57 protein-coding genes and 2 tRNA genes (2 of these 59 running past the window's edge) are annotated in these 55140 nt (G+C 66.5%); 42 read left to right on the top strand and 17 right to left on the bottom strand.

Annotated elements, in window-relative coordinates:
- From aat to ACTJKF_RS09455, 3 genes are all read right to left on the bottom strand, one after another.
- On the bottom strand, positions 1 to 642 hold the 5' portion of the coding sequence (gene aat / locus ACTJKF_RS09465) for a leucyl/phenylalanyl-tRNA--protein transferase (protein ID WP_440623296.1). The gene continues 123 nt to the left of window position 1, outside the view; the window shows 642 of its 765 coding nt (coding positions 1-642); its start codon is at positions 640 to 642; its stop codon lies off the left edge, out of view.
- An 11-nt stretch (positions 643 to 653) separates the two neighbouring features.
- A complete protein-coding gene (locus ACTJKF_RS09460; protein ID WP_440623295.1) occupies positions 654 to 1199 on the bottom strand; it encodes an NUDIX hydrolase in 546 nt (181 codons plus the stop codon).
- A 172-nt stretch (positions 1200 to 1371) separates the two neighbouring features.
- Positions 1372 to 1448, bottom strand: a tRNA-Met gene (locus ACTJKF_RS09455).
- 215 nt (positions 1449 to 1663) lie between these two features.
- Here ACTJKF_RS09455 and ACTJKF_RS09450 point away from each other — a divergent pair.
- The 3 genes from ACTJKF_RS09450 to ACTJKF_RS09440 are packed head-to-tail and all read left to right on the top strand — an operon-like array spanning position 1664 to position 3683.
- On the top strand, positions 1664 to 2161 hold the full coding sequence (locus ACTJKF_RS09450; protein ID WP_440623294.1) for a heme-degrading domain-containing protein: 498 nt from the start codon (positions 1664 to 1666) through the stop codon (positions 2159 to 2161).
- Between the two features lie 3 nt (positions 2162 to 2164).
- Positions 2165 to 2503 carry a DMT family transporter gene (locus tag ACTJKF_RS09445; RefSeq protein ID WP_440623293.1) on the top strand — a complete coding sequence of 113 codons (339 nt, stop codon included), beginning with the start codon at positions 2165 to 2167 and terminating at the stop codon, positions 2501 to 2503.
- Positions 2504 to 2534: 31 nt separating this feature from the next.
- Positions 2535 to 3683, top strand: a complete 1149-nt coding sequence (locus ACTJKF_RS09440; RefSeq protein WP_440623292.1) for an enoyl-CoA hydratase/isomerase family protein — start codon at positions 2535 to 2537, stop codon at positions 3681 to 3683.
- 120 nt (positions 3684 to 3803) lie between these two features.
- Here the strand turns inward: ACTJKF_RS09440 and ACTJKF_RS09435 are convergent, their stop codons facing one another.
- Complete coding sequence (locus ACTJKF_RS09435) at positions 3804 to 4235, bottom strand: hypothetical protein (protein ID WP_440623291.1); 432 nt, start codon at positions 4233 to 4235, stop codon at positions 3804 to 3806.
- A 341-nt stretch (positions 4236 to 4576) separates the two neighbouring features.
- On the opposite strand from ACTJKF_RS09435, the gene ssuD reads away from it, so the two are divergent.
- The 8 genes from ssuD (at position 4577) to ACTJKF_RS09395 (ending at position 9748) form a co-directional block, all read left to right on the top strand.
- Positions 4577 to 5734, top strand: coding sequence for an FMNH2-dependent alkanesulfonate monooxygenase (gene ssuD, locus ACTJKF_RS09430; RefSeq protein WP_440623290.1), 1158 nt, complete (start codon positions 4577 to 4579; stop codon positions 5732 to 5734).
- A 16-nt stretch (positions 5735 to 5750) separates the two neighbouring features.
- Positions 5751 to 6563, top strand: coding sequence for an aliphatic sulfonate ABC transporter permease SsuC (gene ssuC, locus ACTJKF_RS09425; RefSeq protein WP_440623289.1), 813 nt, complete (start codon positions 5751 to 5753; stop codon positions 6561 to 6563).
- Positions 6560 to 7519, top strand: a complete 960-nt coding sequence (locus ACTJKF_RS09420) for an ATP-binding cassette domain-containing protein (protein ID WP_440623288.1) — start codon at positions 6560 to 6562, stop codon at positions 7517 to 7519. Before ssuC ends, ACTJKF_RS09420 begins: the two co-directional genes overlap by 4 nt.
- A 56-nt stretch (positions 7520 to 7575) precedes the next feature.
- Positions 7576 to 7791 carry a TOBE domain-containing protein gene (locus ACTJKF_RS09415; RefSeq protein ID WP_006400187.1) on the top strand — a complete coding sequence of 72 codons (216 nt, stop codon included), beginning with the start codon at positions 7576 to 7578 and terminating at the stop codon, positions 7789 to 7791.
- A 202-nt stretch (positions 7792 to 7993) separates the two neighbouring features.
- Positions 7994 to 8191, top strand: coding sequence for a hypothetical protein (locus ACTJKF_RS09410; protein ID WP_440623287.1), 198 nt, complete (start codon positions 7994 to 7996; stop codon positions 8189 to 8191).
- 55 nt (positions 8192 to 8246) lie between these two features.
- A complete protein-coding gene (locus tag ACTJKF_RS09405) occupies positions 8247 to 8501 on the top strand; it encodes a hypothetical protein (RefSeq protein ID WP_440623286.1) in 255 nt (84 codons plus the stop codon).
- 126 nt (positions 8502 to 8627) lie between these two features.
- The gene (gene dusA / locus ACTJKF_RS09400) at positions 8628 to 9614 is read left to right on the top strand and encodes a tRNA dihydrouridine(20/20a) synthase DusA (protein ID WP_440623285.1); all 987 of its coding nucleotides are present in this window, start codon (positions 8628 to 8630) and stop codon (positions 9612 to 9614) included.
- Positions 9615 to 9672: 58 nt separating this feature from the next.
- Positions 9673 to 9748: transfer RNA gene (locus ACTJKF_RS09395), tRNA-His, on the top strand.
- Between the two features lie 660 nt (positions 9749 to 10408).
- On the opposite strand, the gene ACTJKF_RS09390 is transcribed toward ACTJKF_RS09395, so the two are convergent.
- Entirely contained in the window at positions 10409 to 10873 is a 465-nt protein-coding gene (locus tag ACTJKF_RS09390) for a plasmid fertility inhibition factor family protein (RefSeq protein WP_440623284.1), read from the bottom strand.
- 347 nt (positions 10874 to 11220) lie between these two features.
- Here ACTJKF_RS09390 and ACTJKF_RS09385 point away from each other — a divergent pair, with 347 nt between their 5' ends.
- On the top strand, positions 11221 to 11634 hold the full coding sequence (locus ACTJKF_RS09385; protein WP_440623283.1) for a hypothetical protein: 414 nt from the start codon (positions 11221 to 11223) through the stop codon (positions 11632 to 11634).
- A 649-nt stretch (positions 11635 to 12283) separates the two neighbouring features.
- Here the strand turns inward: ACTJKF_RS09385 and ACTJKF_RS09380 are convergent.
- Positions 12284 to 13027 carry a DUF695 domain-containing protein gene (locus tag ACTJKF_RS09380; RefSeq protein WP_440623282.1) on the bottom strand — a complete coding sequence of 248 codons (744 nt, stop codon included), beginning with the start codon at positions 13025 to 13027 and terminating at the stop codon, positions 12284 to 12286.
- 200 nt (positions 13028 to 13227) lie between these two features.
- On the opposite strand from ACTJKF_RS09380, the gene ACTJKF_RS09375 reads away from it, so the two are divergent.
- From ACTJKF_RS09375 to ACTJKF_RS09360, 4 genes are all read left to right on the top strand, one after another.
- Entirely contained in the window at positions 13228 to 13536 is a 309-nt protein-coding gene (locus ACTJKF_RS09375) for a phosphatidylserine/phosphatidylglycerophosphate/cardiolipin synthase (RefSeq protein ID WP_440623281.1), read from the top strand.
- Between the two features lie 63 nt (positions 13537 to 13599).
- Entirely contained in the window at positions 13600 to 13827 is a 228-nt protein-coding gene (locus ACTJKF_RS09370; RefSeq protein ID WP_440623280.1) for a hypothetical protein, read from the top strand.
- A 298-nt stretch (positions 13828 to 14125) separates the two neighbouring features.
- Positions 14126 to 14599 (top strand): VOC family protein, encoded by a 474-nt coding sequence (locus ACTJKF_RS09365; RefSeq protein ID WP_440623279.1) that lies wholly within the window; start codon positions 14126 to 14128, stop codon positions 14597 to 14599.
- A gap of 283 nt (positions 14600 to 14882) precedes the next feature.
- Positions 14883 to 15101, top strand: a complete 219-nt coding sequence (locus ACTJKF_RS09360) for a hypothetical protein (RefSeq protein WP_440623278.1) — start codon at positions 14883 to 14885, stop codon at positions 15099 to 15101.
- Between the two features lie 144 nt (positions 15102 to 15245).
- Here the strand turns inward: ACTJKF_RS09360 and ACTJKF_RS09355 are convergent, their stop codons facing one another.
- Positions 15246 to 15869: a phospholipase D family protein gene (locus ACTJKF_RS09355; RefSeq protein WP_440623277.1), complete on the bottom strand. Its 624-nt coding sequence runs from the start codon at positions 15867 to 15869 to the stop codon at positions 15246 to 15248.
- Positions 15870 to 16260: 391 nt separating this feature from the next.
- Positions 16261 to 16743 (bottom strand): winged helix-turn-helix transcriptional regulator, encoded by a 483-nt coding sequence (locus ACTJKF_RS09350; RefSeq protein ID WP_440623276.1) that lies wholly within the window; start codon positions 16741 to 16743, stop codon positions 16261 to 16263.
- 168 nt (positions 16744 to 16911) lie between these two features.
- Between ACTJKF_RS09350 and ACTJKF_RS09345 the strand changes: the two genes are divergently transcribed.
- Both ACTJKF_RS09345 and ACTJKF_RS09340 read left to right on the top strand, forming a co-directional pair.
- The gene (locus ACTJKF_RS09345; protein WP_440623275.1) at positions 16912 to 17349 is read left to right on the top strand and encodes a PaaI family thioesterase; all 438 of its coding nucleotides are present in this window, start codon (positions 16912 to 16914) and stop codon (positions 17347 to 17349) included.
- A gap of 201 nt (positions 17350 to 17550) precedes the next feature.
- Positions 17551 to 18603 carry an NADP(H)-dependent aldo-keto reductase gene (locus ACTJKF_RS09340; RefSeq protein ID WP_440623274.1) on the top strand — a complete coding sequence of 351 codons (1053 nt, stop codon included), beginning with the start codon at positions 17551 to 17553 and terminating at the stop codon, positions 18601 to 18603.
- Between the two features lie 89 nt (positions 18604 to 18692).
- Here the strand turns inward: ACTJKF_RS09340 and ACTJKF_RS09335 are convergent, their stop codons facing one another.
- Together ACTJKF_RS09335 and ACTJKF_RS09330 are read right to left on the bottom strand one after the other, a co-directional pair.
- The gene (locus tag ACTJKF_RS09335; RefSeq protein WP_440623273.1) at positions 18693 to 19979 is read right to left on the bottom strand and encodes an MFS transporter; all 1287 of its coding nucleotides are present in this window, start codon (positions 19977 to 19979) and stop codon (positions 18693 to 18695) included.
- Positions 19980 to 20014: 35 nt separating this feature from the next.
- Positions 20015 to 21436, bottom strand: coding sequence for a M20 family metallopeptidase (locus ACTJKF_RS09330; protein WP_440623272.1), 1422 nt, complete (start codon positions 21434 to 21436; stop codon positions 20015 to 20017).
- Between the two features lie 166 nt (positions 21437 to 21602).
- On the opposite strand from ACTJKF_RS09330, the gene ACTJKF_RS09325 reads away from it, so the two are divergent.
- The 4 genes from ACTJKF_RS09325 (at position 21603) to ACTJKF_RS09310 (ending at position 25452) form a co-directional block, all read left to right on the top strand.
- Entirely contained in the window at positions 21603 to 22556 is a 954-nt protein-coding gene (locus ACTJKF_RS09325; protein ID WP_440623271.1) for a LysR substrate-binding domain-containing protein, read from the top strand.
- Positions 22557 to 22618: 62 nt separating this feature from the next.
- A complete protein-coding gene (gene mnmH / locus ACTJKF_RS09320) occupies positions 22619 to 23746 on the top strand; it encodes a tRNA 2-selenouridine(34) synthase MnmH (protein WP_440623270.1) in 1128 nt (375 codons plus the stop codon).
- The gene (locus ACTJKF_RS09315) at positions 23743 to 24801 is read left to right on the top strand and encodes a permease (RefSeq protein WP_440623269.1); all 1059 of its coding nucleotides are present in this window, start codon (positions 23743 to 23745) and stop codon (positions 24799 to 24801) included. The genes mnmH and ACTJKF_RS09315 overlap by 4 nt, the downstream gene beginning before the upstream one ends.
- A gap of 228 nt (positions 24802 to 25029) precedes the next feature.
- Complete coding sequence (locus tag ACTJKF_RS09310; RefSeq protein WP_440623268.1) at positions 25030 to 25452, top strand: hypothetical protein; 423 nt, start codon at positions 25030 to 25032, stop codon at positions 25450 to 25452.
- 48 nt (positions 25453 to 25500) lie between these two features.
- Here the strand turns inward: ACTJKF_RS09310 and ACTJKF_RS09305 are convergent, their stop codons facing one another.
- From ACTJKF_RS09305 to ACTJKF_RS09295, 3 genes are all read right to left on the bottom strand, one after another.
- Positions 25501 to 26334 (bottom strand): ABC transporter permease, encoded by an 834-nt coding sequence (locus tag ACTJKF_RS09305; RefSeq protein WP_440623267.1) that lies wholly within the window; start codon positions 26332 to 26334, stop codon positions 25501 to 25503.
- Between the two features lie 6 nt (positions 26335 to 26340).
- Positions 26341 to 27255: a nodulation factor ABC transporter ATP-binding protein NodI gene (nodI, locus tag ACTJKF_RS09300; RefSeq protein WP_440623266.1), complete on the bottom strand. Its 915-nt coding sequence runs from the start codon at positions 27253 to 27255 to the stop codon at positions 26341 to 26343.
- A gap of 166 nt (positions 27256 to 27421) precedes the next feature.
- A complete protein-coding gene (locus ACTJKF_RS09295) occupies positions 27422 to 27586 on the bottom strand; it encodes a hypothetical protein (protein ID WP_440623265.1) in 165 nt (54 codons plus the stop codon).
- On the opposite strand from ACTJKF_RS09295, the gene ACTJKF_RS09290 reads away from it, so the two are divergent.
- On the top strand, positions 27585 to 28082 hold the full coding sequence (locus ACTJKF_RS09290; RefSeq protein WP_440623264.1) for a universal stress protein: 498 nt from the start codon (positions 27585 to 27587) through the stop codon (positions 28080 to 28082). The two genes, ACTJKF_RS09295 and ACTJKF_RS09290, sit on opposite strands and share 2 nt — an antisense overlap.
- A 105-nt stretch (positions 28083 to 28187) precedes the next feature.
- Here the strand turns inward: ACTJKF_RS09290 and ACTJKF_RS09285 are convergent, their stop codons facing one another.
- From ACTJKF_RS09285 to lexA, 3 genes are read right to left on the bottom strand one after another with little or no spacing between them, the layout of a single operon-like run.
- Positions 28188 to 28904: a DUF2939 domain-containing protein gene (locus ACTJKF_RS09285; RefSeq protein WP_440623263.1), complete on the bottom strand. Its 717-nt coding sequence runs from the start codon at positions 28902 to 28904 to the stop codon at positions 28188 to 28190.
- A gap of 29 nt (positions 28905 to 28933) precedes the next feature.
- Positions 28934 to 29272, bottom strand: coding sequence for a hypothetical protein (locus ACTJKF_RS09280; RefSeq protein WP_440623262.1), 339 nt, complete (start codon positions 29270 to 29272; stop codon positions 28934 to 28936).
- 26 nt (positions 29273 to 29298) lie between these two features.
- Positions 29299 to 29946 (bottom strand): transcriptional repressor LexA, encoded by a 648-nt coding sequence (gene lexA, locus ACTJKF_RS09275; RefSeq protein WP_006754655.1) that lies wholly within the window; start codon positions 29944 to 29946, stop codon positions 29299 to 29301.
- A 264-nt stretch (positions 29947 to 30210) separates the two neighbouring features.
- On the opposite strand from lexA, the gene ACTJKF_RS09270 reads away from it, so the two are divergent.
- The 19 genes from ACTJKF_RS09270 to ACTJKF_RS09180 all read left to right on the top strand — a co-directional run bounded on the left by ACTJKF_RS09270 (position 30211) and on the right by ACTJKF_RS09180 (position 54162).
- Positions 30211 to 31248 (top strand): sulfate ABC transporter substrate-binding protein, encoded by a 1038-nt coding sequence (locus ACTJKF_RS09270; protein ID WP_440623261.1) that lies wholly within the window; start codon positions 30211 to 30213, stop codon positions 31246 to 31248.
- Positions 31249 to 31398: 150 nt separating this feature from the next.
- Positions 31399 to 32298, top strand: coding sequence for a sulfate ABC transporter permease subunit CysT (gene cysT, locus ACTJKF_RS09265; RefSeq protein WP_440623260.1), 900 nt, complete (start codon positions 31399 to 31401; stop codon positions 32296 to 32298).
- On the top strand, positions 32295 to 33242 hold the full coding sequence (gene cysW, locus ACTJKF_RS09260; RefSeq protein WP_440623259.1) for a sulfate ABC transporter permease subunit CysW: 948 nt from the start codon (positions 32295 to 32297) through the stop codon (positions 33240 to 33242). Before cysT ends, cysW begins: the two co-directional genes overlap by 4 nt.
- A 14-nt stretch (positions 33243 to 33256) precedes the next feature.
- The gene (locus ACTJKF_RS09255; protein WP_440623258.1) at positions 33257 to 34318 is read left to right on the top strand and encodes a sulfate/molybdate ABC transporter ATP-binding protein; all 1062 of its coding nucleotides are present in this window, start codon (positions 33257 to 33259) and stop codon (positions 34316 to 34318) included.
- An 80-nt stretch (positions 34319 to 34398) separates the two neighbouring features.
- The gene (locus ACTJKF_RS09250; RefSeq protein ID WP_440623257.1) at positions 34399 to 35325 is read left to right on the top strand and encodes a CysB family HTH-type transcriptional regulator; all 927 of its coding nucleotides are present in this window, start codon (positions 34399 to 34401) and stop codon (positions 35323 to 35325) included.
- Positions 35326 to 35797: 472 nt separating this feature from the next.
- Positions 35798 to 36184, top strand: a complete 387-nt coding sequence (locus tag ACTJKF_RS09245; protein ID WP_440623256.1) for a DUF805 domain-containing protein — start codon at positions 35798 to 35800, stop codon at positions 36182 to 36184.
- A gap of 323 nt (positions 36185 to 36507) precedes the next feature.
- The gene (locus tag ACTJKF_RS09240; RefSeq protein WP_440623255.1) at positions 36508 to 37458 is read left to right on the top strand and encodes a sugar ABC transporter substrate-binding protein; all 951 of its coding nucleotides are present in this window, start codon (positions 36508 to 36510) and stop codon (positions 37456 to 37458) included.
- Between the two features lie 145 nt (positions 37459 to 37603).
- Positions 37604 to 39217 (top strand): sugar ABC transporter ATP-binding protein, encoded by a 1614-nt coding sequence (locus ACTJKF_RS09235; RefSeq protein ID WP_440623254.1) that lies wholly within the window; start codon positions 37604 to 37606, stop codon positions 39215 to 39217.
- Positions 39214 to 40233 (top strand): ABC transporter permease, encoded by a 1020-nt coding sequence (locus tag ACTJKF_RS09230; protein WP_440623253.1) that lies wholly within the window; start codon positions 39214 to 39216, stop codon positions 40231 to 40233. The genes ACTJKF_RS09235 and ACTJKF_RS09230 overlap by 4 nt, the downstream gene beginning before the upstream one ends.
- 35 nt (positions 40234 to 40268) lie before the next feature.
- Positions 40269 to 41300, top strand: coding sequence for a LacI family DNA-binding transcriptional regulator (locus ACTJKF_RS09225; RefSeq protein WP_440623252.1), 1032 nt, complete (start codon positions 40269 to 40271; stop codon positions 41298 to 41300).
- Positions 41297 to 42226, top strand: a complete 930-nt coding sequence (gene rbsK, locus ACTJKF_RS09220; protein ID WP_440623251.1) for a ribokinase — start codon at positions 41297 to 41299, stop codon at positions 42224 to 42226. Before ACTJKF_RS09225 ends, rbsK begins: the two co-directional genes overlap by 4 nt.
- 278 nt (positions 42227 to 42504) lie before the next feature.
- The gene (locus ACTJKF_RS09215) at positions 42505 to 44280 is read left to right on the top strand and encodes a methyl-accepting chemotaxis protein (protein WP_440623250.1); all 1776 of its coding nucleotides are present in this window, start codon (positions 42505 to 42507) and stop codon (positions 44278 to 44280) included.
- A gap of 527 nt (positions 44281 to 44807) precedes the next feature.
- Positions 44808 to 46730 carry a PrkA family serine protein kinase gene (locus ACTJKF_RS09210; RefSeq protein WP_440623249.1) on the top strand — a complete coding sequence of 641 codons (1923 nt, stop codon included), beginning with the start codon at positions 44808 to 44810 and terminating at the stop codon, positions 46728 to 46730.
- 125 nt (positions 46731 to 46855) lie between these two features.
- Positions 46856 to 48124, top strand: coding sequence for a YeaH/YhbH family protein (locus ACTJKF_RS09205; protein ID WP_440623248.1), 1269 nt, complete (start codon positions 46856 to 46858; stop codon positions 48122 to 48124).
- The gene (locus ACTJKF_RS09200) at positions 48121 to 49800 is read left to right on the top strand and encodes a SpoVR family protein (protein ID WP_440623247.1); all 1680 of its coding nucleotides are present in this window, start codon (positions 48121 to 48123) and stop codon (positions 49798 to 49800) included. Before ACTJKF_RS09205 ends, ACTJKF_RS09200 begins: the two co-directional genes overlap by 4 nt.
- A 233-nt stretch (positions 49801 to 50033) precedes the next feature.
- A complete protein-coding gene (locus tag ACTJKF_RS09195) occupies positions 50034 to 51338 on the top strand; it encodes an MFS family transporter (RefSeq protein ID WP_440623246.1) in 1305 nt (434 codons plus the stop codon).
- A 445-nt stretch (positions 51339 to 51783) separates the two neighbouring features.
- The gene (locus ACTJKF_RS09190) at positions 51784 to 52599 is read left to right on the top strand and encodes an ABC transporter substrate-binding protein (RefSeq protein ID WP_440623245.1); all 816 of its coding nucleotides are present in this window, start codon (positions 51784 to 51786) and stop codon (positions 52597 to 52599) included.
- Between the two features lie 112 nt (positions 52600 to 52711).
- Entirely contained in the window at positions 52712 to 53434 is a 723-nt protein-coding gene (locus ACTJKF_RS09185; protein ID WP_440623244.1) for an amino acid ABC transporter permease, read from the top strand.
- 2 nt (positions 53435 to 53436) lie between these two features.
- Positions 53437 to 54162 (top strand): amino acid ABC transporter permease, encoded by a 726-nt coding sequence (locus ACTJKF_RS09180; protein ID WP_440623243.1) that lies wholly within the window; start codon positions 53437 to 53439, stop codon positions 54160 to 54162.
- A gap of 155 nt (positions 54163 to 54317) precedes the next feature.
- On the opposite strand, the gene ACTJKF_RS09175 is transcribed toward ACTJKF_RS09180, so the two are convergent.
- Positions 54318 to 55140, bottom strand: partial view of a M23 family metallopeptidase gene (locus ACTJKF_RS09175; RefSeq protein ID WP_440623242.1) — the 3' portion only. Its footprint extends 443 nt past the window's final position; only the last 823 of its 1266 coding nucleotides appear in the window; its start codon lies off the right edge, out of view — the gene reads right to left on this strand; it ends in the stop codon at positions 54318 to 54320.

Genomic DNA, 55140 nt, shown 5'->3' with positions numbered 1-55140 from the left:
GGCCTTGCGTGCGATCTCGCGGCCGCCGAGCGACGCTAGATGCGACGTATTCTGCTGGCAGTCTATCATCTCCAGCCCCTGCTCGCGAAGGTGGGCGACGAGCGTCGCCAGCGCGATCTTCGACGCATCGGTGGCATCCGCGTACATCGACTCGCCGAAGAACATCCGCCCGAACGCGACGCCGTAAAGGCCGCCGACACGGCGCCCGTCATGCCACGTCTCGATGCTGTGCGCGTTGCCGGTGCGGTGGAGCGACGTATAGGCGTCGATGATCTCGGCCGTGATCCACGTGCCGCGCTGCCCGCGCCGCGGCGCCTGCGCGCACGCACGCATCACACCCGGAAAATCGTGGTCGACGCGCACTTCCCATGCGGGATCGCGCAGCACGCGCTTGAGCGTCTTGCGCAGTGACGGGGACACCTTGAATTCGGCCGGCGCGAGGATCATCCGCGGGTCGGGGCTCCACCACAGTACCGGCTGGCCGTCCGAGTACCACGGGAAGATGCCGCGCAGGTAGGCGTCGATCAGGCGCGACGGCAGCAGGTCGGCGCTTGCGGCGAGCAGCCCCGGCGCGCCGGTCGCGGCGCCGAGTGCGCGTTCGACGGGCGGAAACGGATCGTCCGGGTCGAGCCAGGGGACCATGGGGCGCGGGCTCAGCCGTTGCGCAGCGAGCGGAAGATATCGCCGGTATGCACGCCGTAGTCGCCGGCGGCGCGATCGGCGAAGAAGAAGCGCAGGGTCTGGCTGACGGTCGGGAACGCGATTTCGTCCCACGGGATGTCGGCTTCGTCGAACAGCTTGACCTCGAGGCTTTCCTCGCCGGCCTCGTAGGCTGGATCGGTGAGCCGCGCCAGGTAGAACAGGTGGACCTGGTGTACATGCGGCACGTTGAGCAGCGTGAACAGGTTCTGCACCTCGACGCGTGCGCCGGCTTCCTCGAGCGTTTCGCGTGCGGCGGCCTCGGCCGTCGTCTCGCCCATTTCCATGAAGCCCGCCGGCAGCGTCCAGAACCCGTAGCGCGGTTCGATCGCGCGGCGGCACAGCAGGACCTGATCGCCCCAGACCGGCACCGTGCCAACCACGTTACGCGGATTCTGGTAATGGATCGTGCCGCAGTGATCGCAAACGAAGCGCTCGCGGTTGTCACCCGGAGGAATGCGCGCGATGACTTCGTGACCGCAGACGGAGCAGAATTTCATGTCGAGTGGAAGGGACGAGGTGATGCGAGTGTATCACCCGGGCGGGGCATTCTCGAACGCGAGCGCATGGGCACGGCATGCCGGGCGAAGCGCAACGTGCGGTGCGCTGGATCGGGCGCGCAAAACAAAAAGCCCGGCGAGGAGCCGGGCTTTTTGCATCGAATCGGGACGTTGGTTGCGGGGGTAGGATTTGAACCTACGACCTTCGGGTTATGAGCCCGACGAGCTGCCAGACTGCTCCACCCCGCGTCCGTCGAAGAAATAAATTATATGGACTAACCCGAATCCACGCAAGTACTTTCTGACATTCACGCTGCAATCGCGGGTGGGACCCTTGGATGGCCGGTACGGCAGGCGCGTGCGCTAGAATCGAACGGTTTGCTGGTGTCGTTCCTTCCTGCAGCGGCAGCCGTGCGCGATCGCGTCGGTGCCGTTGCAACACTCACTACTGCATCGACGGATTCATGGACATCGCTCACGATCTGCAATCGATCGGCGCGCAGGAACAGGCGCTCGTGTTTCCCCATTTCGACCCGGCGCGCGCGTGGGCGCTCGGCCACCGCATGCATGCGATGGCGACATCGCGCGGCCACGGGATTGCGATCGACATCGTCACGTTCGGCCAGCCGCTGTTCTATGCGGCGCTCGCCGGCGCGACGCCCGACAACGCCGACTGGGTGCGCCGCAAGCGCAACGTCGTCGCGCATTTCCGTCGCAGTTCGTATGCGATCGGCCTGCGCATGCAGCAGGCCGGCGCCACGCTCGCGGACAAGCACGGGCTGCCGATCTCCGACTATGCGCCGCACGGCGGTTCGTTTCCGTTGACCGTCGCGGGCGCCGGCGTGATCGGCTCGGTCACCGCATCGGGGCTGCCGCAGCGCGAGGATCACGAGTTCGTCGTCGAAGCGCTGTGCGCCGAGCTCGGGCAGGACTATGCCGTGCTGGCGCTCGCGAGGAACTGAGCGATGCAGCTTCCGGGTTACGCATGGCTCGCGATCGCGATCGTCGCGGAAGTAATCGGCACGTCCGCGCTGCGCGCGGCGGACGGCTTCACGCGCTTCTGGCCGTCGGTGCTCGTCGTGGCCGGCTACGGCACCGCGTTCTACTGTCTGTCGCTCACGCTGCGCACGATGCCCGTCGGCATCATCTATGCGGTGTGGTCGGGCGCGGGCATCGTGCTGATCACGCTGGTCGCGATGCTGCTCTATCGTCAGGTGCCGGACTTGCCGGCGGTGATCGGTCTCGGGCTGATCGTCGCGGGCGTCGTGGTGCTGAACCTGTTCTCGAAGATGCAGGCGCACTGAACGTGCACCTGCGATATGCCGGATGGCTCACATGACCAATTCCACTTCCGCTTCCGTAGCGGCCGCCGAACCCGACGTGCGCGCGTATGTCGCGAACCGTATCGGCTATCTCGAACTGAACCGGCCGAAGGCACTGAATGCGCTGTCGGTCGGGATGATCCGCCTGATGCAGCAGGCGCTCGATGCGTGGCGCGACGACGCCGGCGTGGTTGCCGTCGTCGTGCACAGTCCGCATCCGCGCGCGTTCTGCGCGGGCGGCGACGTGCGCTTCTTCCACGACGCATGGCAGCGCGGCGATCGCGATGCGGTCGACACGTTCTTCATCGACGAATACACGCTCAACCATACGATCTTCACCTATCCGAAACCGTACATCGCGCTGATGCACGGCGTCGTGATGGGCGGCGGCATGGGGATTTCACAGGCGGCGCGACAGACGGGCGGCCTGCGCGTCGTCACCGACTCGACGAAGATGGCGATGCCCGAAACGCGCATCGGCCTGTTCCCGGACGTCGGGATGAGCTGGTTCCTCGCGCGCGCGCCGGGCGCGCTCGGCCGCTATCTCGCGGTAACCGGCGCGACGCTCGACGCGGCCGGCGCACTGTATGCGCAGCTCGCCGACGTCTACCTCCCCGATGCCGCGCTGCCGGCGCTGCTCGACACGCTGCGCAGTGCGCGCATCGACAGTGGTGCGCAGGCCGTCGCATGCGTCGCCGACGCGGCGACCGCGCACAAGGTCGTGCCGACGCCCGGCACGTCGGCGCTGGCCGACGCGCGCGCCGGAATCGATCGGCATTTCGCACAGCCCGATATCGGCGCGATCCTCGCGTCGCTCGACGCCGAGCAGGATTGCGCGGCCGTCGATGGATGGGTCGAGAAGGCGACCCATGCGATGCGCAATCAGCTGTCGCCGCTGTCGATGGCCGTGTCGCTCGAACTCGTCGAGCGGGCCCGTGCTGCCACGATGGCCGAATGCCTGCGGCGCGATCTCGACCTCACGCGCTCGACGTTCGCGCACGGCGACGTGATCGAAGGCGTGCGCGCGCTGATCGTCGACAAGGATCACCAACCGGCCTGGCGCTTCAAGTCGACCGCCGATCTCGACCGGGCCGACGTGCTCGCGATGTTCGACAGCCCGTGGACGCCCGACACGCATCCGCTGCGCAACCTGAAGGACTGACGCGCCGCGGTATCGACGCGCAAATGAACAGGCCGCCTGCACACACATGCAGGCGGCCTGTTCATTTGCGGATGCCGATTCGGCCTGGCGGCGGCAGGGGCCACGCCGCGCACGCGCGGGTTACGCGTCGTCGCCGGCGTCGTCGGACATGAACGCCCGCATGAACACGAGCGCGCCGAAACCCCAGATCGCGTTCGCCGCGAAACCGGCGGCGAGCACCGGCATCATGTTGCCCGACGGCCAGATCCCGCGCAGCGGGTCGATCGCGAACACGCGGGCGGCCGTCAGCACGATGCCGCCGAATACCAGTGCGCCGATCCATGGCGCTTCGCGATCCGGCGACACGCGCAACAGCCACGCCATCGGAATCGCGCAGCACGCGCTGATCAGCGCGTTCGCGACAAATTCAGGAATGCCGAGCGGCGCGAACGGTTGCGTGGAGAAACCGGCTGCGGCGATCAGGTCGGCCGTGTGCAGCAGCGCGAGCGTCGCTTCGCGAAAGAAGAGGGCGGCCAGGAAGCCGGACAGGAACGGCAGGATGACTTTCTGCATCGATGAGTGCATTGCAGGCGCGGTTGGCCGGGGCTGTCCGCGCGGAGTTATTCGGATGGGTGCGTCATTATAGGGCCCGGCCGACGCGATATTCGCTTGAGCGTCGTGCTAATCACGAAAGCGGAAAACCTAAGCTCAAAAAAATCGTTCCAAAGCCCTGTACCGATCCATAGACTGATTTCCCAGAAACAGCCGTGCCATCGCGTACTCGCCCGCGGCACGGCCTGACCGGCGAGCCATCCCGATTCGATCGCAGACCATGCATGCGTCGCTCATCCGCGACGCGAGCAGGGCCGCGTTTTGTCCAGATTTCGGCAAGAACAGTCAAGCAGGAGCCGCAGATGAATGTTTTCTGGTTTATCCCCACGCACGGCGACAGCCGTTACCTCGGCACCGCCGAAGGCGCGCGTGCCGCGGATTACGATTATTTCAAGCAGATCGCCGTCGCGGCCGACACGCTCGGCTATGACGGCGTGCTACTGCCGACCGGCCGTTCCTGCGAGGATGCGTGGGTCGTCGCGTCGAGCCTGATTCCGGCGACGCGCCGTCTGAAGTTCCTGGTCGCGGTGCGTCCCGGCATCGCATCGCCCGGGCTGGCCGCGCGGATGGCTGCGACCTTCGACCGTCTGTCGGGCGGCCGGCTGCTGATCAACGTCGTGACGGGCGGCGACGCCGCCGAGCTCGAAGGCGACGGGCTGTTCGCCGATCACGATACGCGCTACGAGATCACCGACGATTTTCTGAATATCTGGCGCGGTCTGCTGGCCGCATCGCACGACAACGGCGGCTTCGACTACATCGGCAAGCACCTGCAATCGAAGGGCGGCAAGGCGCTTTATCCGCCGGTGCAGCATCCGCATCCGCCGCTGTGGTTCGGCGGCTCGTCGCCGGCCGCGCATGCGATCGCCGCGGATCATATCGACACGTACCTGACCTGGGGCGAGCCGCCCGAGGCCGTCGCGAAGAAGATCGCCGACATTCGCGCACGCGCGGAATCGCGCGGCCGCAAGATCCGCTTCGGCATCCGCATGCACGTGATCGTGCGCGAGACCGAGGACGAAGCATGGCGGGATGCCGAGCGGCTGATCAGCCGTCTCGACGACGACACGATCGCTCGCGCGCAGAAGGCCTTCGCGAACATGGATTCGGAAGGCCAGCGCCGGATGGCCGCGCTGCACGGCGGCAAGCGCGGCGGCCGAGCGGCGCTCGAGGTGTATCCGAACCTGTGGGCCGGTGTCGGTCTCGTTCGCGGTGGCGCGGGTACGGCGCTCGTGGGCAATCCCGAGCAGGTCGCGGAACGCATGCGCGAATACGCGGATCTCGGCATCGAGACGTTCATCCTGTCCGGCTATCCGCATCTCGAGGAGTCGTACCGTTTTGCCGAGCTCGTGTTCCCGCTGATCAAGGGCACCGGTGCGGAACGGCCGTCCGGGCCGCTGTCGGGCCCGTTCGGCGAGATCGTCGGCAACAACTACCTGCCGAAGGCGAGCCAGAGCTGAACGAAGGAGGGCTGCGATGACAACGAAAACGTCGACGACGGGCGCCGCCGTGGCTGCCCGCGCATGGCACGGTATCGCGCCGTGGCTCGTGCCGCTCGCGCTGCTGGCCGCATGGGAGGTCGGCGCGCGCGCCGGCTGGCTGTCGACCCGCGTGCTGCCCGAGCCGGTGGCGGTCGTGCGCGCCGCGTGGTCGCTCGTGACGTCGGGCGAGATGTGGGCGAACGTGAAGGTGAGCACCTGGCGCGCGCTGTTCGGCTTTCTGATCGGCGGCGGCGTGGGTCTTGTGCTCGGGCTTGCGACCGGCCTGTCGAAAGCGGCGGAAGTCGCGCTCGATTCGACGATCCAGATGATCCGCAACATCCCCGCGCTCGCGATGATTCCGCTCGTGATCCTGTGGTTCGGCATCGACGAGAAGGCGAAGCTGTTCCTCGTCGCGCTCGGTGTGTTCTTCCCCGTCTACATCAACACGTATCACGGGATCCGCTCGGTCGACGCGAACCTGATCGAGATGGCGAAGAGCTACGGCGTGCGCGGCTTCGCGCTGTATCGCGACGTGATCCTGCCCGGCGCATTGCCGTCGATTCTCGTCGGCGTGCGCTTCGCGCTCGGGCTGATGTGGGTGATGCTGATCGTCGCGGAAACGATCTCCGCGCAGTCGGGCATCGGCTACATGACGATGAACGCGCGCGAATTCCTGCAAACCGATGTGGTGGTGGTCGGCATCCTGCTGTATGCGGTGCTCGGCAAGCTGGCCGACGTGCTGGCGAAATGGATCGAGCGCGTCACGCTGCGCTGGCACCCCGCGTATCAATCAGGAGCAACGGCATGAATGCGACGACTTCGGCGGCCGCCTACGGCCCGCTCACCGGCGCAGACCTCGAGGTCGAACTGGCACAGGCACGCGTGACGGACGACGACGCACGCGATGCGGCGATCGTCGATCGGGACGGCGGCGCATCCGTCGTGCCGCTCGCCCGGCGGCGCGCGAGCAGTCCGGCGCAGGACGACGCGGTGACGCTGTCGGGCGTCAGCAAGCGTTTCGGCGCCCGCACCGTGCTCGACAACGTGGAGCTCGGCATCGCGCGCGGCAGCTTCGTCGCGATCGTCGGCCGCAGCGGCTGCGGGAAATCCACGTTGCTGCGGCTCGTCGCGGGACTCGAGACGCCGAGCAGCGGCGCGCTCGCGACGCGCGGCGAGGGCGGCGGCACGCTCGACACGCGGATCATGTACCAGGATGCACGGTTGCTGCCGTGGAAGACCGTGCTGCAGAACGTGATGCTGGGCCTTGGGCGCGGTGCACGCGACCAGGCGCGCGCGGTGCTCGACGAAGTCGGCCTGCTCGAGCGCGCGAACGACTGGCCCGCGCAACTGTCGGGCGGCCAGCGGCAGCGTGTCGCGCTCGCGCGTGCGCTCGTGCATCGGCCGCAACTGTTGCTGCTCGACGAGCCGCTCGGTGCGCTCGATGCGCTGACCCGGATCGAGATGCATGCGCTGATCGAGCGGTTGTGGCGCGAGCATCGGTTCACCGCGCTGCTCGTCACGCACGACGTGCAGGAAGCCGTCGCGCTCGGCGACCGGATCCTGCTGGTCGAGCGGGGGCGTGTCGCGCTGGATCAGCCGGTGCCGCTCGACCGGCCGCGTGCGCGCGCATCGGCCGCGTTCGCGGCGCTGGAGGATCGCGTGCTGCAACGCGTGCTGGCCGGCGGGCCGGGCGGCGCCGATCGGGGTGCGGCGCCTGAGGCCGATCACGTACGGCCGGTCGGGCAGATTCGCTGGGCCGTTTAACGTCGGGCGGCACCCGCCGCCCGTTCTCAGACTATTTCTTTGGAGCGATCAACCCGATGAGCATCACTGCAATCAACGTGCGTAACCAGTTCAAAGGCAAGGTGAAGGAGATCATTCGCGGGCCGGTGGTGTCCGAGGTCGACGTCGAGACGCCGTTCGGCATCGTCACGTCGGTGATCACGACGCGTTCGGTCGACGAGCTCGAACTGAAGGTCGGCGCGGAAGTCGTCGCGCTCGTGAAGTCCACCGAAGTGTCGATCGCGCGCCTCTAAGCGTGTTCCCGGTGCCGGTACGTCGAAGGGGGCTTTCAGCCCGTTCACGGCGGCCGGCATGGTCGTCGCGCGTTAGGGCCTGTTCACGCTAATAGCGGGCTTGCGCTGGCCCCACGAATGATTTTCTTCCAAACAGGGGAACGGTATTCGGCATCCGGACGAAGTGCTAGGATGGAACGACACCGACGCCGGAGGCCAACGCATGACCCCCATCCTTTCTCCCGAAGCCATTGAGGCGCTGAAGTGGATCGACCAGTTCGGCGACAGCCGGCCGGTTCCCGCTGCGTTCGACGACGTCGTCTATGCGTTGCTGAACGAAGGGCTGATCTACCAGGCGGCTGCCGACCGCGTCGACCTGACCTCGGACGGCAAATCCGTATTGTCCAACGAATACGATTGAGCGCACGGCGCCGGCCGCCGAGGCGGCCCGGCGCTGCGTCGCCACGGAGCGAGCGATGGAACCGAGAGGCAGCGATCTCGGCGATTTCAGCGAGCCGTACCGCGGCTTCGAGATCGAGGTGAAGACCGAGCAGGTGTGGGACGGCGAGCATGCGCACTACCGCGTGCTGCAAGGCGCGACCGTGCGGATCGACTGGCGGCTCGTCAAGGTCGACGGGATGCTGCTGACCGAACGGCGCGTGATCGAGCGCGTGCTCGACGAGGCACGGCGGGCCATCGACGCCGAACTGGGCGAGGGCGGGCCGGTCTAGTCAGGCTGCCGGGCCGGCCTGGTCGCGTTGCGGTAAAATGCCGGGTTGTTTCCCGCGCCGCTTGCTGCCCCGAATTCCATGTCCGCACCGTCCTCGCTTCCTCCTCGCCGCGTCTCCGTGGCGCCCATGCTCGACTGGACCGACCGTCATTGCCGCTCGTTTCATCGCACGCTGACGCGCGACACGTGGCTGTATACGGAAATGATCACGACGGGCGCGCTGCTGTTCGGCGACGCGCAGCGGCATCTTGCATTCACGCCAAACGAATCGCCGGTCGCGCTGCAGTTGGGCGGCAGCGAACCGGACGATCTCGCGCGCGCCGCGAAACTGGGTGAGCAGTGGGGCTATGACGAGATCAACCTGAACTGCGGCTGTCCGTCCGAGCGTGTGCAGCGCGGTGCGTTCGGCGCGTGCCTGATGAACGAGCCGCAGCTCGTCGCCGATTGCGTGAAGGCGATGCGCGATGCGGTGTCGGTGCCGGTCACGGTCAAGCACCGGATCGGGGTCGACGCGGTCGAGGATTATGCGTTCGTGCGGGACTTCGTCGGCAAGATCGCCGAGGCGGGCTGCGAGACCTTCGTCGTGCACGCGCGCAATGCGATCCTGAAGGGATTGTCACCGAAGGAAAACCGCGAGATCCCGCCGCTCAAGTACGACTATGCGTATCAGTTGAAGCGCGATTTTCCGTCGCTGGAGATCGTGATCAACGGCGGGATCAAGACGCTCGATGAAGTCGCGCAGCATCTCGAGCATGTCGACGGCGTGATGCTCGGTCGCGAGGCTTATCACAACCCGTATGTGCTCGCGGGTGTCGATGCGCGCTTCTATGGCTCGGCCGCGGCGGTGCCGACGCGCGAAGAGGCCGAGGCGCAACTGATCGAGTACTGCGCGGCGGAACTGAAGCGCGGCACCTATCTCGGCGCGATCGTGCGGCATGCGCTCGGGCTCTATCGTGGCGTCGCGGGTGCGCGTGGCTGGCGTCGTGTGCTGTCGGACAACAAGAAGCTCGCGCGTGGCGATCTGGCCGTGTTCGACGAGGCGCGTGCGCATCTGAACGACGCTCTCGAAAATTTTGAAAAAAATGCTTTGCAAGACGGAAAAGTCTTCGTATAATCTTGTTCTTCGCTGCTGAACACGAAACGAAACAGCGAAGAACAAAGCAGTATCAGTGGTGGCTGTAGCTCAGTTGGTAGAGTCCAGGATTGTGATTCCTGTCGTCGTGGGTTCGAGTCCCATCAGCCACCCCACCGAATGCATTAACAAAACAGGCGCTTAGGCGCCTGTTTTGCTTTGCGCGGAAAACTTGAAGCAATCGCCTCAATTCAGACCGCGTCATTTCCCGAGCATTCTGCTCGCAATCCCTCCACCCATTTCACCTCAGTCGATCGGCGCAGTCTCGATACTGCAATCGAGTGACTAGTCGCGTCATTCCAGCATTAACGGCCTATCAATACTGCATTTGCGCTTGCGGGCCTGCACTGCAAAGCGCCCGGACCTGCGACGTCCCGCGCCCTCAAATTGGCGGAATAGGCCAGCGACTTGGCGGGAATCGCCGTGTTTGACATTCTTTCATTGATGTAATGTAACGACTTCCTCGTGCCCTCAGCTGTGCAGGGCCGTTCGGTCCCGACGACCCGGAAAGCGTCGGGACATTTTTTGCCGGTGGCACTATCGAGGAATCGGAACAGCAGCAAGCGTCAAAGCGAACTGCGCAATGACCACGGCATGCCGCGTACCATCGCACATCGCACGCGATTCACGTTCACCCCGTCGTAGAAATACCGTGACTGCCGCACTTTCCCGGCCGCCATCACGCAACGGATGTGCTCCTCACGTGCCGGAAAATCGAATCGTCACCCTGCGCGGCGCGACACGCCCGATTCCGCGCAATCGACGCGTCGTATCCGTCACTCGCCGCAATAGCGCAGCAGCATATCCGCCTCTGTTTCATGCACCTCGACCGGCAGGCGGGTCGCACCCGCATGCGCGAGATAGCGCGCGCGATGCTGGCCGTTGCGGAACGACGCGACACCGACCTTCGACAGTCCCGGGATGCCGAGCAGCGTCCGCATTCTGGTTTCGCGAAACGTGATGAACGGCATGTCGGGAATCCTGGCTTCGGCCGGATCGAGAAAGTCGCGGATGCCCGCGGCCTTGCCGGGCGCCCAGTACAGAACCGACGGCAGCACATAGTCGGTCGTGTCGCGGTCGGCGCATGCGAGCAGTTTCGTCAAGTCGACCGTCACGACGCGATGCCGCGAGTCGTCGGATGCGAATACCCGCTTGAGATGCGTATAGGCATACGCGGTGTGCCCCGGAAGCTGGATGATCCAGACGTCGATGCCGTCAAGTTGTGCCCGGGCGAGTGTCATTGTTTCCTTGGTCGCGCAGCGATTTTCGTGGCCGGAGTGTAGCAGCGTGACCGCAACTGCGGAGCAGGCGAGTACCCGGAATGGAACCGGCGAAATCACGTGCAAAAAACACGGCGCAGAGTCGGTCACGGCGCGAGTACCGGGTGGATGTAGCCATCGATTTTCAAGCGCAGTCGACAGGTTTCGAGAATATCGCGATACTGCCTGCCGGAATAATGCGCGATCAGGAATTCACACAAGATTCACGCAGCGCGTGAAGCCGTGAAGCCGTGAAGCCGTGAAGCCGTGAAGCCGTGCAAGCGTCGAGCATCATAAGAACCGAGAGGGCGGATTGACCGGAGAAAATCATGTCGACGGAATTTGACATCGAATATCTCGATTACCGTTTCACCGCGACGCTCGAAGCTCGGGAAACCGGTCGGGTGGGCGTGGTCGACTGGCAACTGGATTCTCTTTCGCGAGGCAAGACCTTCGCGTGGGCCGTGTTCGACCGTTTTCTGAAACGTAACGACTTCGTCGACGAGGACGACGCGCGCGCACACATCGTCGACTGGCTGGAGCAATGGGTTAGCCCGCAGCGCGCGCCGCTCGTTGAAATCACGGCGCAGAACGCGGCCGTAGCCGGTGCGGCGGGTGCCGCCGGCGCGGTGGCCAGCGAGACTTCCGCCGCGGAAATCGTCCGTGAGGTCGTGGTTGAAGTCGCCAGCGATCTCGACTGGATCGACATGATCGCCGGCTGGTGGTCGGATGGCCCGGCATAGCATCGAGCCGACGTGGTCTCGAAGCGAGTTATATCGACCGTCAAATATCGTTTCGCGGAATTATGAAAAAATCGGCGACCCAAGGGAAAGCAGAATCGCGCCATTTTGCCAATAACCGCGACATGCTGGAGGCCGGCGAGCGATTTAAAAAACGCCTGCACAAATCGAACAATCCAGACTCGAAGCATGAAAGGAAGCGCGCTGCCGATTGCCGGCGCGATGGTCGCTGCCACGCGTCTGGCAGGATGGGCCGCGGCGCACGTGTGCTTTCCCGTTGCAAGGGTGAGTTGCCGCACAGATGGTTGCACGGGCCACGGTCACAATCTGACCGGTTGGCCGTTCTACCCCGGCCCGGTCAACCGTTTCCCCGCTCGCTCGCTCGCGCAGGAGCGGGGGCTTTTTGCCCGTGCGACGCAGGCACGCCGCGTCGGCGGAACCGGACAGGCGTTCGGCAGGCGGCGTCGCGCGCCCCGAACCGTTCGCCTGATCCGCATGAATCGCTTTCCTCGTGCCTGAGCGATCGCTTGGGCCCATCGCCGGTTACGGCCGGCGATGCCTTGATCCCGGCGGCGCACCGTCGCGCTGCCGGGATGCCTTTTGTATCGAACCCGCCAGGGGCCGATCGCGCGCGATGCGCGTGTCAGCCGGATCAGCCTGCCTGCTCGACACTGGTTTCCCAGCCGTCGTATTCGCCGCCGAGCGAGCGCACTTCGCGGTTGATCGCGAGCGTGTGGCGCGTGACGTCGGCCAGCGCCATCGTGCCTTCGTGTGCAAACCGCACGGCCGATTTGCCGTCCTCGGTCGGCGCGACCGATTCGACCAGATAGCCTCTCGACTCGGCCCAGTCGGCGAACTGATGTGCGTCGCTCGGTTCCGGGAAATAGGCCCAGTGCATCACGCGCCGGCTCGTGTCGCTCACGTCGCCTTTCTGCCGCAACGCGTCGAGCACGCGCATGTCGCGCATCAGTTGCCAGTCGTCGTCGGTCGGGTAGAGCGTGCGCCAGTACGTTTCCTTGTCCGGGTCGTCCTGATACGCGTACTGAAGCGCGTAGGTCGTCTGTTCGGCCAGCGAGTCGACGATCTCGGCCGCGGCTTCTTCGTCGAACGGCACGTAGAACAGGAAATCCTGGTTGCCGTCGACGGTGACGCGGCCGACCTGCACGCCGTTTTTCGCGATGACCGCCGCGTCCAGCAGATCCTCGATCTTCGTGAGATCGGCGAACTCGTCGCCGCTCGGCAGGCCGTCGGGCGTCGGATGCGCAAGTGCGACACGCACGCTGAGCAGCGACGTGCGAGGATCGTTCTCGGCGACTTCCGCAAAGCTGTGATTGAAGCTGATGAAAGCCTGATGGTCGCCCATTCTGGCAGGGAAGGTTCCCCAGGCGTCGGTCATGTGTTTCTCCCGTGCACGATTGTCTGTTGACGGTTGCAAAGCGTCCCAATGTATCATCGAAAATCGCGTTGGCGCGAAGCGCGCTATACGATCGCGCGCCTGGCGTGCCCGGTGGCGGCCGAATTCGCGTGCGATCGCGTCATCGTCGGGTTCCATCGTCAGGCGTGCACCCGGCCGCAATCATTTCGAAGGAGATGTCGATGTCGATGTTCGCGGTGAATGGTGTTCGAATCGATGTACTGAGCGCGCGCGTGACACACGTGCGCTGGGCGGCCGTCAATCCGGCGGACCGGTCGTGGGCGGCGACGCCGAGCGAGGCGTCGGTCGCCGACGTGGCGCGCGCGCTTGCGTCCGGCAACGAAGTTCACGCCGTGTTCGACGAAGCGGACGGCACGGCGGTGGGGCCGAGGCTGAAGCGCGTGCGGTATCGCGACGCGTCGGAAGGGATCGAACTCGACATCGACGCGACGAACGAGTCGCGCACGTTGCGTGATCTTCCGCAGATCTGAGCGGCGATCGATGCGCGCTCCTCGTGCCGATCACGACCGAATCCCGCACCCGCGCACGACACCATGCCCCGACACACCATCGCTCCGTTGGCGGCAGCATTCTGCCTGACCCTCGCTGCCTGTCAGACCGAATCCGTGCCGCCGTCGCCCGAGAGCGCTTCGGCAACGGTGCCGGCATCGTCCGTGGCGACGCCGATCCGTGGCATCGGCGTCGCGCCGCACCTCGCGGGGCAGAGTCACTGGGCGGTCGGTCAATGCACATCAAACGGCGCCGTCAAGGTGTGCAATTGATGCGTGGGTCCGAAGCGTTGAGCGACGCAAGCGAGAAGCGCACGTAGCCGTCCGGCCTGTCGATCCTGTCGACGGTCCGGGGACTCGCGCGTTATCGGCGACGCTGCCGGTCGACAGCCGAAGTGGCAGGCGCAAGGCGGTCATCTGCGCGGTGCCGGCCGGTCGGTCGCCAACGAATCAAAAAATCTCGGCACGCGTGTCGATTTCCGTCTAGTTCGTCCGTCGTAGCGTCGGAGGCGTGCGCATCGTGCGTCCGTCCCGTTTTCCGACACGACAACCGATTGAAGGAGCGACACCCATGGCCATGTCCGTCAAACCGATCCCGGAAGGGATGCGCACGCTGACGCCCCATCTGATCTGCGCCGGCGCCGCCGCCGCCATCGACTTCTACCGGCGCGCGTTCAACGCGATCGAACGGTTTCGCCTGCCGACGCCCGACGGCAGGCTCGCGCACGCGTGTCTCGCCATCGGCGATTCGACACTGATGCTCGTGGACGAAATGCCGGAGCATGGCGCTCTCGGACCGAAGACGTTGAAAGGCACGCCGGTCTGCCTGCACCTGTTCGTACCGGACACGGATGTGGCGATCGCGCAGGCGGTTGCAGCCGGCGCGACCGTCACGATGCCGGCCGCCGACATGTTCTGGGGCGATCGCTACGGACAGGTCGAGGATCCGTTCGGCCATCGCTGGTCGATCGCGACCCACCAGCGCGACCTGACGCCCGAACAGATCGCGGCAGCGATGGCGAGCGCGCCGCCATGCGGCGGCTGACCGAATCGGGCTCATCCTTCGGTTGAACGCGGCGGACGACTGCCGCCACGCCAGCGTGTGACGGTGCGCGAGTCGTTCACGCTCGCGAGCCGGCTGCGTTGCCGCGCTGCGTGCCCTCGGACATCGCCTGTCGATCAGGCGTCGTGTGCCGACGGGGGCATCGTTCGACGCGGCAAGCGGCCGGCTCGTGCGTTGCTGCCGGGCGCAAATCGATGCCTGGCGGCTCAAGCCGTCCGATCCGGTGCCGTAAACAGGGCGAGATCAATTGTTCATCTATCGCCCCATGATTCGAATTCTGTACGCGGGATATCTCGCGTTTGCGCTGTACCTGCTCTACCCGATGGTCCAGAACACGTTGAACTTCAGCACGGACTGCGTGCTCGGCGCGCTGCCGGGCGGCACGCACGATCACCCGAAGCCTTCGGCGAGCGATGCGCCCGCGAACGCGAGCCGATGTGGCGCCGCCGCGCAAATCGCGGAGCGATCGCCCGAGATCCACTGATTCCGCTGCGGGCGGCGATGTCCCGTTCGCCATGCCGGCCATTCGGTCAGGTTGATTGGCGCGTCATGTGCACCGATCATGGGGACGTCACGGAGCGACTGCGTGCACGGCGAGCGTCGGCACGCGGCGATGGCGCGCGATGTGTCAGTAGGACGAGCGGTACGGCGTGCCCTGGTCGAAGCGGCTTTGCCAATGCGTGAGGTAACGCGACGCGAGCTGCGGATTGTTCCACACCACGACGACGTTTTCGGAATTGCGGCTTGCCGCCGAAGCGCTGTAGTTGAACGAACCCGTCTCGACATGCTCGGCATCGATCACGAGGTACTTGTCGTGATGAATCGCATAGGCGTCGATCGTGCGCGTCGGGATGCCCGCGTTGACGAGCAGGTTCAGCGCCTGCTTGCTGCTTTTCGCGCGATTGCCCTTGTCGTCCACGACGACCGCGATATTCACGCCGCGCCGCTTCGCGGCGAGCAATGCACGCGTGACGGGCGGCGACGTGAACGAGTAGGCGGCCACGCGAATCGAGCTGTGCGCGGCGCCGATCGCCTTCAGCACGAGCGCCTCGGCGCCGCCATCGGGCGAGAACGCCGATTCGACGACTTGCGTTGCGGGCGCTTCGTGGGTCGGGGCCGGCAGCAGTTGCGCGATGAAGTCGATCGCCTGCTGCAGCAGCGATTCGTTGTGTGTCTTGCCGAAGGCGGCGAAGGGCGTGGCGAGCAGGGAAGCGGCGAGGCAGGCGGTGGCGAGGCGTTTGCGCGACAACATCTTGGACAGCGAATGATTTTGAGACAGCGGGCCGTGAGTGTAACGCAGACACGGCGGCGCGGTCACGCCTTCATGCGAATGGATGGCCTTGCGTGGCGGAGTGCAGCGCACGGTGCGGCGACATCCTCATGCTGCGCGGCACTTGCACGGGTTCGATCATCGCGCGGGTCGATTGATGGCGATGCAGGGTCCGCGGGTGTATGCGGCTAGCGACACGATCCCGGCGAGAAGAAACGCACGCTCGCGATCGGATCGTTTCAGTGTCGCGCAATGCGCGAATGGCGCAGCGTGCGGCCATGCAAAGGCCCGGCATGCAGAAGGAGGGATGTGTCATGTGCAGGCATGGCCGTCGCACGGCGATGCGCGTTCATCAGGCTGTGTGAGCCAGGCGTCAGGTATCGAGCGGCCCGGCCGTTTCGCGTGCGACCCACCCGGGCCCGGGTTCCGGCTGCACGTCGTGTGCATCGAGCGGCTCGCCGCACGCCGAGCACACCGCGACCGCCTGCATCAGGTGACCGCAGGTGCGATGACGCAATTGCACCGGCGGCCCCTGGCCGTCGTCCTTCCAGCGGTCGCCCCAGGTCATCAGCGCGAGCAGGGCCGGGTAGAGATCGAGGCCTTTTTCCGTCAGCCGGTATTCGAAGCGCGGCGGTCGTTCCTGATACGCGCGCTTGACCAGCACGCCTTCGTCGACGAGGCGCGCGAGCCGCTCGGCCAGCACGTGGCGCGTGAGGCCCAGTTGCGTCTGGAATGCATCGAAGCGGCGGCAGCCGAGAAAAGCGTTGCGCAGGATCAGCATGGTCCAGCGGTCGCCGAGCACGGCGAGCGTGCGCGCGACCGAACAGTTCAGCGTGCCGATGTCATCCCATTTCATGATCGAGTCTCGTGCGGCGGTTCAGCGAAGGAGCGGGTTCGATTATAGAACTTGCCTTCGGTCGCAACGGGCGTCGGCGCGTTGACAAGCCCGGCCCGGTTGTCAATAATGAGTTCCAATTTGGAACTTACTGGTGCGGCGACGCACTTTCAATCAGGAGACAACCCGATGAATCCGCTTTCCCTGTCCGGTCTCGAACTGCTGCGTGCGGCGGCGGCGGGCGATGTGCCGCTCGCGTCGATCTCGGAGACGATCCCGATGCAGCCGCTTGGCGTCGAGCTTGGCTACGTGAAGATGTCCGCCCGCGCGGACGGCCGCCATCTGAATCCGCTCGGCGGCGTGCACGGCGGGTTCGCCGCGACGGTGCTCGATTCGGTCACGGGCTGTGCGGTGCATTCGATGCTCGACGCGGGCGTCGGCTACGGCACGGTCGACCTGCACGTGAAGATGCTGCGCCCCGTGCCGCGCGACGTCGATCTGATCGCGGAAGGGCGCGTGATTCATCTGTCGCGTTCGCTGGGCGTTGCGGAAGGCACGCTGAAGACGCCTGACGACAAGATCGTCGCGCACGCGTCGGCCACCTGCTTCATTCAGCGGCCGCAGTGACGGACGAGGTGATGTTGTAACGGCTGGAACGGCTGGGTCCGCTGCCCGATGGCATGCGAACGACGCGCGCGCGGCCGCAGCCGAAGCCCGCGCGCAGGACCGGCCCGCCGAATGGCACCTGTAAGCGTATGCATCGGCCGTCTGAAACACGCGCTTCAATGTGATAGCGTTCCTGCTTTCCACTGACGCGACAGGAACAGCATGGAATACCGCACACTCGGCGATTCGGGCATCGAGGTCAGCCTGATCGGTCTCGGCACGATGACGTGGGGCGAGCAGAATTCGGAGCGCGACGCGCACGAGCAGATCGATTACGCGCTCGGGCAGGGCGTCACGCTGATCGACGCCGCGGAGATGTATCCGGTGCCACCGAAGCCTGACACCCAAGGCCGTACGGAGCAGTACATCGGCACCTGGCTCGCGCAGCACCGTGCGCAGCGCGACCGGATCGTGCTCGCGACGAAGATCGCGGGCCCGGCGCGGCAGCCGCACAACCCGCGCCATATCCGCGGCGAAGGCAACCAGTTCGACCGCAAGAACCTGACCGAGGCGCTCGACGGCAGCCTCAAGCGCCTGCAGACCGACTACGTCGACCTGTACCAGCTGCACTGGCCCGATCGCAGCACGACGACGTTCGGCCGTCCCGCGTATCCGTGGGTCGACGATGCATACACGGTCCCGATCGAGGAAACGCTGGGCGTGCTCGCGGAATTCGTGAAGGCCGGCAAGATCCGCGCGATCGGCGTGTCGAACGAAACACCGTGGGGCGTCGCGCAGTTCCTGCGTGCGGCCGAGCAGCTCGGGCTGCCGCGCATCGCCAGCATCCAGAACCCGTACAGCCTGCTGAACCGCACGTTCGAAAACGGCCTGTCGGAGTTCACGCATCGCGATGGCATCGGCCTGCTCGCGTATTCGCCGCTCGCGTTCGGCTGGCTGTCCGGCAAGTACGAGAACGGCGCGCGTCCGGCCGGCGCGCGCATCACGTTGTTCGAGCGCTTCCAGCGCTACAGCAAGCCGCAGGCCGTCGAGGCGACGTCACGCTACGTGGCGCTCGCGAAACGCCACGGGCTGTCTCCCGCGCAGTTTGCGCTCGCGTTCGTCAACAGCCGGCCGTTCGTGCGCAGCAACCTGGTCGGCGCGACGTCGCTCGAGCAACTGAAGGAGAACATCGGCAGCATCGACGTGAAGCTGTCCGACGAGATCCTGGCCGAGATCGATACGCTGCACGAACTGCAGCCGAACCCGGCGCCGTAAACGGCGCGCGGCCCGCGCGGCACGGATGCCGCGGCGGGCCGCGTGCGATGACGCGCATCGCTGCGCGGCCGTTGCTTGCGCGATCGCGGTTACCGCATTCCGAGCCGCATGCGCGCGGCGACCAGTGCGGCAAGACTCAGCACCGCGCAGCCCATCAGGTACAGCGCCGGCGACAGCCGGTTGCCGGTCGCGCTGATCAGCCAGGTGATGACGAACGGCGCGAAGCCGCCGAACAGCGTGACGCCTGTGTTGTAGCTGACCGCGAGGCCGGTCGCGCGGGTTTGTGACGGGAACAGTTCGGCCATCAGCGCCGGCAGCGCACCGCAGTACGTCGCCTTCAGCAGGCCGATCCAGATCAGCGCGGCCAGCATCGTCGCGAACGATGCGTGCTGGGTGAGCCATGCGAACGTCGGCCACACGGTGACGAGCATCAGCACGGCTGCCGCCACCATCACGCGAATGCGCCCGGTGCGATCCGACAGATGCCCGACGAGCGGCGTGACGAGCGTCAGCACGAAGCCGGTCGCGAGCGTCGCCGCGAAACCGGTCGAGGCCGGCAGCCCGAGCTGCTTGATCGCGTAGGTCGGCATGTACAGAACCATGTAGTTGATCGCGGTCGAGATCACGAGCACGCCGATCGACAGCAGCACGCGCAACTTCTGGTCCGCGAACAGCTCGCGCACCGGCGCTTCCGAGCGTGCCTGCGTCTTGAACTCGATCCCCTCGTCGACGTAGCGGCGGATGTACAGCCCGACCGGGCCGATCGCGAGGCCGAACAGGAACGGCACGCGCCAGCCCCAGCTTTCGAGTTGCGCGGTACTCAGCGTCGACGTCAGCAGGGCGCCGAAACCCGATGCGAGCAGCGTCGCGAGCCCCTGGCTCGCGAACTGCCAGCTCGACATGAAGCCGCGCCGTTGCGGCGCATGTTCGACGAGGAACGCGGTCGAGCTCGCGAATTCGCCGCCGGCGGAAAAGCCCTGCATCAGCCGCGACAACATGATCCCGAGCGGCGCGAGGATGCCGATCGATGCGTAGGTCGGCATCAGCGCGATCAGCAGCGTTCCCGCCATCATCATCCCGATCGACAGCAGCAGCGACGCCTTGCGGCCCGCGCGGTCGGCATAGGCGCCGAGCACGAAGCCGCCGATCGGCCGGATCAGGTAGGACAGCCCGAATGTGCCGAGCGTGAGCAGCAGCGACGTCGCCTCGCTCGTCGCGGGGAAGAACAGCTTGGCGATCGTCACCGCGAAAAAGCCGTAGACGATCAGGTCGAACCATTCGAGCGCATTGCCGATCGATGCGGCGAAGATGATGCGCCGGATCTTCGCGGCGCTGGGCCGCGCGGCGTCCTGCGAGGTCAGGGTGGTCGTATTCATCGTGTGAGCAGGTCCCGAGCAAGGGGCGAAGCGCGTTACAGGGCGGCGCCGGCCGCGGCGGGTGCCGCGCGGCGAACGGGCGGCGCGGCGTCGCCGAGATCCCAGAAGAGGCCGGCCATCATCTGCAGCCCCTCGCGCACGACGCTCGCGAGCAGATGCTCGTCGGGCGCGTGCTGCGAGCAGGCGGGATACGAATGCGGGACCCACAGCGTCGGCAGCCCGAGCGTGTCGGCGAACACTTCGTTCGGCAGCGTGCCGCCGAGGTTCGGCAGGATCGCGGGTTTTTTGCCGGTCGTGCGCGCAAGCGACGCGACGGCCCAGCGCACCCACGGATCGTCCGGCGGCAGGCGCGTCGCCGGGGCGCCGCGTTCGACGTCGATCTCGACGTCGGCAAAGCCATGCGCATCGAGATGCGCGCGCAGGTGCGCCTGTAGTGCTTCCCAATCGGTGCCGACCACGAAACGCAGCTGGCAGTGTGCATATGCGACGGGCGGAATCGCGTTGACCGGATGTTCGGGATTGCCGGCCTTGAACGCGAGGATCTCGAAGGTGTTCCAGCCGAACACGCGCTCGGCCGCGGAGAGGCCCGGTTCGCCCCAGCCGGCGTCGAGCGCGGGGTCGCCCGGGCCGCCGCCGACGGACAGGTCGGCGAGCGCGGCGCGCACGGCAGCCGGGATCGGCGGCGGACGCAGCCCCGCGACGCGGATCGCGCCGCGCGCATCGACGAGGCTCGCGAGCGCGTTCGCCAGCACGGTCGCCGGGTTGCGCAGCAGCCCGCCCCAGTTGCCGGAGTGATGGCCGCCGTCGCGCGCGCGCAGGCTCAGCTTGAAGTTGACCGAGCCGCGCGAGCCGAGGAATACGGTCGGACGTTCGGCGGTGAGGCGCGGCCCGTCGGACGCGATCAGCACGTCGGCCGCGAGCGCATCGCGCTCCTGGCGGCACAGTGCGTCGAGGCCCGGCGAACCCGTTTCCTCGCCCATCTCGATCAGCAGCTTTGCGTTGAAGCCGAGCCGGCCGCCGCGCGCGTCGAGCACGCTCGCCAGCGCGGCGAGGTTGATCGTGTGCTGGCCCTTGTTGTCGGCGCTGCCGCGGCCGTACCAGCGATCGCCTTCGACGGTCAGCGTCCACGGCGACAGCGGTGCGCGCCATTGCGCGTCGTAGCCGCGCACGACGTCGCCGTGGCCGTAGATCAGCACGGTCGGCAGCGCATCGTCCTCGTGGCGTGATGCCAGCAGGAACGGGCCGCCGCCGTCGATGGGGTTGTCGACGAGCCGCGACGTAAAGCCGAGGCGCGCGGCCTCCGGCGCGATCTCGTCGGCCAGGTAGGCGCGCAGCGCGGCGCCCGAGCCGCTTTCCTGGCTTTCGGTGCGCAGGCCGACGCGGCGGCTCAGGGTCGTGAAGAACGCACCCGATTCGAACTGGTTCAACGCGTGCTGGATGGCGGCGGTACGGCTCAAGACGAGTCTCCTTGATCGGTATTCCGGCAGACGCGGTGCGCATGGCCGGGCGTGCGATCGATTCTAGAAAGCCGTTTTTTTTGTCACAATGATCGAATTTCGAACATTCCTTTGCCGAAAAGGCAAAGCGGAGCGGCCTTGGGTCACGGGCCCTGGGGATAGAACGATGGCGGCTTTCCTGCATGGTCTTGCGCTGCGGTACTTCGTCGAAGTGGCGCGCACCGGGTCGATCAGCGACGCATCCGCGCGGCTGCACGTGGCCGTGTCGGCGATCAGCCGTCAGATCGCGAAGCTCGAAAGCGAGCTTGGCGCGCCGCTGTTCGAACGCCGGCCGCGCGGGATGGCGCTGTCGGAGGCCGGCGAGCGGCTGCTGGGCTTCGCGCAGCGCAGCCTGCTGGAGGCCGAGCACGTGATGAAGGAAATCGGCGGGCTCGAGGCGCTGCACGGTAGCCTGCTGAAGATCGCCTGCTCCGAAGGATTCGCGATCGATTTCCTGCCGGGCGCGCTCGCGAGCTTCAAGGCGCGCCACCCGGGCGTCGATTTCTCGGTGTGGGTCGTGTCGCCGGCCGATGCGACGCGGCGGGTGCGCGACGGCGATGCCGATATCGGGCTGACGTTCAGTCTGGCGCCGGAGCAGGGCGTGCGCGTCGAACACGCCGAGCGTGCGCCGATCTTCGCGCTCGTGCGGCGCGATCATCCGCTCGCGGCGCGCGATTCGGTGTCGCTTGCCGATGTCGCGCGGCACCCGCACGTGCTGCCGGAGGCCGGCACGACGGTCCGGCAGCTGATCGACATCGCATGCGTGCTCGACGGGCTCATGCTCGAGCCGGAGCTCACCAGCAACAACACCGCGGTGATGTACCGCTACGCGCAGCGTACCGGTGCGGTGATGTTCACGGGGCTGCTGTCGGTGCGGGACCGTTTCGACGCGGACGGCTTCGTCGTGGTGCCCGTCACGAACCCCCAGCTGCGCGAGCGCAGCATCCAGGTGCAGACCATGGCGGGGCGCGATCTGCCCGCGTCGGTGCGCGCGTTTCGCGACCATCTGGTCGACGTGATGCGCGCCGCAGCACCCGCGCCGGTTGCCGCGCGCGGCCCGCGACGCCCGGGCGTGAGATAATCACCAATCCGCCTTCCGTGCCCATGCGGCTCATCGAGCCGCTGCCCCTGCTTGACGCCAAATTGAAGAACCTGCTTGTCACCCTCGATCGCGCCGGCGACTTCGACGAGATCATCGACGTGCGTACGCCGCTCGAGTTCGCCGAGGATCATATTCCTGGTGCGCTGAACGCGCCCGTGCTCAGCAACGAAGAGCGCGTCATCGTCGGTACGATGTATCGGCAGGTATCGCCGTACGAAGCGACGCGCGTCGGCGCGGCGATGGTCGCTCGCAACATCGCGCGCCATCTCGACACCACGTTCGCCGATCGTCCGCGCAACTGGCGGCCGCTGATCTATTGCTGGCGCGGCGGCAAGCGCTCGGGCTCGATGACGAACTGGTTCAACCTGATCGGCTGGCAGGCGCGCCAGCTCGACGGCGGCTACAAGGCATACCGTCAATCAGTGTGCGCGACGCTCGGCACGCTGCCAACGCGGTTTCGCTACATCGCGCTCGTCGGTCATACGGGCTGCGGCAAGACGCGGCTGCTGAACGCGCTGCGCGACGTGGGTGCGCAGACGCTCGATCTCGAGGCGCTCGCGTGTCATCGCGGCTCGCTGCTCGGCGCGCTGCCGGGCAAACCGCAACCGTCGCAGAAGGGGTTCGATTCGGGGCTCGTCGAGACACTCGGGTGTTTCGACCCCGAATGGCCGGTGTTCGTCGAATCGGAAAGCCGCAGGATCGGGCTCGTGCACCTGCCGATCGCGCTGATCGACGCGTTTCACGCCGGGCCGTGGGTCCAGGTCGACGCGGCGCACGACGAGCGCATCGCGTTCCTCCTCGAGGACTACGCCCACCTGTTCGACGCACCGGCCGCGTTCAAGGCGCAGCTTCAACGGCTGATCGGCCTGCACAGCCGTGACCAGGTGGCGCACTGGAATGCGCTGATCGATGCCGATGCGCGGGCCGACCTGTTCACCGAACTGATCGACAAGCATTACGATCCCGCCTATGCGCGCACCTACCGCGCAACGTACAACCAGCCGAACCGGGCGCTGACGTTCACGTTCCAGCCGAACGCGGCCGACGTGCGCGATCAGGCGCGCACGCTGCTGGCCCGGCTCGCGCAAGCGGGGCTGCCTGCGTCGGCCGCGCTGGCGGCCGGCGCGGAATCCTCAACCGACAAAAACCAATCGACCACCACACGATGACGACCACACGCACCCAACCCAGTCCGGCGCTCGGCTGGATGACCTTCCTGCTGATCGCGGTCGCAGGCCTGTTCTACGTGAAATGGTTTCCGTACTACAACAAGGCATTCGTCGCCGCCGAGCATCATTCGATCGGCCAGTCGATCCTGATGGGCACGTCGGCGGCCGCGCCCGAGCCGTCGCTCAAGGCGGCGCTCGACTATGCCTGGGCGTACGGCAAGGCGATCTGGCAGGCGATGGTACTCGGCCTGCTGCTCGGTTCGGCCGTGCAGGCGCTGCTGCCCGCGCACTGGGTCGCACGTGTGCTCGGCCGTACCGGCTTCGGCAGCGTCGCCGCGGGCGGCCTGCTGTCGCTGCCCGGCATGATGTGCACGTGCTGCGCGGCGCCGGTCGTCGCCGGCCTGCGCGCGCGCCACGCGTCGCCGGGCGGTGCGGTCGCGTTCTGGCTCGGCAACACGGTGCTGAATCCGGCCGCGCTGGTGTTCATGGGCTTCGTGCTCGGCTGGCAGTGGAGCGCGCTGCGGCTCGTGCTCGGCATCGCGATGGTGTTCGGGATCGGCTATCTGCTGAACCGCATCGCGCGTCCGGAGGACCGCAGCATCGACGACGCGCAACTCGCCGCGCTCGCGGCCGAACAGGCCGCGGCAGGCAATCCGTTCGTCCGCTGGATCAAGCTGCTCGCGCGCATGGCCGTGCGGCTCGTGCCCGAATACATCGTGCTCGTGCTGCTGCTCGGCGCGGCGCGCGCGTGGCTGTTCCCGCATATCGGCCCGGACATCGGCAACCATCTCGGCTGGATCATCGCGTTCGCGGTCGCGGGCATGTTGTTCGTGATCCCGACGGCCGGCGAGGTGCCGATCATCCAGGCGATGCTGTCGCTCGGCATGGGCGTCGGCCCGGCCGCCGCGCTGCTGATGACGCTGCCGCCGATCAGCGTGCCGTCGCTCGCGATGCTCGCGCGTTCGTTCAAGCCGTACATGCTGGCGATCGTCGCGGGCCTCGTCGTCGTGTTCGGGATCGCGAGCGGGCTGCTCGCGATCGCGTTCGGGTTTTGACCGGCGCGCGGACGGGACGGTAGGCGGGCGCGGCAGCCGGACACGCCCGGCTCGCATGCGCTCGGCGGGCAGGGCCGGACAGGCCCGGCTGCCGGCGGCACCCAAGGACGCGCGCGATTGCCGCTGTGCGTTGCGTGCAGACCGATCCCGCCGCGCAACCGTCGTATTCATCCGGCGCTGCCGCTTCATGCGTGCGGCGCCCTTTACAAGAAGCAAACAGGAAAACGCATGACCCAACCGAAGATTCATCCTCGACTCGAAAAGGCGCTGACGCGCGGCGATCTCGCGATCCGCCAGGCCAATTCCGCGCGGGCGACTGCCGTGCTGAACGCGCTCGGCACGATGATCATCGAAGCCTCCGCCACGATCGGCGTCGAGGCCAGCATCGACATTCCGCAGGGCGACCGCATTTACGATCCGGCGAACGGCCTGTGGCCGCAGAAGATGCTGGTGTCGTTCGACGGCCCGGTGGAGGAAGCCGACGCGGAAGAGCTGCGCGCGGTCTATCTCGTCGCCGACGATCCGGGTACGCAGTTCCGCGTCGAATGGCATCGCGCGGACGGCAAGCTCGGCCGCCAGGAAGGCGGCCCGCTCGCGACCGTCGCGTTCCTGACCGACGTCGAGATTCCGTGGAGTGACGACGACGAATAACGTCGTCCCGATTTCGTCGCATCGAGCCGGCGCGTGGCGCGCCGGCCGTCAGCGCATCATCCGCCGCCGGAACAGCCACGCGGACACCACGAAGCCGCCGACTGCATAGCCGGCGAGCACCGCGAGATGCAGGCCGACGTCCGCCGCCGGCCGGCCGAGCATCGCGGGCCGGATCAATTCGACCGCGTTCGCGAGCGGCAGCGCATGCGCCGCGTGCTGCGCGACCGGCGGCAATTGCGTGACCGGGAAGAACACGCCCGACAGCAGCAGCATCGGCGTCAGCACGAGCGTCTGATAGAACATGAAGAAGTCGTAGGACGGCGCGAGCGCGGTGACGATCATCGCGGTGCTCGCGAACGCGAGGCCGGCGAGCGCGATCACGGGCAGCGCCGCGAGCATCGACGGAAACCGCGCATAGCCGAGCAGGCCCGCGACCAGCATGATCGCGACGCCCGACAACAGTGCCTTGCTCGCCCCCCAGACAATCTCGCCGAGCACGATGTCGCCGAGCGCGAGCGGCGTGTGCATGATCGCTTCCCAGGTGCGCTGCACGTGCATCCGCGAGAAACCCGAATACATCGACTCGAAGCTCGCGGACATCATCACGCTCGAACCGACGGTGCCGGCCGCGAGGAACGCGATGTACGACACGCCGTCGACGTGGCCGAGCATCAGGCCGAGCCCGAATCCCAGCCCGAACAGATAGATCATCGGATCGGCGAGATTGCCGAACAGCGACGCGAGCGCGAGCTTGCGCCACACGAGGTAGTTGCGCCGCCACACGGCGATCCAGTTGGTGGCATTCGCGGGCAGCGCGATCGCGAAGCGCGATTCGCGCGGCGGTGCGGACGGCGCGGCGCTGGAATAGTTGCGTACGTCCATGATCGATCAGTCCTGCATGTCGCGGCCGGTGAGCCGCAGGAACACGTCTTCCAGATTGGCCGGACGATGCAGATAGCGCAACCCCGTGCGCCCCTTGAGCCGCGCGCTGAGCGGCTCGGGGTCGGTCACGTAGCAGAACAGCGTCTCGCCGCTGATCTCGGTGTGCTTCGCGAACGCCGCCAGTTCGTCACGCAGCGCGACCGGATCGGGACCGTAGATCTCGATCACGTCGCAGCCGATCTCCGATTCGATCAATGCGTGCGGCGTGCCTTCGGCGATCTTGCGGCCTTCCTCGATCACGCACAGTCGGTCGCACAGGCGCTCGGCTTCTTCCATGAAATGCGTGGTGATCAGGATCGTCTTGCCGCGCGCGAGCAGCGAGCGCAACCGCTCCCACATCAGGTGCCGCGCCTGCGGATCGAGGCCCGTCGTCGGTTCGTCGAGCACCAGCACGTCGGGATCGTTGACGAGCGCACGGGCGAGCGTCAGCCGGCGCTTCATGCCGCCCGACAACTCGCCGACCTTCGCATCGGCCTTGTTTTCCAGCTTCGCGAATTCGAGCAGCGGCTGCACGAGCGCGCGTGCGGCCTGCGCGGACATCCCGAAATAGCGGCTGAACACGAGCAGGTTTTCGCGGACCGTGAAGTCGGGGTCGAGGTTGTCGAACTGCGGGACGACGCCGACTCGCTGGCGCGCATGCCGCGCGCGCGACGGAACGGGTTCGCCGCACAGTGAAATGGCGCCCGCGTCGGGATACGCGAGGCCGAGCAGCATCCGCAGGGTGGTGGTCTTGCCGGCGCCGTTCGGCCCGAGCAGGCCGTAGCATTCGCCGGCCTGGACGTGGAAGGACAGGTCGTTGACGACGAGCTTGTCGCCATAGCGCTTTTCGACGTTCCGGAACTCGATCGGTGCAACGGACATGGGCAGGTTGTCGTTGTAAGCGGGCGCGTTTTTCGGCTTCGTGGCCGGCCGGGCCGGCATGCGGGCAGGCGAACGGATCGGACGAATGCTTGTCAGATCGACATGGCCGAAGCGAACGCGCGCCGACGGCATGAACGGGCCATTCTAGTGCATCGGCCGCATCCCTTCAGGGCATGCCCGCGCGGCACGGTGCAGGCGTGCACGGATCGTGCACTGCATCATCGCCGACGCGCCCCGCGTGGCGAATCAGCGTTTTCCATCCCTTGCGTCCGGAATTGCGGCGCACCATGATGAGTGCATAGCGCACGTAGTCGCGATAGGGAGGTTTCATGGCTAGCTACAACAAGATTTTGCTGTGCTACGACGGCACGCTCGAAGGACGCAAGGCATTGCGCTGTGGCGCCAATCTCGCGATGGATCTGAAGGCGGAAACGCATTTGCTGTCGGTCGTCGACATGCGCTCGAGCATCGCGCAAAGCGCAGGGCTGCTGACCGACGTCGCCTGCGGCCGTTTCGAGGAAACGGCGCGCGAGATCCTGCAGGAAGGCGTGAACTGGCTGCGCGAGCGCGGCGTTCAGGCGGAAGGCCATTTCGCGTTCGGCTATCCGATCGACGAAATCGCGAATCTCGCGACGGAGATCAAGGCCGACCTCGTCGTTGTCGGCCACCGGTGCCGCAGCGGGTTGTCCAGGTGGTGGATGGGGTCGGGCAATACGCAACTGCTCGATCGCGTGAACTGCAGCATTCTGGTCGCCTGTTCGTCGGCGGAAGAGCAAAAGGCCGAGATCGCGCGCGAACGCGAAGCGGCCACTGCGAACGGCAAGTAACACGGCAAGTCGTGCCGTGATTGCCTGACCGGCTGGGTCGCGCTGCGATTCACGCTGGTCTTGCGCCGTGCCGCAACGGCGGCCTCCATTTCGATCGCGGCACGCTCAGGCGTGCAGATCGATCGCGGACAGCTTCCACGAGAACAGGCCGACACGATGGAAGATCGCCGCATAGCGCGTGCCATCGGCGCTGCGCTGGTAGGTCACGACGAATTCATCGATATTCCGGTAGCCGGCGCTCGTTTGCTGCGGATGGCCTGCATCGCTCGGGCTGGCCGACGCGGGTGCCGATGTGGGTGCCGATGTGGGGGCCGGCGCAGACGCCGCTGACGCGGTGGCGCTGCTGCCCGGTACGGGGAGGCTCGCGGGATTGGCCGGTGGTGTGGCCGGCGCATGGCCCGGCGCATCGCCGGACGGCGGCCCCGACCAGTCGGGCGGCCGTTCGCCCGGATTACCGCGCGGCGGAATGCCGCTCATCAGCGCCGCCACGCCTTCCGGCGTTGCATACGCATCGACCAGCGGGCCGATCAATGCAGAACCGATCAGCGCGCCGATCACCGCGAACGGATTGTCCTTCTTCACCGCGTCGATCCGGCGCATCAACTCTGCCGTGACCTGCTGCTTCAGGCTGATGCGCAGCGACGGAAAATCGACATATTCGCTGACCGCCTGCGCATCGCGCGCGTCGATCGCCGATTTCAGGCGACCGAGCGCGACGTACGGCGACGCGTATGCATAGCCGATCGCCACCAGGGCGGCGACGGCCAGCACGACGATCAGCAGGGGCTTGAGCCGCCGGGCGCGGCTCGAAGATCCAGTCACGATGCCTCCGGTGCGGACAGGTTCCGCAATCAGAGACCGCCGTGTGCGGCCGATCGTTCCTCGTCGATGCAGCGATCGATCATCCGGCACACGGCATCGATCGTTCCGACCATGATCAGGCGCGAGCGGCCGTGATAGACGCGCACCGGCGCACGACGCGCCGGTTCCGCGTGATTGAGGCCGGCATTCAGCGACACCCGCGCGAACGCGGGCAGCGCTGACGGCAGCAGCGACGCCTGCCGTTCAACTGCGACTTCTTGGCTCACCACGGGCGCCGCGGCGGACAGCGGCGCGCAGGGCGTGCGGCCGCGCAGATGACGCAGGCGGCCGAATTGACGGAAAGGCAGCAGACGGGACAGGCGTTCCATGATGTTCTCCTCAGCGAGACCGATTGTCAGAGTTCGCCCGAGCGGATCAGCCCGACGGCGATGCCTTCCAGCGCGAATTCCGCGCTGCCGGCCTTGACGAAGATGTTTTCGTAATCCGGGTTCTCTGCGATCAGCTCGAGGCCGCCGGGCCGGCGCATCAGGCGCTTGACCGTGACGTCGTCGCCGAGGCGGGCGACGATGATCTGGCCGTCCTTCGCTTCCGTGCGCTTCTGCACGGCGAGGAGGTCGCCGTCGAGAATGCCGGCGTCGCGCATCGACAGGCCGCGCACCTTCAGCAGGTAGTCGGGCTTGCTCGTGAACAGCGCGGGATCGCATGCGTAATGCTGGGAGATGTGTTCCTGCGCGAGGATCGGGCTACCGGCCGCGACCCGGCCGACGAGCGGCAGCGACAGTTGCATCAGGCCGGCGTGCGGCAGCGTGAACTGGTGCGGCGCATCGTCGATGCCGAGCAGGCGGATGCCGCGCGACGCGCCGGCGGCCAGCTCGATCACGCCCTTGCGCGCCAGCGCACGGAGGTGCTCCTCGGCCGCATTCGGCGAGCTGAAACCGAGCTCGGCCGCGATCTCGGCACGCGTGGGCGGGAAACCGGAGCGCTCGATCGCGCGGCGGATCAAGTCGAACACTTGCTGCTGACGGGCGGTGAGTTTGGTCATGGCTGAACTGTATGGATAGACAGTGAGCTGTATTTTTATACAGTACTTCGCGAATTTCAAGTGTTACTTGAGGTTCGACGCGATCACGCCGGTTCCGGCGCGATTTCGCGACGTCGAAACGTCGGTTTATCCGCCGCAACCGTCCGTCCCGTCTGCGTTAGCACTTTTGAATATTAAAAAATGAAGAACGATTATTTTTAATCATGTAGCCCGTTCGTTAGACTGGCCCGACATCGCAATACCGACAACACGGGAGAACCAAGGATGGCGAAGCGCAATACGGGGCTGGCGGGCGCAGTGGGCCGCCTGATCGCAACACTCGCGCTGGGCGCGGCGGCGGTACTGGGCGTCGCGACGCATGCGCAGGCCGATACGACGTTCCTGAACGTGTCGTACGACCCGACGCGCGAGCTGTATCAGGACTTCAACCAGGCGTTCGGCAAGGTGTGGAAGGCGAAGACGGGCGAGACGGTCGACTTCAAGCAGTCGCACGGCGGCTCGGGCGCGCAGGCGCGCTCGGTGCTCGACGGCTTGCAGGCCGACGTCGTCACGCTGGCGCTCGCGTACGACATCGACGCGCTCGCCAACAAGGGCCTCGTCAACAAGGACTGGCAAAAGCGCCTGCCGGACAACGCATCGCCGTACACGTCGACGATCGTGTTCCTCGTGCGCAAGGGCAATCCGAAGGGCATCAAGGACTGGGACGACCTGACCAGGCCGGGCATCTCGATCGTCACGCCGAACCCGAAGACCTCGGGCGGCGCGCGCTGGAACTACCTGGCCGCCTGGGCATACGCCGTGCACAAGCCGGGCGGCAACGAGCAGAGCGCGAAGGCGTTCGTGACGAAGCTCTACAAGAACGCCGGCGTGCTCGATTCGGGCGCGCGAGGCGCGACGACGAGCTTCGTGCAGCGCGGGATCGGCGACGTGCTGATCGCATGGGAAAACGAGGCGTTCCTGTCGATCAAGGAATTCGGCACCGACAAGTTCGAGATCGTCGTGCCGTCGGTCAGCATCCTGGCCGAGCCGCCCGTCGCGGTGGTCGACAAGGTGGTCGACAAGAAGGGCACGCGCAAGCTGGCCGAGGCCTACCTGAATTTCCTCTACAGCCCGCAGGGCCAGGAGATCGCGGCGCGCAACTATTACCGTCCGCGTTCGAAGAACGTGCCGGCGGCGCTGACGAAGCAGTTCCCGACGCTGAAGCTGTACACGGTCGACGACACCTTCGGCGGCTGGACGAATGCGCAGAAGACGCATTTCGCGGACGGCGGCGTGTTCGATTCGATCTACAAGCCGCAGTAACCGCGGCCGCATCAGGCAGCAAGCAGCAAGCCATAACGACAGCGGCGCGCCACGACAGCGCGCCGCATCCCCGGCCGGCAGCCGGCGCGAGATTCCCGCGCCGGCGTTCGCGCCGGACCCGTGAGCAGCAACACCCAGCAAGAGCATCCGATGACGACGTACACCTTTCGCAAGCCGAGCGCGCTGCCCGGTTTCGGCGTGACGCTCGGCATCACGGTGGCCTATTTGAGCCTCGTGGTGCTGATTCCGCTCGCCGCCACGTTCCTGAAGACCGCGACCCTGTCGTGGGACCAGTTCGTCACCGCCGTCACGTCGCCGCGCGTCCTCGCGTCGTACCGGCTGACGTTTGCCTCCGCCCTGGGCGGCGCGGCGATCAACGCCGTGTTCGGCTTTCTCGTCGCGTGGGTGCTGGTGCGCTACACGTTCCCGTTCAAGCGCCTCGTCGACGCGATCGTCGACCTGCCGTTCGCGCTGCCGACGTCGGTCGCCGGCATCTCGCTCGCGGCCGTCTATGCGACCAAGGGCTGGGTCGGCCAGTATCTCGCGCCGTTCGGCATCAAGATCGCGTTCACGCCGGTCGGCGTGCTGGTCGCGCTGACCTTCATCGGGCTGCCGTTCGTCGTGCGCACCGTGCAGCCGGTGCTCGAGGATTTCGAACGCGAGCAGGAAGAGGCCGCCGCGTGCCTCGGCGCGTCGCGCTGGCTGACGTTCCGCCGCGTCGTGCTGCCGGCCGTGCTGCCGGCGCTGCTCACCGGCTTCGCGCTCGCGTTCGCGCGCGCGCTCGGCGAATACGGGTCGGTGATCTTCATCGCCGGCAACGTGCCGATGAAATCCGAAATCACGTCGCTGCTCATCATCACGAAGCTGGAGCAGTACGACTACGCAGGCGCGACCGCGCTGGCGGTCGTGATGCTGGTCGTGTCGTTCCTGATGCTGCTCCTGATCAACACGCTGCAGTGGTATCTGCAGCGCAGGACGAGCAAGGGCGCGAGCGGCCCGGCGCCGGCGGCCGTCGGCGTTGCCGCGAACGCGGCAGGAGGCCAGCCATGAACCAGGAGTCGAGTGCCGTGCTGAACAACCCGTCCGCCGCGCGCGCGCGCGCCGCGAAGCGGCTCGATCCCGTCAGCGAGTCGCGCGCCGTGCGCTGGCTGCTGATCGGCGTCGCGCTGGCGTTCCTCGCGTTCTTCCTCGTCGTGCCGCTCGCCGCGGTGTTCTTCGAGGCGCTGCGCAAGGGCGTCGGCTTCTATCTCGCGTCGCTCGCCGATCCCGACGCGTGGTCGGCGATCAAGCTGACGCTGACCGTCGCGGTGATCGCGGTGCCGCTCAATCTCGTGTTCGGCGTGTGCGCGTCGTGGGCAATCGCGAAGTTCGAATTCCGCGGCAAGGCGTTGCTGACCACGCTGATCGACCTGCCGTTTTCCGTGTCGCCGGTGATCTCGGGCCTCGTCTACGTGCTGCTGTTCGGCGCGCAGGGCTGGTTCGGCCCGTGGCTGCAGGATCACGACGTGCAGATCATCTTCGCGGTGCCGGGCATCGTGCTCGCGACGATCTTCGTCACGTTCCCGTTCGTCGCGCGCGAGCTGATCCCGCTGATGCAGGCGCAAGGTACCGACGAGGAAGAGGCCGCGCGCGTGCTCGGCGCGTCGGGCTGGCAGATCTTCCGGCGCGTGACGCTGCCGAACGTGAAGTGGGGCCTGCTGTACGGCGTGATCCTGTGCAATGCGCGCGCGATGGGCGAGTTCGGTGCGGTGTCGGTCGTGTCCGGCCACATCCGCGGCGTGACCGACACGATGCCGCTGCACGTCGAGATCCTGTACAACGAATACAACTTCGCGGCGGCGTTCGCGGTGGCATCGGTGCTGGCGCTGCTCGCGCTCGTCACGCTCGCGCTGAAGCTGCTCGCCGAGCGTCATCTCGCCGCCGAACTGGCCGGCGCGCGCGATGACGTTCCCGCTCACGCCGGCCCCGTCGCCGCCATTTCGTCGAAATCGTAAAAGAGGCAACCAGAATGGGTATCACCGTCCGTCACCTTCAGAAGCGCTTCGGCGATTTCACCGCCCTCGACAACGTGTCGCTCGACTTTCCGCCGGGCGAGCTCGTCGCGCTGCTCGGGCCGTCCGGTTGCGGCAAGACCACGCTGCTGCGCGTGATCGCGGGCCTCGAGCACGCGGACGCCGGCCAGGTCGTGCTGCAGGGGCTCGACGTCGCGTCGGTCGGCGCGCGCGATCGCCAGGTCGGCTTCGTGTTCCAGCATTACGCGCTGTTCCGCCACATGACCGTATTCGAGAACGTCGCGTTCGGGCTGCGCGTGAAGCCGCGCCGCGAGCGGCCGTCGGATGCCGCGATCCGCGAGAAAGTGCACGAGCTGCTGAAGCTCGTGCAGCTCGACTGGCTCGCGCAGCGCTATCCGTCCGAGCTGTCGGGCGGCCAGCGCCAGCGGATCGCGCTGGCCCGCGCGCTCGCGGTCGAGCCGAAGGTGCTGCTGCTCGACGAGCCGTTCGGCGCGCTCGACGCGAAGGTGCGCAAGGAACTGCGCGGCTGGCTGCGTCGTCTGCACGACGACCTGCACATCTCGACGATCTTCGTCACGCATGACCAGGAGGAAGCGCTGGAAGTGGCCGACCGGATCGTCGTGCTGAACCGCGGCCATGTGGAGCAGGTCGGCAGCCCGCAGGACGTCTACGATCATCCGCAAAGCGCATTCGTCTACGAGTTTCTCGGCGCGGCGAACCGGCTGCCGGGCACGGTCGCCGGGCACGGCTTCGTCGCCGAGGGGGCGGCGGCGCCGATCGCGGTCGACGCCGACTTCGCGGGCCCCGCGAACGCGTACGTGCGGCCGCACGACCTGCAATTGTGGCCGGCCGGCGGCGACGGCCATCGCGACGGCATCGCGGTGGACGTGCGCCGCGTGATTCCGCTCGGCGGCTCGGTGCGCGTCGAACTCGAGGCGCGCACGGGCGGTGCGCTCGAAGCGGAACTCGATCGCGACGCGTGGCGTGCGCTCGCGCTGCAGGTCGGCGACGGCGCGACGGCCGTACCGCGCGCGGTCCGTGTATTTCCCGCACACTGACGCCCGAACCCGGTCAAGAGAAGAGGGCGGATACCGCCCCGAATCGACATTCGAACAACGACAGCCCAAGAGGCATACCCATGAATTTTCAGCAATTGCGTTTCGTGCGCGAAGCCGTGCGTCAGAACATGAACCTGACGGAAGTCGCGAACGTGCTGTACACGTCGCAGTCGGGCGTGTCGAAGCAGATCAAGGATCTCGAGGATGAACTGGGCGTCGACATCTTCATCCGGCGCGGCAAGCGGCTCACCGGGCTCACGGAGCCGGGCAAGGCGGTGCACCAGCTGATCGAGCGGATGCTGCTCGACGCCGAGAACCTGCGCCGCGTCGCGCGCCAGTTCGCGGACCAGGACAGCGGCCACCTCGTCGTCGCGACGACCCACACGCAGGCGCGCTACGCGCTGCCGAAGGTGATCCGCCAGTTCACCGACGTGTTCCCGAAGGTGCATCTCGCGCTGCGCCAGGGCAGCCCGCAGCAGATCGCGCAGATGATCCTGAACGGCGAAGCCGATCTCGGCATCTCGACCGAGGCGCTCGATCGCTATCCGGACATCGTCACGTTCCCGTGCTATTCGTGGCACCACACGGTGGTCGTGCCGAAGGGGCATCCGCTCGTCGGCCGCGAGAACCTGACGCTCGAGGAAATCGCCGAGTACCCGATCATCACGTACGACCAGGACTTCACGGGCCGCTCGCACATCGACCAGGCGTTCACGCAGGCCGGTGCCGTGCCCGACGTCGTGCTGACCGCGATCGACGCGGACGTGATCAAGACCTACGTCGAACTCGGGATGGGGATCGGCGTCGTCGCCGCGATGGCGTTCGATCCGCAGCGCGACACGGGGCTCGTCGCGCTCGACACGCAGCACCTGTTCGAGGCGAGCACGACGCGGGTCGGGTTGCGCAAGGGCGCGTTCCTGCGCGCGTATGCGTATCGGCTGATCGAGATGTTCGCGCCGCAGCTGAACGAAGCGGAAATCGCGGGGCTGCTGCGCGAAGCGGTCTGATGCGGTAGCAGCCGTTCCGGCGGGCGCGCCAGGCGGCCGCCGCACACATGGCATCCGGCCGCGAAGACGCCGGTTTGTTCCGCCGTCATCGCGTGCCGGCGCGTCGAGCCTTCGATCGAAGTCGTAGCCGACGATCCGGTTTGCCGAAAACGGCGACCGCCACGCATTTGCCGATCAACAGAACGACAAGACGGCGCATTCGCGTGTGTCGGCCCGAGCGCGGTCGATCGGGCCATTTTCATGAAGATATGATTTAATGCGCCGGAACACGGGGCGGCAAACCGCATCGGCGGTGCCGGGCAGGCTGCTTGGGCGTTCAGCGGTGCGCGGCGCATCGCACCGTGTCGAATGAAAGCGGCAAGTACAAGACCCGAAGCGAGTTCGACGGACGAGCCGGATCGGAAAAAAACCGGTCACGCCATATTCACCATCACGACGCGCCCAGGCATCCCCTACGACCAAGAGGCACTCAATGAATCTGAAATGGTTGCTCTTTTCCTTCGAAGGCCGGATCGGACGTTTGCCGTGGTGGATCTACGCGGTCGCCTACGCCGTGCTCAGCGCGATCTTCGATGCGGGTTCGCGCGGTTCGTCGGGCGACGATCTGCCGCTGCTGGCGATGCTCGTGCTGTTCGCGATCGCGGTCGTCTCGGTGTGGGCGTCGATCGCGGTCGGCGTGAAGCGGCTGCACGACATCGACAAGTCGGGGTGGTGGATGCTGCTGATCTTCGTGCCGATCGTCGGCGCGATCGCGCTGTTCGTGATGAACGGCTTCATCGCCGGCACGCCGCACGCGAACCGCTTCGGCGCGCCGCCGTCGGACGATCGCGACGAAGCGGTGCCGCGGAACCCGGCATGACGCGTCGTAATACGCCGCATTGCGCTGCCGTCGCCACGAGCAACCGCACGCTCCGAATAAACCCTTAATTATTGATCAGACGGGTTGCGCGTCGAACCGAAACGGTACAGCATAGCTTTCGCTCCGCCGGCTTCCCGCCGGCGGTGGCGCGTCGACGACAGCACGCGCCAGGCAGTCGGCCGTCTGCCTCGCTTCCATTCCGTGGTACCGACAAGCAGCATCGATGGCCAATGCCCGGGTAGTGTGGCGCAAACGTTTGCTCACATTAAAACAACAGTCAAACAACCATCCGGCCCGTTGGGGCCAGTCGCCAGGAGATGTGTATGAAGGTCCTTTTCCGCCGTCGCTTCCTGACCGCCGCGCTTGCCGCCGTCGCGGTTGTTGCCGCACCGGTCGTTCACGCGCAATCGGCGGCCAAGCCGAAGGTCGCGCTCGTGATGAAGTCGCTCGCCAACGAGTTCTTCCTGACGATGGAAACCGGCGCGAAGGAATACCAGAAGCACAACGCCAGCCAGTTCGACCTGATCACGAACGGCATCAAGGACGAGACCGACACCGCGAACCAGATCCGCATCGTCGAGCAGATGATCGTGTCGAAGGTCGATGCGATCGTGCTCGCGCCGGCTGATTCGAAGGCGCTCGTGCCGGTGGTGAAGAAGGCGGTCGACGCGGGCATCATCGTCGTGAACATCGACAACCGGCTCGATCCCGACGTGCTGAAATCGAAGAACCTGAACGTGCCGTTCGTCGGCCCCGACAACCGCAAGGGCGCGCGCAAGATCGGCGACTACCTCGCGAAGCGGCTGAAGGCGGGCGACCAGGTCGGCATCATCGAAGGCGTGTCGACGACCACCAACGCGCAGCAGCGCACGGCCGGCTTCCAGGACGCGATGAAGGCGGGCGGGATGAAGGTCGTGTCGGTACAGTCGGGCGAATGGGAGATCGACAAGGGCAACGCGGTCGCGTCCGCGATGCTCAACGAATACCCGAACCTGCGCGCGCTGCTGTGCGGCAACGACAACATGGCGATCGGCGCGGTGTCGGCCATCCGCGCGGCGGGCAAGCAGGGCAAGGTGTTCGTGGTCGGCTACGACAACATCAACGCGATCAAGCCGATGCTGAAGGACGGCCGCGTGCTCGCGACCGCCGATCAATACGCGGCGAAGCAGGCCGTGTTCGGCATCGACACGGCGCTCAAGGCGATCGCCGAGCACCGCAAGCAGGCCGACATGTCCGGCGTGGTCGAGACGCCGGTGGATCTCGTGACGAAGTAACGCCGCGCCGTCACGGCCGCCGGCCTCAAGAATCCAGTCCGGTGGCCGTTATACGGGGTGAGCGCGATCACGGCCACTGCATGCGAATGCACTTGTGAGCGTCATACCCGCGCGCCGCGTGCGCGCGGCCGCAATCAGGATCGCGATGGAACCGACCTTCCAACCCTCCCGTTCAGCCGTTCCCGTGCTGTCCGTCTCCGGCGTCGGCAAGACCTACGCCGAACCGGTGCTCGCCGACGTCACGCTGACGCTCGCGCCGGGTGAAGCGCTCGCGCTCACGGGCGAGAACGGCGCGGGCAAGAGCACGCTGTCGAAGATCATCGGCGGGCTCGTCGATCCGACGGCCGGCACGATGCAGCTCGGCGGCCACGCGTATGCGCCGGCGAGCCGCACGCAGGCCGAAGCGCTCGGCGTGCGCATGGTGATGCAGGAGCTGAACCTGCTGCCGACGCTGACGGTTGCCGAAAACCTGTTTCTGAACCGTTTGCCGCGCCGCTTCGGCATCATCGATCGCGCGCGGCTGCGCGAGGACGCGCGCGCGGCGATGGCGCAGGTCGGGCTCGATGCGATCGATCCCGATACGCCGGTCGGCGCGCTCGGCATCGGCCATCAGCAGATGGTCGAGATCGCGCGCAACCTGATCGGCGACTGCCGCGTGCTGATCCTCGACGAACCGACCGCGATGCTGACCGCGCGCGAGGTCGAGCTGCTGTTCGAGCAGATCGACCGGCTGAAGGCGCGCGGCGTGGCGATCGTCTACATCTCGCACCGGCTCGAGGAACTCGCGCGCGTCGCCGAGCGCGTCGCGGTGCTGCGCGACGGCCGGCTCGTGCACGTCGGCGACATGGCCGCGACGACGTCCGACGGCCTCGTCACGCTGATGGTCGGGCGCGAGATCGGCGAGCACATCGATCTCGGCGCGCGCCGGATCGGCGCGCCGCGGCTCGTCGTGTCGGGCATGACGCGCGGCACGGCCGTGCAGGACGTGTCGCTGGAGGTCCGCTCGGGCGAAATCTTCGGCATCTCGGGGCTGATCGGCGCGGGGCGCACCGAATTGCTGCGGCTGATCTACGGCGCGGACACGCCGGATGCCGGGATGATCGCGGTCGGCGATCCGCTGAAGCCGGCGCGCATCGGCTCGCCCGTCGACGCGGTGAAGCACGGCATCGCGCTGATCACCGAGGACCGCAAGGGCGAAGGGTTGCTGCTGTCGCAATCGGTCACGTCGAACGTGTCGCTTGGCCAGCTCGACCGGCTCGCGCGCGGCGGCATCGTCGACACGACGCGCGAGACGGCGCTCGCCGAGCAGCAGATCGACGCGTTGCGGATCCGCACGCACGGCGCCGCGCAGGCGGCGGGCGAACTGTCGGGCGGCAACCAGCAGAAGGTCGTGATCGGCCGCTGGCTCGCGCGCGACATGGGCGTGCTGCTGTTCGACGAGCCGACTCGCGGGATCGACGTCGGCGCCAAGTTCGAGATCTATACGCTGATGGGCGCGCTCGCGCGCGAAGGCCGTGCGCTGGTGGTCGTCTCGAGCGACCTGCGCGAGCTGATGCTGATCTGCGACCGGATCGGCGTGATGTCGGCCGGCCGCATGACCGCCGTGTTCGAACGCGGCAACTGGACCCAGGATGCGCTGCTGGCCGCGGCGTTTGCCGGCTTCGGCCGCGAAGCGCTGCCGCAAGGCGCGCGGCATCCGGATGCGGGAGCGGCGCCGCGCGCGGCTTCCGGCACCTCGACGACAGGACGACAGTCATGACCCAGCCTCCCGTATCCCCGAGCGACGCAGGCGCGCAGCAGACCGTAACGGGGCGCCGCGCGCGCACGCTGTCCGGCACGCGGCTCGGCGTGTCGAACTATCTCGGGCTCGCCGGCGCGCTCGCCGCGATGATCGCGCTGTTCTCGACGCTGAGCTCGCATTTCCTGACCTACGATACATTCAGTACGATCGCGAACCAGATTCCCGATCTCGTCGTGATGTCGGTCGGGATGACCTTCGTGCTGATCATCGCCGGGATCGACCTGTCGGTCGGCTCGGTGCTCGCGCTGGCCGCGTCGATGGTCAGCGTGGCCGCGCTGAAATGGCAGTGGGGCCCGCTGCCGGCCGCGCTGATCGGGATCGCGGTCGCGACCGTGACCGGCTCGCTGACGGGCGCGATCACGGTCGGCTGGCGGATTCCGTCGTTCATCGTGTCGCTCGGCGTGCTCGAGGCCGCGCGCGGCGTCGCGTACCAGCTGACGAATTCGCGCACGGCCTACATCGGCGACGCGTTCGATTTCCTGTCGAACCCGATCGCGCTCGGCATCTCGCCGGCGTTCCTGATCGCGGTCGCGGTGATGATCGCGGCACAGTTCGTGCTGACGCGTACCGTGTTCGGGCGTTATCTCGTCGGGATCGGCACGAACGAGGAGGCGGTGCGGCTTGCCGGGGTTAACCCGCGGCCGTATAAAATCCTCGTATTCGCCCTGATGGGCGCGCTCGCGGGGCTCGCGTCGCTGTTCCAGATTTCGCGGCTCGAGGCCGCCGATCCGAACGCGGGCGTGGGCCTCGAACTGCAGGTGATCGCGGCCGTCGTGATCGGCGGCACGAGCCTGATGGGCGGGCGCGGCTCGGTGATCAGCACGTTCTTCGGCGTATTGATCATCTCCGTGCTGGCCGCGGGGCTGGCGCAAATCGGCGCGAACGAACCGACCAAACGGATCATCACCGGGGCAGTGATCGTGGTGGCAGTCGTGCTCGACACGTATCGCAGCCGGCGCGCGCGCGCCCGGTAGAACTACACAGAAAGCAGACCAGAGAGAAACGGGAAATGGCGACGATCAAGGATGTGGCGGCCATGGCGGGCGTGTCGTTTACGACCGTCTCGCACGTGGTGAACAATTCGCGGCCGGTGTCCGCGGATGTGCGTGCGAAGGTCGAGGGCGCAATCCGCGAGCTGAACTACGTGCCGTCGGCCGTGGCGCGCTCGCTGAAGGCGCGCTCGACGGCAACCATCGGCCTCGTCGTGCCGAACAGCACGAATCCGTACTTCGCGGAGCTTGCACGCGGCATCGAGGACCAATGCGCGGCCAACGGCTATTGCGTGTTCTTCTGCAACTCGGACGACGATCCCGTGAAGCAGCGCAACTATCTGCGCGTGCTGCAGGAAAAGCGCATCGACGGGCTGATCGTCGCGTCGGCCGGCGAGGACGCGGTGCTCGCGCAAACGCTCGCCGACGCGCACGCACCGCTCGTCGTCGTCGACCGCAACATCGAGGGACTCGCGGCCGACCTCGTGCAGATCGACCACGAACGCGGCGCGTACCTGGCGACGCGTCACCTGCTCGAACTCGGGCACGCGAAGATCGGCTGCATCACCGGGCCGACCGACACGGCCGTCAGTGCGATGCGCGTGCACGGCTTCATCCGCGCGATGGCCGAGCGCGGGATCGACATCGTGCCGGGCGCGATCGCGGAAAGCGATTTCTCGTGCCTCGGCGGCTATCACGCGGCATCGCGGCTGTTCGAGTCGGTGCACCCGAGCGCGATTTTCGCGGGCAACGACCTGATGGGCGTCGGCGCGCTGCGCGCGGCGGCCGAGCGCGGAATGCGCGTGCCGGACGATTGCTCGATCATCGGCTTCGACGACATCGAATTTTCCCGCTACACGTATCCGGCGCTGTCGACGGTCGGCCAGTCGGTGCGCGCGCTCGGCGAAATGGCCGCGCAGACGCTGATCGAGCGGATCGGTGGCGGGTCGACGGCCGCGCCGAGCCGGCGCCGCGTCGTGTCGCCGCGCCTCGTGCTGCGCGAATCGACGGCGGTCTACCGCGAACCGGCCGCGCCCGGCGGTCGCGCATGACGGCGCGCGCAGCAGGCGCCGGCCGCGTGACGGTGGTCGGCAGTCTCAACATGGATCTCGTCGTGCGGGCGCCGCGGCTGCCGATGCCGGGCGAAACGCTCGCCGGCCACGCGTACGCGCAGGCCGCCGGCGGCAAGGGCGGCAACCAGGCCGTCGCGGCCGCGCGGCTCGGCGCGCAGGTCGCGATGATCGGCTGCGTCGGCGCGGATGCGCACGGCACGGCGCTGCGGGCCGGCCTCGAAGCCGAGGGGATCGACTGCGCGGGGCTCGCGACGAGCGCGGTGGCGTCGACGGGCGTCGCGCTGATCGTCGTCGACGATGCGAGCCAGAACACGATCGTGATCGTCGCGGGCGGCAACGGCGAAGTCACGACCGGGACGGTGGCGCGGCACGAGGCAGCGCTCGCCGCGACCGACGTGCTGATCTGCCAGCTCGAGACGCCGCCGGACGCGGTGTTCGCGGCGCTGTCGGCCGGGCGCCGGCTGGGGCGCACCGTGATGCTCAATCCGGCGCCGGCGGTCGCGCCGCTGCCGGACGGCTGGCTGCCGCTGGTCGATTACCTGATTCCGAACGAAGTCGAGGCGGCCGCGCTCACCGGGCTGCCGGTGCGCGATCCGGCCGAGGCGGAGCGGGCGGCGCGTGCGCTGCAGGCGGCCGGCGCGCGTAACGTGCTGATCACGCTGGGCGCGCGCGGCGTGCTCGCGCTGACGGCCGACGGGGCGGCGCGCCACTATCCGGCGCCCGTCGTGCAGGCCGTCGACACCACGGCGGCCGGCGATACCTTCATCGGCGGTTTCGCGGCGCGGCTCGCGGCCGGCGTGGACACCCCCACCGCGATCCGCTTCGCGCAACGCGCGGCGGCACTATCGGTCACGCGCGCCGGCGCGCAGCCGTCGATCCCCACCCTCGCCGAACTGGCCGAATAGGGCCTGACCGTTCGTCACGGCCGGTGCCGGCAAGCGCCGGCGGCCGGCCATCCCTTCCTGATTATCCGAATTCGACGTCTGCGCTGCCTTCTCGCGGCGCGGACCTGTCGCGTTTCGTCCCCATCATTCAGTAATCTGTAATGAATTAATGGATTGATGAAAATATTGACATCAATACCATCAAGTTGAGCGCGTGACGGTCGTAAATGCATCGGAGCGAAACATTGTTTCGGAAAACGGGCCTCGCCCGCCCATGACGACGCAACACAGGAAGAATGATGGTGATCGGAAACCTGACCATACGTGCGCGCATCGGTTTGACGATGGCGTTTCTCGCGGTGCTGCTGGGGGTGATCGGCGTACTCGGCGTGTACGGCATGACGCGCTCGAACGATTCGACGCGCGATATTTTCACGAACCAGATGCCGAGCGCGGTCGACGTGGCCATGGCGGAGATGTACGCGGCACGCGAGCGCCTGGCGCTCGATCGCGCCGCGCTGCTGGCCGGCACGCCCGACTCCACCGGCGCGATGGAGCGCAGCCGTACGATGCGCACGCAGTCCGACGCGTGGTGGCAAAAGTACCTCGCGCTGCCGCGCGGCGCGGAGGAAGACCGGCTCGCGCAGGACGTCGCCGCGAAGCGGCAGGCGATGCAGCGCAGTTGCGACGCGTTCGCGAGCGTTGTCGCGACCGGCGACCACGACCGGATCGGCGACGGTGCCAAGCAACTCCAGGTGCTGTACAACGACCTCGCGATCGCGAGCGAAGCGCTGCGCAATTTCCAGTTCACCGACGCGCAGGCGAGCTTCAGCCAGGCGGAATCGATGTACGGCACGCTGCGGATGGTGTCGATCGTCGTGCTGGCGGCCGGTCTGGTCGCCGCGGCACTGTCGTGGCTGACGCTCAGCCGGGCGATCGGCCGTCCGCTCGCGGACGCGCTCGCGCATTTCGACGCGATCGCCGCGGGTGACCTGCGCCGCGCGATCGTCGTGCATCGGCGCGACGAAATGGGCCAGTTGCTCGACGGTCTCGCGAAGATGCGGCGCGGGCTCGTCGACACGGTGCGCACGGTGCGCGGCGGCAGCGAGTCGATCGCGATCGCGGCGCGGCAGATCGCGGCCGGCAACATCGACCTGTCGTCGCGCACGGAAGAACAGGCGTCGGCGCTGCAGGAAACCGCGTCGAGCATGGAGCAACTGACCGGCACCGTGAAGCAGAACGCGGACAATGCGCGCCAGGCAAGCTCGCTGGCCGCGAATGCGTCGGAGATTGCAAACAAGGGCAATACGGTGGTCGGCCAGGTGGTCGGCACGATGGGCGAGATCAACGACAGCTCGGCGAAGATCGCGGACATCATCGCGATCATCGAGGGCATCGCGTTCCAGACCAACATCCTGGCGCTGAACGCGGCGGTGGAAGCGGCACGTGCCGGCGAGGAAGGACGCGGCTTCGCGGTCGTCGCGGGCGAAGTGCGCAGCCTCGCGCAGCGTTCGTCGAGCGCGGCCAAGGAGATCAAGGCGCTGATCGATGCGTCGGTGGAGCGTATCCGCATGGGGTCGACGCTGGTCGACGAAGCGGGGCGCACGATGAGCGACGTGATCGGTGCGGTGCAGCGCGTGACGGACATCATGGGCGAAATCGCGGCCGCGTCGGAAGAGCAGAGCGGCGGCATCGACCAGGTCGCGCGCGCGGTCGCGCAGATGGACGAGGTCACGCAGCAGAACGCCGCGCTCGTCGAGGAAGCGGCGGCGGCCGCGCAATCGCTGGACGAACAGGCCGCGCGTTTGCGCGAAACGGTGTCGGTGTTCCAGATCGCCGACGAAGCGGCGCGGCCGGTGGTCGCCGCTGCCGCACGTCACGCGCCGCGCGTCGTGTCCGCACCGGCTGCCGTTTCGGCGCCGGCACCGGTCGCGGCACGCAACGAGCGCGACGAGCGCGACGCACCGCCGAAGCGCACCGCGCAGCCGGCGCCGGCCCGCAGGCCGGCGGTCGCCCATGCTGCAACCGCACCGGTTGCCGCCGCGGCCGGCGCCGACGACTGGGAAACGTTCTGATTCACGCGCGCCGCGCATCTATCCCCGGCATCTATCCCCATTTGGCAGTACACGAAAACGCCCGCGACATGCGGGCGTCATCGTTTTGGGCGCCGATGGAATGTGACAGCGTGTGTGAACGTTCGTGCGTCGCGGCGTGTTGCATGTGCGCATCCGCGCTTCGGGTATTTCCGGGGAGATGCGAAAAAAATTTGTAACGGCGCGCGCGGCGTGTCATCGCATGCGAGCGCTCGAACGTCTAGGGATGAAGGGGAGAGAGAGGGGTGCCGCGACGACGACGGAGGTGTCCAACGCACGAGACGTTCCGATGCTCGACGAGACGTGGCGGATGCAGTTTATGCGGCTCGGGAGATCGATTGTAAAGCGTCGAAATGTGTTGTCCAAGCGGTGTTGTCGAGAATGACGAACTTCATACGAAGAGTTCGTGAAAAAAAATAAGAAAGGGTTTAGGATGAATTCGAACGCGCTTGCTTCTGCGCAGTCATACGAAGGCAAGCACGTCTTCAGACTCAGGCGAGGGAGGTAGCATGGATATTTACAGCAGCTTCGCGAACCGCTTCGAAAAAACGCGAGAGGAAGAGTTCTCGCTGGAGGAGTACCTCGCGCTCTGCAAGAACGATCCGTCAGCGTACGCCACGGCCGGCGAACGCATGCTGGCTGCAATCGGGGAACCCGAACAAATCGATACCCGCAACGAGCCGCGCCTGTCGCGGATCTTCGCGAACAAGGTTATCAAGGTCTATCCCGCGTTCCGTGAGTTCTACGGAATGGAGGAAGTGATCGAGCAGGTGGTCGCGTATTTCCGCCACGCTGCGCAAGGGCTCGAAGAGAAGAAGCAAATCCTCTACCTGCTTGGCCCGGTTGGCGGCGGCAAGTCGTCGATCGCCGAGCGCCTGAAGCAACTGATGGAACGGGTGCCGTTCTATGCGCTGAAGGGTTCGCCCGTCAACGAATCGCCGCTCGGGCTGTTCGACTACGACGAAGACGGTCCGATCCTCGAGGAGCAATACGGCATTCCGCGCCGTTACCTGAAGAGCATCCTGAGTCCGTGGGCCGTCAAGCGCCTGCACGAATACAACGGCGATATCCGCCAGTTCCGCGTGGTGCGCCGCTATCCGTCGATCCTCCGGCAGATCGGCATCGCGAAGACGGAGCCGGGTGACGAGAACAACCAGGACATCTCGTCGCTCGTCGGCAAGGTCGACATTCGCAAGCTCGAACAGTACGCGCAGGACGATGCCGATGCCTACAGCTACTCGGGCGGCCTGTGCCTCGCCAACCAGGGCTTGCTCGAATTCGTCGAAATGTTCAAGGCGCCGATCAAGGTGCTGCACCCGCTGCTGACCGCCACGCAGGAAGGCAACTTCAAGGGCACCGAAGGATTCGGCGCGATTCCGTTCGACGGCGTGATCCTCGCGCACTCGAACGAGTCGGAGTGGAAGGCGTTCCGCAACAACCGCAACAACGAGGCACTGCTCGACCGGATCTTCGTCGTGAAGGTGCCGTACTGCCTGCGCGTGTCGGAAGAGACGAAGATCTACGAGAAGCTGATCCGCAATTCGTCGCTGGCCGAAGCCGTGTGCGCGCCGGGCACGCTGAAGATGATGTCGCAGTTCTCGGTGCTGTCGCGCCTGCACGAGCCGGAGAATTCGAGCCTGTTCTCGAAGATGCAGGTGTACGACGGCGAAAACCTGAAGGACACCGATCCGAAGGCGAAGTCGTACCAGGAGTATCGCGACTACGCGGGCGTGGACGAAGGGATGACGGGCGTGTCGACACGCTTCGCGTTCAAGATCCTGTCGCGCGTGTTCAACTTCGATTCGAGCGAGGTCGCGGCCAACCCCGTGCACCTGATGTACGTGCTCGAACAGCAGATCGAACGCGAGCAGTTCCCGCCGGAGACGGAACAGAAGTACCTGTCGTTCGTGAAGGACGTGCTCGCGTCGCGCTACGCGGATTTCATCGGCAAGGAGATCCAGACGGCCTACCTCGAATCGTATTCGGAATATGGGCAGAACATCTTCGACCGCTACGTGACGTATGCGGACTTCTGGATCCAGGACCAGGAATTCCGCGATCACGATACGGGCGAGAGCTTCGACCGCGCCGCGCTGAACGCGGAGCTGGAGAAGATCGAGAAGCCGGCCGGGATCAGCAATCCGAAGGATTACCGCAACGAGATCGTGAACTTCGTGTTGCGTGCTCGGGCGGCGAACGCCGGGAAGAACCCGGTGTGGACGAGCTACGAGAAGTTGCGCGTCGTGATCGAGAAGAAGATGTTCTCGAATACCGAGGAACTGTTGCCGGTGATTTCGTTCAACGCGAAGGGATCGGCAGAGGAGCAGCGCAAGCATGAGGACTTTGTGAACCGGATGGTCGCGAAGGGCTATACGCCGAAGCAGGTGAGGCTGCTTTGCGACTGGTACCTGCGCGTGCGCAAGTCGTCATGACGCGCGCGGGTCAGCGCCCGTACGGCGAGTCCGTACGGGCGTCTTCAGAGGCGCCGCCCGCATGACGGCAGACGGCATGCGCGGCGAGTGCCCCGGCAGATCGACTTTCGAGCGGGAGACCGGGAGTGCTTCATCAAATCATCGACCGCAGGCTGGCCGGCAAGAACAAGAGCATCGCCAACCGCGAACGCTTTCTGCGTCGCGTCAAGAACTACATTCGTCGTGCCGTGTCCGATGCGGTGCGCGACCGTAGCATCAAGGATATCCAGAGCACGCAAAGCATCACGATCCCGCGCAAGGACATCGCGGAGCCGAATTTCCGGCACGCGCCGGGCGGGCGTCGCGAATACGTGCACCCGGGCAACGAAGACTACGTGCGCGGCGACAAGATTCCGCGCCCGCAGGGCGGCTCGGGCGGCGGCGGCAGTCAGGCGAGCAACGAGGGCGAAGGGCAGGACGACTTCGTGTTCGAGCTGTCCCGCGACGAATTCATGCAGTACTTCTTCGACGATCTCGAACTGCCGCGCCTCGTGAAGACGCACCTGCTGACGGTGCCGAGCTGGAAGAACGTGCGCGCGGGCTGGTCGGCGGAAGGCACGCCGAACAACATCGACGTCGTGCGCTCGCTCAGGAGCGCGCTTGGCCGGCGCATCGCGCTCGGCTCGCCGCTCGTCAACGAGTTGCGCGAGCTCGAGACCCGGCTCGAGGCGATCAAGAGCGACCCCGAAGACCGCCGCGAGGAAATCGCGACGCTCGAGGCCGAGATCCATCACCTGAAGGGGCGCATCTGGCGGATTCCGTTCATCGATCCGTTCGACCTGCGCTACATCAACCGCGTGAAGCAGCCGCAACCGTCGAGCCAGGCCGTGATGTTCTGCCTGATGGACGTGTCGGGTTCGATGGACGAGCAGCGCAAGGATCTCGCGAAGCGCTTCTTCATCCTGCTGTACCTGTTCCTGAAGCGCAACTACGAGCGCATCGAGGTCGTGTTCATCCGGCACCACACGCGCGCGGAGGAAGTCGACGAGGACACCTTCTTCCATTCGACCGAAAGCGGCGGCACCGTGGTGTCGAGCGCGCTCGAGCTGATGCGCAAGGTGATGAACGAGCGCTACTCGCCGACCGAGTGGAACATCTACGGCGCGCAGGCGTCCGACGGCGACAACTGGACCGACGATTCACCGAAGTGTCGCAAAATCCTGGAAGAGGATATCCTCACCAAGACGCGTTATTTCGCGTATATCCAGGTCGCACCGGAAGAGCAGAACCTGTGGCTGGAGTACGCGCAACTGGCGTTGTCGCAACCGCATCTCGCGATGAAAAAAGTCGAATCGGCTGCCGAGATTTACCCGGTCTTTCGCGAATTGTTCGAAAAGCAGGTGGAAATGTCATGACGACCCGCCATCTGCACAACGAGTCGCGCGGCTACGCGCCGCGCCCTTCCGGCGACGCCCCGGCCGGCCCTGCCGCAACGCAGCAAAGCGGCCGGACCGAACCGGCGCCGCCGGCCGCCGACTTGCCCGGCACCGGGCAGAAGGAAGCGCGTATGAACGTTGCCGAACGCAAGCCGCTGCCGTGCCCGTCCGACTGGACGTTCGAACTGCTCGAGGAATACGACACGCACATCTCGCAGGTCGCCGAGCAATACGAGCTCGACATCTATCCGATCCAGCTCGAACTGATCAGCGCCGAGCAGATGATGGATGCGTATGCGTCGGTCGGGATGCCGGTCAATTATCGCCACTGGTCGTTCGGCAAGCACTTCCTCGCGACCGAGAAGAGCTATCGCCGCGGCCAGATGGGTCTCGCGTACGAAATCGTCATCAACTCGAACCCGTGCATCGCGTATCTGATGGAAGAGAACACGATGACGATGCAGGCGCTCGTCATCGCGCACGCGGCGTACGGGCACAACTCGTTCTTCAAGGGCAACTACCTGTTCCGGCTGTGGACCGACGCGCACGCGATCATCGACTATCTGGTGTACGCGAAGAACTACGTGGCCGAATGCGAGGAACGCTACGGCCTCGATCGCGTCGAGGAACTGCTCGATTCGTGCCATGCGCTGATGAACTACGGCGTCGACCGCTACAAGCGGCCGCAGAAACCGTCGCTGTCGAAGGAGGCCGCGCTGCGGCGCGAGCGCGAGGCGTATCTGCAGTCGCAGGTCAACGAGCTGTGGCGCACGCTGCCGGGCAAGAAGCCCGAACAGATGGAGGAGCAGGAAGAGCGCTATCCGCCCGAGCCGCAGGAGAACCTGCTGTATTTCGCGGAGAAGAACGCGCCGCTGCTCGAACCGTGGGAGCGGGAAGTGATCCGCATCGTGCGCAAGATCGGCCAGTACTTCTATCCGCAGCGGCAGACGCAGGTGATGAACGAAGGCTGGGCGACGTTCTGGCACTACACGCTGCTGAACACGCTGTACAACCAGGGCAAGCTGGAAGACGGCTTCATGATGGAGTTCCTGCATTCGCACAGCAACGTGGTCTATCAGCCGCCCGTCACGAAGCCCTACTACAGCGGGATCAACCCGTATGCGCTCGGCTTCTCGATGATGAGCGACATCCGCCGGATCTGCGAAGCGCCGACGGAAGAAGACTACAAGTGGTTCCCGGAGATCGCGGGCACTCCGTGGCTGCCGGCGATGCACTACGCGATGCGCAACTTCAAGGACGAGAGCTTCATCGCGCAGTACCTGTCGCCGAACCTGATCCGCGAGATGCGGCTCTTTTCGGTGCTCGACGACGACATGCGCGATTCGCTCGAGGTGTCGGCGATCCACGACGAATCCGGCTACCAGTACGTGCGCCAGGCGCTGTCGCGGCAGTACGACATCCATCACCGCGAGCCGAACATCCAGGTCTGGGCCGTCAACACGCGCGGCGACCGCAGCCTCACGCTGCGGCACTTCATGACCGACAACCGCCATCTGTCGAACGACAGCGAGGAAGTGCTCAAGCACATGGCGCGGCTCTGGCAGTTCGACGTGTACCTGGAAAGCGTCGACGAGGCCGGTACCGTGCGCAAGCGCTACGAGTGCCGCTACGTGCCGCCGGAGGTGCGCGTTTGAGTCTCGCCCCGGAATAGTTTGCATCCGACGCCAGCCTCGCGGCTGGCGTTTTCATATGATGAACGCGCGGCAAGAGAAAATTTTTCTACATCCGGACGAACCCGGAAAGCCTCTTACTTTACATTTCGCTAAAATCCCGTAGCGCCGTGCGCCGGAACCGGTGCCACGTGCGACCGCACGCGGCGGCCTCGAGCCGTCTCGCCCAGAAAGTACTCAAAGGAACAGACCAACCCATGGACGTCCAGACCGACCAAGCTGCGCTGTCCGCGCACGACACCCGGCGGCGCGTGTTCGCCATCGTCGGCGCCTCATCGGGCAACCTCGTCGAGTGGTTCGACTTCTACATCTACTCGTTCTGCGCGCTGTACTTCGCGCCGGCGTTCTTCCCGAACGGCAACACGACGACGCAGCTGCTGAACACGGCCGGCGTGTTCGCGGCCGGCTTCCTGATGCGTCCGATCGGCGGCTGGTTGTTCGGCCGCATCGCCGACCGTCACGGCCGCCGCGCGGCGATGATGATCTCGGTGCTGATGATGTGCGGCGGTTCGCTCGTGATCGCGGTGCTGCCGACCTATGCGCAGATCGGCGCGCTCGCGCCGGCGCTGCTGCTGGTCGCGCGGCTGTTCCAGGGGTTGTCGGTGGGCGGCGAATACGGCACCAGCGCGACCTACATGAGCGAGGTCGCGCTGAAGGGGCGTCGCGGCTTCTTCGCGTCGTTCCAGTACGTGACGCTGATCGGCGGCCAGCTGTGCGCGCTGCTGGTGCTGGTGATCCTGCAGCAGACGCTGTCGCATGACGAGCTGAAGGCGTGGGGCTGGCGCATTCCGTTCGTCTGCGGGGCGGCGGCCGCGCTGATCTCGCTGTACCTGCGCAAATCGCTCGACGAGACGTCGACGCGCGCGTCGCGCGACAAGAAGGACGCGGGCACGATCCGCGGCGTGTGGCAGCACAAGGGGGCGTTCTTCACGGTGGTCGGCTTCACGGCCGGCGGCTCGCTGATCTTCTACACGTTCACGACGTACATGCAGAAGTACCTGGTCAACACGGCCGGCATGCATGCGAAGACGGCCAGCAACGTGATGACCGTCGCGTTGCTCGTCTACATGCTGATGCAGCCGGTGTTCGGCGCGCTGTCCGACAGGATCGGCCGCCGCACGTCGATGATCCTGTTCGGCACGTTGGCGGTGATCGGCACGGTGCCGCTGATGCACACGCTGAAGACCGTGACGAGCCCGGTTGCCGCGTTCGTGCTGATCACGATCGCGCTGGCGATCGTCAGCTTCTACACGTCGATCAGCGGCCTGATCAAGGCCGAGATGTTCCCGCCCGAAGTGCGCGCGATGGGCGTCGGCCTGTCGTACGCGGTCGCGAATGCGATCTTCGGCGGCTCGGCCGAGTACGTCGCGCTGTGGTTCAAGTCGATCGGCAGCGAGGAAACCTTCTACTGGTACGTGACGGTGCTGTGCGCGATCTCGCTGATCGTGTCGTGGCGGATGCGCGACCCGAGCAAGGAAGGGTATCTGCGTCACGAGCCGTGATCGGCCGGGCGGCACGGCCGTGAGGCCGGGTTGTCCGCTTCGACCTGCAGTACCCATCAGGACGGCGCTCCGCCACGCAGGCGGCGCGCCGTTTTTTCGTCTGCGCGGTGTTCGATTGGCGCGTGCAAGCGCATCGCGGCACGCGCGATATCGATATCGCAATCGCTTCGTTGTCCGCCGCGGACGATACGCTTATTCTGAACCCGTAGTTCGTGTGACACCTCCTTGACTGGGATTCGCGCCCGCTGCGTGCAGCGGGCGTTTTTTTGCGCATTGCGCGCGTCATCGCGAAACCCGCAGAGCAAAGCACCATTTGTTGGTTCGGAATCGCCGCACGCGCTGATACGTTAGCGGTTTCGCGACGGCACACACAAACATCGCGATGTTCCTCGAACCGGCCGCCGCGCGATCCGCGGCGGCCTACATGACAAATCAGGTCGTGCTCATGAAATTCCACACTCTCGCTACGTGGCTCGTCGGAGCCGCACTCGTCACGGCCGGCACCGTCGCGCACGCGGACCGGCTCGACGACATCAGGAAGGCCGGCGTGCTGCGCGTCGCGACCTTCGACAGCAATCCGCCGTTCGGCTATGTCGACGGCAAGCGCAATCACATCGTCGGCCTCGACGTTGACTATGCGAAGGCACTGGCCGACAAGCTCGGCGTGAAGCTGCAGTTGCAGCCGACCAACCCCGCGAACCGGATTCCGTTCCTGACGTCCGGCAAGGTCGACCTCGTGCTCGCGAACTTCACGATCACCGACGAGCGCGCGAAGCAGGTCGACTTCAGCATTCCGTACTTCTCGTCGGGCCAGCAGTTCCTCGCGAAGAAGGGCGTGCTGAAATCGGTCGGCCAGCTGAACGCGTTGCGCGTCGGCGCGGACAAGGGCACGACCAACGAGATCACGCTGCGTGAGAAATTCCCGAAGGCGACGATCGTCGCGTACGACGACACGCCGTTCGCGTTCGCCGCGCTGCGCGCGGGCAACGTGCAGGCGATCACGCAGGACGGGCCGAAGCTGATCGGCCTGCTCGCGAACGTGCCCGACAAGCAGAACTACGAGATTCCGCCGTTCACGATCTCGAACGACTACATGGGCGTCGGCGTGCCGAAGGGCGAGACGCGCCTGCTCGGTTTCGTGAACGACACGCTGAAGGGACTCGAGGCGAACGGTCGCGCGGGGCAGATCTACGACACGTGGTTCGGGCCGACGACGAAGACGCCGCTCACGCGCATCTACCGGATCGGCGACAAGACCTGAGTCGTGCGCGACGCGCGCCGCGATCGGCTGCCTGCTGGGCCGGTGAGCCGCGATCGCGGCGCTTTTCGTTTTCTTCCAATCCCTTTGATCGCGCGCTTCGCGTCCGCACCACATGCTCGGGTTGGCTCCCAAATATCTGTCCTGGCTCTGGCAGGGCTTCCTGCTGACACTCGGCCTCGCGGCCGCGTCGGCGCTCGCCGCGACCGTCGGCGGGCTGCTGCTCGCCGCGATGCGGCAGGCACACACCACGGCACCGCGCACGGTGGCGGCCGGCTATGTCGTCGCGTTTCGCAACACGCCGCTGCTCGTGCAATTGCTGTTCTGGTATTTCGGCGTCGCGTCGTTGCTGCCCGATACGTGGATCGCGTGGCTGAACGCGCGCCATGCATTGAGCATCGGGCCGTTCACGCTCGCGTGGCCGTCGTTCGAGTTTGTCGCGGGCTGGGTCGGGTTGAGCGCGTATACGGCCGCGTTCATCTGCGGCGAATGCGAAGCCGGCCTGCGCGGCGTGCGCCGCGCCCAGCACGACGCAGCCGCGGCGCTCGGCCTCACCGCGAGGCAGGCGCTGCGCTACGTGGTGCTGCCGCAGGCCGTGCGCATCGCGTTGCCGCCGCTGTTCGGCCAGTACATGAATCTCGTGAAGAACTCGTCGCTCGCGATGGCGATCGGCGTCGCCGAATTGTCGTATGCGTCGCGGCAGGTCGAGACGGAGACGTTCAAGACCTTTGCCGCGTTCGGCGTCGCGACCGTGCTGTACGTCGCGGCGGTGGCCGCGATCGAGGCCGCCGCATACGCTGCCACGCAATGGCGCGATCGGCTCGGGGCGGGGCGCTGACGATGGACTTCTCGCTGCTGCTCGACAACCTGCCGTACCTGCTGATCGGCGCGTTCCCGGATGGCCCGCTCGGCGGCGCCGCGCTGTCGCTCGTGCTCGCGATCGCGTCGGCCATCGCGTCGGCGGTGCTCGGTGTGGCGCTGGGCGTCGCGATGGCGCTCGCGCGCGGCCCGGCGCGCGTGCTGCTGCTCGCGTTCATCGGCTTCTTCCGCGCGATTCCGGTGTTGATGCTGATCTTCTGGACGTACTTCCTGATGCCGATGCTGCTGCACATGGACGTGCCGGGGCGCGCGACGGTCGTGTGCGCGCTGGCGCTGATCGGCGGTGCGTATCTCGCGCATGCGGTGCATGCGGGCATCGTCGCGGCCGGCGACGGACAGTGGCAGGCAGGGCTGTCGCTCGGGCTCACGCGCTGGCAGACGGTGCGCCACGTGCTGCTGCCGCAGGCGATCCGGATCATGACGCCGTCGTTCGTCAACCAGTGGGTCGCGCTCGTGAAGGACACGTCGCTCGCGTATATCGTCGGCGTACCGGAACTGTCGTTCGTCGCGACGCAGGTGAACAACCGGCTGATGGTGTATCCGGCACCGATCTTCCTGTTCGTTGCGGCGCTGTACCTGGTGCTGTGTACGTCGCTCGACAGCGCGGCGCGCGGGTTGTTGTCGCGGCGCCCGCGTGCCGAGCGCCGCGCGCAGGCGACGGCCGAGCGCACGGAACCCGCGCGGTAACCGGGGGGCCGCGAGCCGCGTGCGATGCATGCGGCTGCATGCGGCGCGTTTCCGGTGACGAAGATCGAGGGTCTGCTGCTACCGCAGCGGGCCGCGTCGCCGCTGCTCGAGCGGCGACGGGCGTGATGGTGCTTCAGTGCTTCGTCGCGTCAGTATCAGGACGTGCTGTAGTGCGTATCGAAGACCGAGCGCAGCGTCGACGGGCCGGTCGCGAAGTCGCCCCACAGCGGGCCGTCGTTCTGCGCGAACGCGAACGGTGACGTGCTGATCGACGCGAGGCGGAAGCGCCATTGCGCCGCTTCCTGGCGGAACGCGGTGAGCTGCATGTCGGACAGCCCGGTCTGCGCGTTCGCGAGCGTGACGAGCGGATCGACCGGATCGTTCGCGATGCGCACTTCGAAGTGCAGATGCGGGCCGGTGGCCGCGCCGGTCATCCCGACCGAACCGATACGTTGCCCCTGCTTCACGGTTTCGCCGGTCTTCAGCCCGCGCGCGTAAGCGGACAGGTGTGCGTAGTAGGTCGAATAACCGTCCGCATGATCGACGATCACGTAGTGGCCGTAGCCGCCCGGATCGGTGCCGACGAACGACACGACGCCGTCGGCCGCCGCATTGACGGGCGTGCCGGTCGGCGCGGCGAGATCGACGCCGGTGTGGAACGCCATCGCCTGCGACAGCGGGTGGATGCGTTCGCCGAAGAACGAGCTGATGCGCGTCCACTTGACGGGCATCGTGAACGCGGCCGCTTCGAGCGGCGCGCCGTCGAGCGTGTAGTACGCGCCATGGTCGGCGCCCGGCGCGCGGAACCAGAGCGCGCCGAAGGTGCGGCCCGCGACGCGCAGTTCGAGCGCGGTGAGGTGCGGCGTGCCGTTGTTCGTGTCGTACGCGAGGCGGTAGTAGTCGCCGCGCTGCGCCGCGGCGCTCATCGCGACCTTGCCGGTGACGAGATCGCCGAGCTGGATGCGCACTTCGGGCGGC

The organism is Burkholderia sp. 22313, from assembly GCF_052045245.1.
Lineage (GTDB): Bacteria > Pseudomonadota > Gammaproteobacteria > Burkholderiales > Burkholderiaceae > Burkholderia.
This window is presented reverse-complemented; position numbering and strand designations above follow the sequence as displayed.

Excerpts from the sequence above, each read along its gene's own strand:
- ACTJKF_RS09460 (WP_440623295.1), bottom strand. The coding sequence starts at position 1,199 with ATGAAATTCTGCTCCGTCTGCGGTCACGAAGTCATCGCGCGCATTCCT.
- ACTJKF_RS09450 (WP_440623294.1), top strand. The coding sequence starts at position 1,664 with ATGGACATCGCTCACGATCTGCAATCGATCGGCGCGCAGGAACAGGCG.
- ACTJKF_RS09445 (WP_440623293.1), top strand. The coding sequence starts at position 2,165 with ATGCAGCTTCCGGGTTACGCATGGCTCGCGATCGCGATCGTCGCGGAA.
- ACTJKF_RS09440 (WP_440623292.1), top strand. The coding sequence starts at position 2,535 with ATGACCAATTCCACTTCCGCTTCCGTAGCGGCCGCCGAACCCGACGTG.
- ACTJKF_RS09435 (WP_440623291.1), bottom strand. The coding sequence starts at position 4,235 with ATGCAGAAAGTCATCCTGCCGTTCCTGTCCGGCTTCCTGGCCGCCCTC.
- ssuD (WP_440623290.1), top strand. The coding sequence starts at position 4,577 with ATGAATGTTTTCTGGTTTATCCCCACGCACGGCGACAGCCGTTACCTC.
- ssuC (WP_440623289.1), top strand. The coding sequence starts at position 5,751 with ATGACAACGAAAACGTCGACGACGGGCGCCGCCGTGGCTGCCCGCGCA.
- ACTJKF_RS09420 (WP_440623288.1), top strand. The coding sequence starts at position 6,560 with ATGAATGCGACGACTTCGGCGGCCGCCTACGGCCCGCTCACCGGCGCA.
- ACTJKF_RS09415 (WP_006400187.1), top strand. The coding sequence starts at position 7,576 with ATGAGCATCACTGCAATCAACGTGCGTAACCAGTTCAAAGGCAAGGTG.
- ACTJKF_RS09410 (WP_440623287.1), top strand. The coding sequence starts at position 7,994 with ATGACCCCCATCCTTTCTCCCGAAGCCATTGAGGCGCTGAAGTGGATC.
- ACTJKF_RS09405 (WP_440623286.1), top strand. The coding sequence starts at position 8,247 with ATGGAACCGAGAGGCAGCGATCTCGGCGATTTCAGCGAGCCGTACCGC.
- dusA (WP_440623285.1), top strand. The coding sequence starts at position 8,628 with ATGCTCGACTGGACCGACCGTCATTGCCGCTCGTTTCATCGCACGCTG.
- ACTJKF_RS09390 (WP_440623284.1), bottom strand. The coding sequence starts at position 10,873 with ATGACACTCGCCCGGGCACAACTTGACGGCATCGACGTCTGGATCATC.
- ACTJKF_RS09385 (WP_440623283.1), top strand. The coding sequence starts at position 11,221 with ATGTCGACGGAATTTGACATCGAATATCTCGATTACCGTTTCACCGCG.
- ACTJKF_RS09380 (WP_440623282.1), bottom strand. The coding sequence starts at position 13,027 with ATGACCGACGCCTGGGGAACCTTCCCTGCCAGAATGGGCGACCATCAG.
- ACTJKF_RS09375 (WP_440623281.1), top strand. The coding sequence starts at position 13,228 with ATGTCGATGTTCGCGGTGAATGGTGTTCGAATCGATGTACTGAGCGCG.
- ACTJKF_RS09370 (WP_440623280.1), top strand. The coding sequence starts at position 13,600 with ATGCCCCGACACACCATCGCTCCGTTGGCGGCAGCATTCTGCCTGACC.
- ACTJKF_RS09365 (WP_440623279.1), top strand. The coding sequence starts at position 14,126 with ATGGCCATGTCCGTCAAACCGATCCCGGAAGGGATGCGCACGCTGACG.
- ACTJKF_RS09360 (WP_440623278.1), top strand. The coding sequence starts at position 14,883 with ATGATTCGAATTCTGTACGCGGGATATCTCGCGTTTGCGCTGTACCTG.
- ACTJKF_RS09355 (WP_440623277.1), bottom strand. The coding sequence starts at position 15,869 with ATGTTGTCGCGCAAACGCCTCGCCACCGCCTGCCTCGCCGCTTCCCTG.
- ACTJKF_RS09350 (WP_440623276.1), bottom strand. The coding sequence starts at position 16,743 with ATGAAATGGGATGACATCGGCACGCTGAACTGTTCGGTCGCGCGCACG.
- ACTJKF_RS09345 (WP_440623275.1), top strand. The coding sequence starts at position 16,912 with ATGAATCCGCTTTCCCTGTCCGGTCTCGAACTGCTGCGTGCGGCGGCG.
- ACTJKF_RS09340 (WP_440623274.1), top strand. The coding sequence starts at position 17,551 with ATGGAATACCGCACACTCGGCGATTCGGGCATCGAGGTCAGCCTGATC.
- ACTJKF_RS09335 (WP_440623273.1), bottom strand. The coding sequence starts at position 19,979 with ATGAATACGACCACCCTGACCTCGCAGGACGCCGCGCGGCCCAGCGCC.
- ACTJKF_RS09325 (WP_440623271.1), top strand. The coding sequence starts at position 21,603 with ATGGCGGCTTTCCTGCATGGTCTTGCGCTGCGGTACTTCGTCGAAGTG.
- ACTJKF_RS09315 (WP_440623269.1), top strand. The coding sequence starts at position 23,743 with ATGACGACCACACGCACCCAACCCAGTCCGGCGCTCGGCTGGATGACC.
- ACTJKF_RS09310 (WP_440623268.1), top strand. The coding sequence starts at position 25,030 with ATGACCCAACCGAAGATTCATCCTCGACTCGAAAAGGCGCTGACGCGC.
- ACTJKF_RS09305 (WP_440623267.1), bottom strand. The coding sequence starts at position 26,334 with ATGGACGTACGCAACTATTCCAGCGCCGCGCCGTCCGCACCGCCGCGC.
- nodI (WP_440623266.1), bottom strand. The coding sequence starts at position 27,255 with ATGTCCGTTGCACCGATCGAGTTCCGGAACGTCGAAAAGCGCTATGGC.
- ACTJKF_RS09290 (WP_440623264.1), top strand. The coding sequence starts at position 27,585 with ATGGCTAGCTACAACAAGATTTTGCTGTGCTACGACGGCACGCTCGAA.
- ACTJKF_RS09295 (WP_440623265.1), bottom strand. The coding sequence starts at position 27,586 with ATGAAACCTCCCTATCGCGACTACGTGCGCTATGCACTCATCATGGTG.
- ACTJKF_RS09280 (WP_440623262.1), bottom strand. The coding sequence starts at position 29,272 with ATGGAACGCCTGTCCCGTCTGCTGCCTTTCCGTCAATTCGGCCGCCTG.
- lexA (WP_006754655.1), bottom strand. The coding sequence starts at position 29,946 with ATGACCAAACTCACCGCCCGTCAGCAGCAAGTGTTCGACTTGATCCGC.
- ACTJKF_RS09270 (WP_440623261.1), top strand. The coding sequence starts at position 30,211 with ATGGCGAAGCGCAATACGGGGCTGGCGGGCGCAGTGGGCCGCCTGATC.
- cysT (WP_440623260.1), top strand. The coding sequence starts at position 31,399 with ATGACGACGTACACCTTTCGCAAGCCGAGCGCGCTGCCCGGTTTCGGC.
- cysW (WP_440623259.1), top strand. The coding sequence starts at position 32,295 with ATGAACCAGGAGTCGAGTGCCGTGCTGAACAACCCGTCCGCCGCGCGC.
- ACTJKF_RS09255 (WP_440623258.1), top strand. The coding sequence starts at position 33,257 with ATGGGTATCACCGTCCGTCACCTTCAGAAGCGCTTCGGCGATTTCACC.
- ACTJKF_RS09250 (WP_440623257.1), top strand. The coding sequence starts at position 34,399 with ATGAATTTTCAGCAATTGCGTTTCGTGCGCGAAGCCGTGCGTCAGAAC.
- ACTJKF_RS09245 (WP_440623256.1), top strand. The coding sequence starts at position 35,798 with ATGAATCTGAAATGGTTGCTCTTTTCCTTCGAAGGCCGGATCGGACGT.
- ACTJKF_RS09240 (WP_440623255.1), top strand. The coding sequence starts at position 36,508 with ATGAAGGTCCTTTTCCGCCGTCGCTTCCTGACCGCCGCGCTTGCCGCC.
- ACTJKF_RS09235 (WP_440623254.1), top strand. The coding sequence starts at position 37,604 with ATGGAACCGACCTTCCAACCCTCCCGTTCAGCCGTTCCCGTGCTGTCC.
- ACTJKF_RS09230 (WP_440623253.1), top strand. The coding sequence starts at position 39,214 with ATGACCCAGCCTCCCGTATCCCCGAGCGACGCAGGCGCGCAGCAGACC.
- ACTJKF_RS09225 (WP_440623252.1), top strand. The coding sequence starts at position 40,269 with ATGGCGACGATCAAGGATGTGGCGGCCATGGCGGGCGTGTCGTTTACG.
- rbsK (WP_440623251.1), top strand. The coding sequence starts at position 41,297 with ATGACGGCGCGCGCAGCAGGCGCCGGCCGCGTGACGGTGGTCGGCAGT.
- ACTJKF_RS09215 (WP_440623250.1), top strand. The coding sequence starts at position 42,505 with ATGGTGATCGGAAACCTGACCATACGTGCGCGCATCGGTTTGACGATG.
- ACTJKF_RS09210 (WP_440623249.1), top strand. The coding sequence starts at position 44,808 with ATGGATATTTACAGCAGCTTCGCGAACCGCTTCGAAAAAACGCGAGAG.
- ACTJKF_RS09200 (WP_440623247.1), top strand. The coding sequence starts at position 48,121 with ATGACGACCCGCCATCTGCACAACGAGTCGCGCGGCTACGCGCCGCGC.
- ACTJKF_RS09195 (WP_440623246.1), top strand. The coding sequence starts at position 50,034 with ATGGACGTCCAGACCGACCAAGCTGCGCTGTCCGCGCACGACACCCGG.
- ACTJKF_RS09190 (WP_440623245.1), top strand. The coding sequence starts at position 51,784 with ATGAAATTCCACACTCTCGCTACGTGGCTCGTCGGAGCCGCACTCGTC.
- ACTJKF_RS09185 (WP_440623244.1), top strand. The coding sequence starts at position 52,712 with ATGCTCGGGTTGGCTCCCAAATATCTGTCCTGGCTCTGGCAGGGCTTC.
- ACTJKF_RS09180 (WP_440623243.1), top strand. The coding sequence starts at position 53,437 with ATGGACTTCTCGCTGCTGCTCGACAACCTGCCGTACCTGCTGATCGGC.